A 57,671-nucleotide genomic window follows, 5' to 3' on the forward strand; every position below is an offset into this window, starting at 1 on the left:
TATCCCAGGAAGCTATACTAAATCATTCCCTGCAGGAGATTTTCAAGTTCCTTGTGCATTAATCATCGGACAAAGAAAAGCTTCGACTGATTTGAAAACATCTTTAAATGATGCTTTACGTGAATATAACGTAGCCGTATAAATTAATCTCTTTACTACTTATTCTATTGGATATATCAATAATCATTGTCAATTACCGCGGCTGGAAAGCGCTAGACGAGTGTTTAGAATCGCTAACAAAAATCAGTGAATCACAGCACTCTTTTGAGGTTATTGTGATTGACAATTTTTCGAATGACGGTCAATTGCCGAACTTTCAAGTCAAATATCCACAGTTTATTTTTAAAGAAAACACAGGTAATAATGGTTTCTCTAATGGTTGCAACACAGGTGCAAGCATGGCAAAGGGAAACCATTTCCTTTTTTTAAATCCTGATACCAAACTCACTACTGCAGCTTTAACTGTTTTGGTAGAAACTGCAATTGCGAAACCTGAAATTGGAATTTTATCTTGTTTGCAGATCAATGAAAATGATAAATACTACAAACAAAATAATTTGTTTCCAGCAGCAGGACGTTTTTTTGGTATTTCGCGATCTATCTATCGTAAGTGGAATTCAAATACTTTAAAAAATCGATTTCAAAACACAAATGAATTGTTTTACCCTGATTGGGTGACTGGTGCTGTCGTAATGATCAGCAGAGCCTGGTTCGAACGAATTAATGGTTGGAACGAGGATTATTGGTTGTATTTTGAAGATGTTGATCTTTGCAAAAAAGCAGTTAAAATGGGAGCTAAAATAGCGGTGACTCGCAAAGCAACCATTTTTCATCAACATGGAGGCGCCTCCCGTTTGAATGTAGTTACCAAAGCGCTGACAAAAACAGAGGTTATCATCTCTAAACATACCTACATAAGCAATGAATTTACAGGCTTTACTAAGTCATATTTTCAATTCATATTAGTAGTAAGTGTATTACTTGAAAAAAGTATTTTATCCCTTTTTAGTTTGGTTTTATTTTTTGTTCCAAAACTAAAAGTACACCGACTCATGTTGCGAAATTTAACAATGTACTACAAACACGTTCTTCAAAACAAAACTTGGATTAGTCCACGCGCAATGAATTTTAAAAGAAAAAGTGTTCTTTAAACCTACTTGATTGTTTCCATGAAAATATTAGTAATTCAGCAAAAAATGATCGGTGATGTATTGGTAAGCTCTATTTTGTGTGATAATTTGCGCAAAGCGTATCCTACTGCACAAATTGATTACATGGTTTATCAATCAACAACTCCAGTACTTGAAGGACATACGAGTTTTGATAAATTAATCCTATTCGAAAAAAAACATCAAAACAGCAGATGGGAATACTTCAAACTAATTCGATCCATCCGAAAAGAGAAATATGACGTAGTTATTGACGCTTACTCGAAACTTGAAAGCTGGTTGGTCGTTTTATTTTCAGGTGCAACTAAAAAAATATCGTACTTGAAAAAAGGGCGCTCCTTTTTATACACTGATACTATTGTCAGACACGAGCAAGCCACGAGCAATGCGGGTCTAATTATAGAACAACGTTTATCATTACTCAACCCATTACAATTGAATGTAAGCTTGGACAATTTCCCTAAAATTTATGTAGCTGAACATGAAAAAGTATTTGCAAAAAAACTGTTCGAAGAACAAGAAATTGATACAACAAAAAAAACAATAATGTTAAGTATTCTTGGTAGTAGCCAAGATAAAACTTATCCTTTGTCTTACATGGCGCAAGTGATAGATTTCATTGCCTACCATTGTGATGCAAACCTACTTTTTAATTACATGCCTCAACAAAGCAGTGAAGCTACTGAACTATACGAGGCTTGTAAATCGAGTACTCAAAGTAAAATTTATCCAAAAGCAATTGGACACAGCATACGCGATTTTATTGCCATTATGAATGCTTGCGATTTTATTATTGGTAATGATGGTGGCGCTATTAACATGGCAAAAGCACTCAACAAACCCTCATTTATTATCTTTTCTCCTTGGATTGATAAAAAAGGCTGGGCTACTTTTGAAGATGGAATTCGACATATATCTTTGCATTTGAAAGAATTCAAACCTGAATTGTTTTTATCAAGATCAGCAAAGGAAATCAAAAAAGAAAGTGACAATTTATACCAGAAATTTCACCCTGATTTAATTTTTCCTGCTCTAAAGAATTTTTTAAATACGCATACTAAATGAACTATTTGAGTGCAATTTCTCAAATACAAACGTTTACTTTTGTTTTTAAAACTAATCCTAGATAATGACCACAGATTTCCCACTTGCTTTATCCGTTTTGATCATAACGCTAAATGAGGAGCAGCAAATGCCTACCTTATTGAGTGGGCTTGATTTTGCAAGCGAAATTATAGTGGTTGATTCCTTTAGTACAGATGGTACAGCAGAAGTCTCCAAAGAGTTTTCTAAAGTAAAATTTTATCAAAATAAGTTTGAAAACTATGCTGCCCAGCGCAATTATGCATTATCATTAGCAAGCAATGATTGGGTTTTATTTCTCGATGCAGACGAACGTTTGACACCTGAATTGCAAAACGAAATTAAAACTACTTTACAGAATCCTGCTGCAGTAGCGTATTTGTTTAGGCGCACATTTATGTTTGAAAATGAAACATTACACTTTAGTGGAAATCAAACCGATAAAATATTCAGGCTTTTTAACAAAAAATATGCTCAGTACGCCAATGATAAATTGGTACATGAAAAACTGCAGGTACGGGGTAAAATTGCTACTCTACGCCATCGATTGATTCACTATTCGTACACTGACTATAATTCATACAAAGCGAAAACAGTCAGATATGGTGAATTAAAGGCTCAGGAGAAGTTCTTAAAAAATGAAAAAGCGTTACTTGGCAGTTCTTTTTTTCATCCCCTCTATAATTTTTTATACAATTATATTGCTCGATTGGGTTTTTTAGATGGCAAAAAGGGACTAATCATTTGTTACCTAAATGCTAATTCGGTTCGGGTGAGATATCAAAAATTAAAACAACTTTGGAAGGAATCAAATTTACCTCCAAAAAAGTAGTTTCTGCTTTCGAGCGCGCTTTCTATGAAATTTCGTTTGAAAATCAATAGTATAAAAATTCATTTTTGCAAAAACCTCGTCGTAAGGAATAGCAGCTAATTTGCTGTATTCATCACTCATAATTGCGATCATTTCTTCTTTTGGCGTAAGCCTAGAAAAGTTTTTCATACGCAAATCAAAACTCATTTCTCGATGAAAATTCATTCGGTTTAAATCAACTAAATAAAAACTATAGCGGCCGTTGCCCTCGTTTTTTATGAGTGTGTTTCCGGGTGAATGATCTAAAAACTCGATTCCTTTTTCATGCAACAAAAAAGTAAAAGCGGTAAATTGACGTAGAATATTTTCATGATCCGGATAATCAGGCTGCAGGACTAATTCTCGGTAAGTTAACTCTGTTTGTAAATGCGCACTTGCATAAAAACTAGATTGCAAACCCAACCAATTAAAATGTTCTACATAGCCCAAAGGTTGTGGTGTACCAATACCATTTTCTAACAATCGAGTAGCGTATTCATAAGAGCGTCGCGCTTTTGATTTGCGAAAATATTTGTACGCAATTTGATTAATAATATTTGGAATTTTGAATGATTTGATATTAACCATCGCACCATCCACTGAAAATAATTTGATAATGTTTCGTTGACCATCACCAAAAACAGTTCCAGTGGTTTTAAAATTCTTTATGCAATCGGCTATAGATTCAGAGACCTTCATTTTTTACTAATTATTTTTTATACTGCTGTAAAAGTGGTTTCCAAAAATGGGTCACCTTATTTTTATTAATACCATGGCAACCAAACGGCATTTGATTGTTATTGAGCTTCATGGCCAATTCAGGCTTTCTATCCATAGCAAAACCAAGCGCTTCTTGATACAGAGGAATTTTAAAATTTGGATATAATTCTGGTACACGAATGGACCAAAACACATCTTCAATGGCGCATAAATCGCGTTCTTTATCGGCCAACAATTTTTTAATAGCGTCTTTTTGTTCGGTTGCTATTTTAAAGTGAGTAGCCGTTTTACGTAGTGAAAATCCACCATTGCCTACTTTATAAAAAATCACATCCCTTCTTTTAGTGCGGTGTGATTTAAATGGTTTTAGCAAAGCATTAATTTGTTTCAATGGGAATTTTTCTTGAGTTGCAATCCAAGGTGCACCAACATAATCATAGTCTTTAGCACACCATTGCGCCAACTGATCTGAAAAAACAAAGGCGTCCAACTGGTAAATTAAAATAAACTCCGACTCAATGAAACGTTCATAAAAAGTAGCCGAAAGTAACAACTCATTGTATCCATCAATACTTTGAAAATAAGATTTTGGAAAATACTCGACCTGTACTTTTGGAAATTTACTAGTGATAAAACTTGTATCTAAACCTTCTGGTTGTACTAAAACGATGTCATAATTAGACAAAACTGCGTGACATTGCAAAAAGGATTCTTCCTCCAATTCTCCAAAAAAACTTCTGTATACAGGAATAACTACTTTTACTTTTTGACTCATTCGATCTTGGATTATTTATAACATACACCGACTTAAAAACAATTTTAAAGATGAATCATGTTATGAATTGACAAAAATAATCTTATAATTATGAAAAACATATTTATTGAAAATTAAATTTATAGCAATCCTCTTGGATATTGCTTAATTTTGCATCGAATTTACCTCATAAAAATGGATATTAACAACGAAATACACAAAGCTTACGAAGTTATCAAGGAAGGCGGAATTATCTTGTACCCTACTGATACCGTTTGGGGAATTGGCTGTGATGCCACTAATCCTGATGCCGTAGCCAAAATATACAAACTCAAACAAAGAGCCGAAACGCAAAGCATGATTGTATTGATGAATGGCGAAAAAATGATGTACAATGTTTTTAAGGACATTCCGGAAGTAGCTTGGCAAATAATAGATTTATCTGAAAAACCTACTACCTTAATCCTAGACAACCCGAGAAATGTAGCTCCTAACGTTATTTCGGCAGATAAATCGCTTGGTGTGCGTATAGTAAAAGAGCCATTTTGTTTTAAACTAATGGAGAAAATGAAAAAACCACTAGTTTCAACATCAGCAAATATCTCTGGCCAACCCACTCCTATTGCATTCAAAGATATCAATCCAGAAATTATAAAAGGTGTGGACTATGTTGTAAATTTGCATCAAGATAAAATTGGAGGGAAACCATCAACTATTATCAAATTAACGAGCGATTCGCAGGTTAAGGTTATTCGTAAATAAAATTTAACCGCAAATTCGCAAATTATTTTTATTCTATATGGAAGAATATCTTTATAAAGATGAAAATTATAAAATAGTCGGCATTTTATTTGAAGTGCATAAAAATCTGGGGAAAGGTTTTTCTGAAATAGTGTATAAGGATGCCATTGAATATGAATTTCAGCAACAAAACATTCCATACCAAAGAGAAAAAGAGTTTTCTGTTTATTACAAAGACACTATTTTAAAACATAAATTTTATGCAGATTTTGTGGTTTACGATAAAATTATTCTCGAAATAAAAACTGTTGATTGTTTCAACAACAATCATTATAATCAATGTTTGAACTATTTAAAAGTATCTAAAAGCAAACTTGCTATACTTGCCAATTTTAACTTAACATCATTAGAATACAAACGCATCATAGATTCAAAAAAATAATTTGCGAATTTGCGGTCATCAAAAATATGAATTACAAGCAAGCATTAAACAATAAAATATTCGAAATTATTTCCCAAGCTTCACAAGAACTGAACGTAGAAAGCTACGTTATTGGTGGCTTCGTGAGAGATTACATTTTAGGAAGAGATTTCAAAAAAGATATTGATGTCGTTGCCGTTGGTAGCGGTATCGAATTGGCATTAAAAGTATCGCAACTTTTGCCAAACAAACCAAAAGTACAAGTTTTTAAAACCTATGGCACTGCCATGCTGCGTTTTGAAGATACCGAAATTGAATTTGTTGGCGCCCGAAAAGAGTCGTACCAATCAGACAGCCGTAACCCAATAGTTGAAAATGGTACTTTAAAAGATGATCAAGACCGTCGTGATTTTACGATCAATGCCTTGGCTATTTCCTTGAATGAAGGAACTTATGGCGACTTGCTTGATCCGTTTCAAGGTCTGCAAGACATGGATAAAAAGATTCTGAAAACACCTTTAAATCCTGATATTACTTATTCTGACGATCCGTTGCGAATGATGCGCGCTATTCGTTTTGCAACGCAATTGAATTTTGAAATTGAAACCGAATCGTTGCAGGCTATTACTAAAAACGCCGAGCGAATTAAAATCATTTCTGGCGAACGCATCGTTGATGAACTCAACAAAATTTTACAAACCGCTAAACCTTCTGTTGGCTTTTTATTACTCTATCAAACAGGCTTGTTAGATTTAATTTTGCCCGAGCTTACCGCCTTAAATCAAGTGGAAGAAATTGAAGGTCATACGCACAAAAATAATTTTTATCACACCTTAGAAGTAGTAGATAATATTTGCCCAAATACGGATGATGTCTGGTTGAGATGGGCTGCTTTGTTGCACGATATTGGTAAAGCACCTACCAAACGATTCAATAAAAAACAAGGATGGACGTTTCATGGACATGAATTTCTGGGCGGTAAAATGGCCAAAAAAATATTCGAACGCTTGCACATGCCTTTAAACCACAAAATGAAATTTGTTCAAAAAATGGTTTCGATGAGTTCAAGACCAATCGTTTTGTCTCAGGATTTAGTAACTGATAGTGCGGTTCGCCGATTGGTTTTTGATGCCGGTGAAGATGTTGAAAATTTGATGATTTTGTGCGAGGCAGACATTACCACCAAAAACCCAAACAAGTTCAAAAAATACCATAAAAATTTTGAAATAGTTCGAAAAAAAATCATTGAGGTAGAGGAGCGTGATCATGTACGTAATTTTCAACCACCAATAAGTGGAGAAGAAATCATGGCGATTTTCAACTTAAAACCTTCTATGGAAATTGGCCGTTTGAAAGAAGCAATCAAAGAAGCAATTTTAGAAGGCGAAATCCCGAACGATTATCAAGCTGCCTATGATTTTATGTTGATCAAAGCAGCAAAAATGGGTTTGGCCAAAGTTTAACTATTGTTTCAAATAGCAATACTGGGCTTTTAGCTACTTTTGCAACAGCAAAACAATTGCAATTTTAATGCTAAAAAAATAAAAAAACGGTCGATAGAAAGACCTCAATTTTTCTACCAATTCAGATGAAAAAATACTTTTTAAAATCAGCAAAAATAGCCTTAGTACTGGTTTATTTGGTCATATTTGCCGGAGCTTTTGTTCGATTGACAGGCTCTGGAATGGGATGCCCAGATTGGCCAAAATGTTTTGGATACTACATTCCACCAACCGAAAAAAGTCAGCTACTTTTCACACCTGCTAAACAGTATGAAAAAGGACAAGTAATTATAAAAGACGAAGCGCTTTTGGTAGCTAAAACGGACTTTACCTCAACTAATAGTTTTGAAGCTGCGAATTGGGAAAAATATACCAAACATGACTACGCTATTTTTAACCCGATGCACACTTGGGTAGAATTTATAAATCGCCTTTTTGGAGCTCTAGCAGGTATAGCTTGTGTGATTACATTTGCGCTAGCATTTGGATACCGCAAGGATAATAGCAAACTAATTTACCTTTCCTTTGCCGTGTGCGTTTTGATGGGATTTCAAGCCTGGTTAGGAAAAACTGTTGTAGACTCTGATTTGAGTCCGTATAAAATCACCACACACATGCTAGCGGCACTACTTATTGTTGCTTTACAATTGTATGTTATTTACAATGTTCAAAAAAACAATCAACCTGCAGTTAACGCTCCTACAAAATACAAGAATCTTTTAATATTTGCTTTGTTGCTAACTTTAGTTCAAATTATTTTGGGCACTGATGTTCGTGAACAAGTTGATATCGTTGTAAAAACAGGAGCGCCAGAAATCATGTGGTTGCAAAACCCAAGTTGGATTTTCTACTTTCACCGTTCCTTTTCAATAGTTGTTTTGGCTATCAATGCCTATTTATTGTACCTCAACAACCAATCCAATTTAGGATATAGCAAAACCAAATGGATTATGTATTTGCTTGCTGTAGAAATCGCTTCAGGAATTGCCATGTATTACTTTGATTTCCCTTTTGGAACGCAAACTATTCATTTGGTTTTAGCAACAGTGTTGTTTGGTGTGCAATTTTACCTATTTTTGGAAACCAGAAAGAAAAATATCCTTTCTGCATAATACCTAGACTATATTGTCGCAGTTCTTGTTGCCTATTTAAATTAAAATGTCAAAACTTGCTAGCCAAGATCAGTTTTTAGATTTGTCTGATTACGGAAGATCATTTGGAAGATTGCTTGCCAATCAATTAAAAAACACTCGCTTTACGCCCATACACTTAACCTTACTTTTTGGCCTTTCGGGTTTAACAGCGATCTATTGCATGTTAGTCGGCGCTTATGTTTGGGCTGCTTTTTTTATTGTTCTAAAGTCAGGTATTGATGCCGCTGATGGCGAATTGGCTCGACTCAAAAATACTCCATCATACACCGGAAGGTATTTAGATAGTGTGTTTGACATTATTCTCAATTTTATGTTTTTGATGACTATTTGTTACATTTCAAAAACAACTTTGTTGCCAACATTGCTTGCCTTTTTTGGTATTCAGCTACAAGGCACATTGTATAATTATTATTACGTTATTTTGCGAAACAAATCGGTTGGCGGTGATACAACAAGTAAAATATTCGAATACAAATCGCCACGTGCTTTGCCTGGCGAAACGCAAAAATCAGTTGATATTTTATTCAAAATTTACACGGTCGTTTATGGTTTGTTTGACAAAATCATCCACACGCTCGATGCTGATGCGTACAAAGTAAAAACATTCCCTAACTGGTTCATGACCCTACTTTCAATTTATGGTTTGGGTTTTCAACTGTTACTAATTGCTGCTTTGCTTGCCTTTGATAAAGTAGAATGGATTATTCCGTTTTTCATTTTTTACACGGGATTTATTCTGGTTTTAATTGCTATTCGAAAAATCTTCTTCAAGGTTTAAACCAACATAGATTTAATCTATAACTTTACACTAAAGCGCTAAAAACCAGTATTTATCTTCTTTTATGTTAAAGTTAAATATGAAGTGTTTTGATAAGCTTTTCTATCAATAAAGCCAACTATCCAATGGCCGGCAAATTTTTAAAAAATTATTAAATCAGTTACGAACCAAGATCTAAATGCAGTTAAAATCATGATTTTTTTCTTTTTAATTTGTCCCAAGATAACCATTTAAAATTGAGGAGTATCATCACAATTAAAATAAGGCCAATCCAAAAATAGTCAAGTAAAGAAATGTTTTTGTAGTGCGGCTGACTTATCTTTCCGTATAAACCAATAGTATAAGGAACAAGTAAATAAACTGTTGCCAACAAAAATAAAATTTTAAAAAATTTCTTCATATCAATGAACTGATTATTGTACAATGATAAACATTTTCAGACTACGATTAATAAGAAAAGTTGATAGTTCATAACCGTAAAAAAGTGGTTATTTTGAAACAAGATCTTTTAAAATTTCGTGCAAATGATTTTCAGAATTTAGTACGCTATTTTCTGCCTTAGCAAATTCATTTAATACCTTATCGAATAAATCTTCGAGATTTTCAGCCAGCACGAACATGTCTTCTTCATCTCGGCCAAAGTTGATCACCTGTCCCCTTTTCCCTTTTGAATCAGGGTCGAGATCGATTCCGATATAGTTTCCACCATAATCTGAAAATATGGGCAGCCATTTAAAGTGAAAATATTTTTTTTTAATCGCATGCTCCGGAGTTGACGTAAACGGAATTTCCTGATCAAAGTCATATGCAAATCGTTCCAATTCGTAATTTCCATCTGAAAAAAGTACAAATCGTAACTCGTCCCAGCGATAAGTTGGCTGTTCAAGATTATACAACTCATTGACATATTCTTCAATTTCGCTTGTATCTACCCGCATTATCTCTCTGTTATGAGCTGTTGTGCTTTCAGATTTATAAAGATAAGGACCTCCAAAACTATTGAGCCCACATTGAAATTCTATTTTATACCAAGCTTTTTTTAAGCCAAAAAAGCTTTTCTTAGGAGCTTTACTGCTGTAGAAATTAACAATTTTCTTTATCAGATACTCTGATTGATCAGGGTTAGCAATGGTATTTTCTTCATACTTTATTAGAGTTCTACTAAAATTCAATTGTCGAATAATTTCCTCCGAGTTGCAAAATTGTTCTCCAAAAAAAATCCCATTGCCACTATCATTCTGCCCGTTTGCATATTCGTAAAGTGCAATAATTTCATTTGGTAATTTTTCTTCTAGCAAGGCTTCAATTCCTTGAATCGCATTACTGTCAATTGGCTCATTCAGCGCTCCCAATTTCATTTTAGTTTGTTCTTCTTGAACTCTTATAATTTTCTGAAGTTTTTCTACAACATTCATACGCAATTCTGTTTAGTCATAAATTATCCTAACTAAGCTATTTTTATCCCAACCAATTTTTAAAATCAGCCACTTTTTCGCGGCTTACAATTACCTCATCATCCTTGTACGTAGGTAGCACAACGCGCAAGCGCGAGTTACTATACATGACAATTTCTTTAATGGCTTTCATTGGCACAATAAATTTTCGGCTAATGCGATAAAAATCTTTAGGATCTAATTCTTGCTCAAGTTGCTCCAAAGTAGACTCAATCAAGTAATTCCGATTGTCAATAGTATGCAAATAGGTTCCTTTGTTTTCGCTAAAAATACATTCAATTTCGTCAACCGCCACCACTTTTAAATACTGACCAATTTTTACAGTAAAGCGTTTTTTGTAACTTTTGTCAAACGGATTTGCTAACATTTTTTTGATTTGTTCAAAATCGATTCCTAAGTTTGGAGTAGACACTACTTCTTTAGGCAACAATGATTTGAATTTACTTACCGCAACTTCAAGATCATCTTCATCAATTGGTTTCAAGAGGTAGTCAATGCTATTCAATTTAAAAGCTCGCAAGGCATATTCATCATAAGCCGTTGTAAAAATGACAGCACTTTTAATTTCAACTTTTTCGAAAATCTCAAACGATAATCCGTCTGATAGCTGAATATCTAGAAAAATCAAATCGGGATGCTCGTTTGTAGAAAACCATTCTACAGCTTCTTCTACAGAGTGAAGCATCGTTTGCACTTGCACACCTAACTTTTCTACTTTACGTTGCAAAAGTCGTGCTGCTGGTTTTTCGTCTTCTATAATTAATGTTGTCATGAATGGTTATGCTTGCTTTATAAATGATTTTTTAGCTTTTATTGCTGAGTAAAAATAAGAATTTAGTTATTCCCAATTCGAGTTTTTTTGTTTCTCCATTAGTTCTTTGATTTTACGCTCTTCCCAATCGCGGCCTAAAAATACTGGAGGTAAAAAAACCGATAATCCATGTGCGGCCAAACCAATTCCCCAAAAAATTGCAGTTGCAAAATTTCCCCATTGAAAATAGCTTTCGTCAGACTTCAGATTTTGTATGTTCAACACTACAATCATTACGTTGATTACAATGTAAACAATGAGGTGCGTATAAAAACCTTTAATTTTTCGAACTCTTTTTAGTGCATTATCGTATGCTATTTGATCTGTTGTAGTCATGATTACTCGTAGGTATTAGTTTTGTTTTTCTCTTCTTGAATGTATTGTTGAATTTTTCTTTCTTCCCAGTTTTGTCCAAAAAACGGAATCCAATTAAAAACTCTAATGGCGTGAAATAAAAGTCCAATTCCCCAACTTCCGAAAGTCCAAAGGAAAAATAAATAGTTTGGAGAATATCTAAAATTTATTAGGATCAGAATTCCATTTACAAGTACAAATGCAGCAAGATGTGAATAAAACCCTTTTAATTCCTCCACTTGTTTTTTAGCGATTTGATACTGCTCAAATTCGCTATTATTTGGTTTATTTAGTTCCATTTGTTTGTTTTGTTTTTGTTTAAAATCTGTTGAATTTTTTGTTCTTCCCAATTTTTACCATACCCAAAGGTCTCGAGTGCATGAAATGTAAGTCCCATTCCCCAGCCTAAAAGCGGGAACCAAAACCATTGAAAAGGATGTGGCGAACTCAGGTTAACGATGATTAAAATTGGGATTACAATACAGTACGAAATTAAATTTCCGTAAAATCCTTTTAATTTTTCTACTCTTTCTTTAGCTCTTGCGTACGCCAAATTTTCGTTGCTAATTGTATTTGTTTCCATAGCGGCTATTTGTTTGGTTAAAATAGGGATCAGTACTTTAAAGTGTGTTTCCGTTTGTTCTACTAAAACTTTTCTCTTTGATAGCAAGGCATAACGGCTTACAATGTTTTGCAATCCTACACCTTGACGGTCTTGTAATACTTCTTTTTTTTGCAAATTATTTTGAACTACCAGGTAATTATCCTGAATGAATATGGTAATTTGCAATGGTTTATTTTCACTTACTACATTGTGCTTGATGGTGTTTTCTAGCAATAATTGCAAGGAAAGCGGCACTACTCTAGCCTCTGTATTTTCAAAATCTGTTGGCAATTGAAAACTAATACTGTTTTCAAATCGCATTTTCAATAAATTCATATAGGTTTTGGCAAAAGCCAATTCCTCGGCAACACTAACAAGTTCTTTGTCCTTTTGTTCTAAAACATATCGATAAATTTTAGATAAAGAGGTTGTAAAACGCTGTGCATTTTCAGGATTTTCTTCGATTAAAGAACTCAAAACATTCAAACTATTGAACAAAAAATGCGGATCAATTTGGTTTTTCAAACTCTCGAATTTGGCATTGGCTGTACCTGCAATAATTTTTTGTTCCTTGACTTTGTTCTCATTATACGCTTTGTAAAAATAAACGGCATGAATTGTTAGCGTAACAAAAAAAGTTATGATACTGGATACAATGTAATTCTCTGGTTTTTCATTTTCCAAAAACTCTTGCAAACTTTTGTTGTCATAAACTACTTCTTCAAACAAGTGTAATAAAAAAATTACGATTAAAGACAGGACAACCGAGCCCGCGAAACCAACAAACAACCTCTTTTTAGAAAAACGTTCCACAAAGAGTGCATCTAATTTTATAAAAAACACTGCATTGGTACCATATAAAGCAAGTGTATACAAAGCAGTGAACAAAAAATGAGTTAGTAAACGCTGGTTAAAACCTATTGTGCCGCCCATAACTACCGTAAATAATTGCATTAAGACAAAAATTATCAAGGTTAGTTTGAGTGCTTTTTGTAATTGTTGAAGAAATAAGTTCATTTTATAAATTCTTTAGTTTCCTGCTAGCCACAGCAACGTCAATTGTTTTTATACTACTTACAATTTTTTTGAGCCATTTGTGCTCTTTCTAATCCCCATGAAGGTGAAAAAACTGTTTCAGGTTTAAAAGTAGCAAAAAGTCCAATAGCTTTTTCAATTTGCGCACACATTGGTTTCGTATCCGTTCCCCAGAATTTCGCTCCGCCTATTTCAAATTCGGCTTTGCAAAACACAACTCTTGGGTTTTCAGGAGCAAGTGTCTTTGCTTTTGCGTACAATTCCATTACAGGTCCGGCTAATTTTTGTCCGTTTGTCATGGGATCAAAAGCAATCCAGGCGGTATGAATCATGGCTTGAACAACAAGCAACTCTGCATTATTAGGGTTTTTATCCATTTCAACATCAAGGGCTTTTTGAGCTTTATCAAGCAATAAACTTACTTGCTCTTTATCCTTTGTGCTAAAAGCTGCATTTGTATTTACCAGTGCCACATAATAATTAGGCAACCAGCTTGATTTTTCGGCAGCAGCAATTCTTTCAAATAAAGAGGATGCTTCGGTACTTTTTCCTTCACCCCACAATTGAAGTGCCTTACCCATACCTTGCTCAAATTGGCCTTGAGCCGAAACGTAAGAACTTATAAACAATACGATGGTAACAATAATTTTACTCATAACTTTAGTTGTTTTAATTGGATTTTGGTTCATTGTTGTTTTCATAATTTTTTGATTTTAAGATTATTTGATATGATGTTTGAAACGCTTTGTTTTAATTACACTTCAAAAGTAGATTGCTTTTTACAGCTTAAAAATTGATTCCTACCGAACTGTAGAATTTAATGGATGAGTTGTGTTTTTAAGTTACAAAGGTGCTAAGGTTCTTAGGTTCTAAGTAATAAATTTGAAGATTCGCAGGCTTAGCACCTTAGTATCTTTGCGACTTTGAACCTCTTTGTCTAGTTGCAAAGGTTCTTAGGTTCAAAGTAAAAAATTTGAAGATTCGCAGGCTTAGTACCTCAGTATCTTTGCGACTTTGAACCTCTTTGTCTAGTTGCAAAGGTTCTTAGGTTCTTAGGATCAAACTAATAAATTTGAAGATTCGCAGGCTTAGTACCTCAGTATCTTTGCGACTTTGAACCTCTTTGTCTAGTTGTAAAGGTTCTTAGGTTCAAAGTAATAAATTTGAAGATTCGCAGGCTTAGTACCTCAGTATCTTTGCGACTTTGAACCTCTATAAATTCCTTAACTGATTGTCTTTTTTATCGTTGCTGATGGTCCAAAAGAAACCTACAAAGAAAAAACGATCTGCGGTTGGAATGATTTCTCTTCTATTGTAAATTCCAGCACTGTTTGGATTCTTGGCGTATTCATACCCAAATACATTTTGAGTTCCTAAAATATTTGAGACAGAGAAATATAAAATTTTCTGTGGAGCCAATAAGTACGCCCAATTAAAGCTTAAATTGTTAAAATCTTTCGTTTTACCGTTCATGAATTTTGTTTCATTGGGATTGTTGTACGGTCGACCTGAACTATAGGAATTCGTAAATCCTATTTGCGATTTCCAGTTTGTAATAAAGTATTTCGTAACGATAGACAAGCTGTGATCAGCAACAAAACTTGGTGTGACTGAGGCCTTGAAATTTCTATAATCTCTTTCGGTATCTATGTAGGAATAGGAAATCCAGTACTCAAGATTTTTTATTGAATTGTTGTCGCGCCAAAACAAGTCTAAACCTGTAGCGTATCCTGAACCAGAATTATCAAAATTTGAATTGAAAGCAGCTACATCAGTATCAAATTTTACTAAATCACGATAATTTTTGTAATAGGTTTCGGCTCTAAAGGTTTTTCCGTTTTTAGCATACTGAAAGTTTAAAAGATAATGTGATGCTTTTTCACTTTCTAAAGGAGAATTTGCGGTATACTTTATATAATCAGCGTTAGGAGTTTGAGTGAAATCGCCATAAGCAAATGAAAACTGACTGTTTTTAGCCATTTTGTATGCAAAAGAAACTCTAGGCGAAATAGCATTTTCATTTAGGACACTGTTATTTGCTGCGCGTATTCCCACTTTTGCAGCCCATTTTTTAGAGAAGAAAATATCAGCCTCAGAGTAGACTGCTGCTATGTGGGAATCATATCCACTGTTAAAAACCATACCTGAATTTTGGTTGAAATTCTCATGGAATTGGGTAACAAAATAATCAGCTCCAAAAGACAGTTTTAATCGATCTGAGAAACTTTTTTTCAACTTCACTTTAAAATGTGCTGCATTTTCTTCATTGTTCACTTTATCTGAATCTAAGTTTATGACATTGTTGCTGTAGCCATAACTCAATCCAGAGGTGATTTGCCAGTTGTTCCCAAAAACTCCTTTGTAAGACGTGTTAAAATAAAAATTGTTATTGTTTAAATCTACTCTTATCTTCTCTGGAGCATTGATGTTTTCTTGATTGATATCAAATTTTGAAGCGTCAAATGCAGCGTATACTTTTAAAATACCATTATTGAAATTATAGCGATACACAGTTTCTCCGGAAAGGGATTGAAAAGGACTATTCCAATCTATGTTTTGAGGAATCGCAGCTTGATAAGGAGCGAGATTCAAATAATTAGCATTCACACTCAAGGAACTTTTTTTCCATTTTTGGGTATTCCCAATTCCTAAACCTACGGTCATCAAGCTAATTTCGGTTTTGTTTTGATCTGGATTATCCTGCGTATTGAGTAACAACACACTGGATAATGCTTCGCCATATTCTGCAGAATAGCCGCCAGTAGAAAAAGCGATTCCGCTAAATAAAAACGGTGAAAATCGGCCACGAGTAGGTAAATTGTTAGCTGTTGCACCATAAGGTTGTGCTACCCGAATCCCATCTACAAATGTTTGTGTTTCATTAGCCTCGCCACCACGAACAAACAATCTTCCGTCCTCGCCTACTGTTTGCGTTCCTGGTAAGGTTTGCAAAGCCGCAATAATATTCCCTGCTGATCCTGCCGTGGTCACAATATCTAGAGGTTTTAAAACCGAAACTCTAGATTTATCGCCCGCTTCAAATGTCCCTGCAGTAATTACAACGGCATCGAGCGCTGTAACACTTGAACGAAGTTTAATAGTTTTATCAGTAAAAGTAGCTACATCAATTGCAGTTCTTGAAGTTTCGTAAATCAAAAAACTAACTACTAAGGTTTGATTTCCCGTAGCTGTGGTTGTAAAACTAAAACTACCAGAATCAGAACTTGTGGCGCCGTCATAGGTTCCTTCTATAAAAATATTAGCCCCTGCAACAGGCTTTCCTTTTTCATCAACTACTTTACCTGATATTGTTTTTTGTGCCAAAAGAAACGAGCTAACTATTAAAAATAAAAATGTGAGTGTGGTTTTCATAATGTTGTGATAATTTGATGAACCAAAAGTATCTCAGAAAAAAAGCTTTGAAAACAGAACCTTACTCAACTGTTGAAAATGGATGCTGAGTTGTGAAATTTTTAATTTTAGGTTATATTTACCTAGTTGCAAAAAATAAGTATGCTTAAAGTCGCGTGAGGGATAGCAGTGAAAATCCTTTGCTGACCCGTTGCAAAAAAGGGACAGGAAAGATTGTAACGGATAGCCCGACCGGAGCTTTTGCGGAGGGCACGCCCAAAAAATTGAAACAAAATGGATTTGAAATCAGAGAAGGAAAAAATGATTGCTGGCGAATATTATTTGGCTGGTGATCCGGTTTTGGTGAAAGACCGACGACGAGCGAAGTTATTGTTGCACCGCTTGAATGTGACCGAGTATAGAATGACCAAAAAAGCGCGCGAAATTATTCAGGAATTGATTCCCAATGCAGGGACCAACTTATACATTGAACCACCGTTTCATTGTGATTACGGGTACAATATTGTGTGTGGCGATAATGTTTACTTTAATGTGAACTGTGTGGTGCTGGATTGCGCTACGGTAACTATAGGATCGAATGTTTTTATAGCGCCGAACGTGCAATTGTACACCGCTACGCACCCACTTGATGCGGAATTGCGCAAAACGCTCGAAAACGCTTTACCAATAACTATTGGCGATGATTGCTGGATAGGCGGCAATAGTGTGATTTGTCCTGGTGTAACTATCGGCGTAGGTTGTGTAATTGGTGCAGGATCGGTAGTTACGAGAGATATTCCTGATCATTCACTTGCGGTAGGAAATCCTGCGAGAGTAATTCGGAATTTAAAAGCATAAGGTTTTTATAATTTTTTTTGGCAGCTACAAAAAAATCCTATCTTTGATTTACTAACAACAAAAACATAGAAAATGAAACAACTTAAATTAGTATTGGTATTTGCTTTATTTGTCGTTGCCAGTTCAGTATCGGCACAAAGTACATTTGACAAATGGCCGGCAATTAAAGAATTTCACGGTGTAATGTCGGAAACTTTTCATCCAGCCGAAGAAGGTAATTTAGCACCAATCAAGGCGCGCTCTGAAGAAATGGTTCAAAAAGCAGCTTCGTTATTAAAGTCGGATATTCCAACTGAATTTAGAACAGATGCTATTTTAGCTTCGGCAGAACGTTTGCAATTGCAAAGCAAAGCCTTACACAAATTAGTTGTAGCCAAAGGCGATGATGCTGCTATCGTAAAATCGATTACTACATTGCACGATACCTTTCATGAAATTGTAGGTTTGTGCTCCGACTCTAAAAAATAAAACACCAGGCCCAATCGACTGATTGGGCTTTTTTTTGCTTATTTACTATGCTTTCACTTTCAAAAATTCACCATATCGCTGCTATTTGCAGTGATTATCAAAAATCCAAAAAATTTTATACTGATTTTCTCGGCTTGCAAATTCTTCAAGAAGTGCATCGCGAAGAACGCCAATCGTACAAACTAGACTTAGCGCTGAATGGCGTTTATATATTGGAATTATTTTCGTTCCCAAATCCTCCCCAAAGGCTTTCTCGTCCTGAGGCAGCGGGTTTGAGGCATTTGGCATTTGAGGTAAATGACATTGCAGCTACTCACCGTTTGTGCCTGCTTGAAGGCGTAATTGCTGAAGAAATTCGGGTTGATGAATACACCAATAAATCCTTTTTCTTTATCAGTGATCCCGATGGTTTACCGATAGAGTTTTATGAAAAATAAAGCACTTTTATTTATAAAAAAGTCAAAATAATATCTAAATCGTAAAAGAAAATAGTCCTTACATTTTTTAAGTTGAATGCGATTCTGTTTTTTTAAATTTGCAGAAACTTGACATATTACTCTTTCCATACGATTTAAGAGAATTATCACAGACTTAATATTCAAAAACTTTTGATAACGAGGATATTATTTGGTTTTTGATCCTCCACCTTGGGTTTACTTTTAAAAAATATAGTCAAAACTGATAGCGAAATCTTTTTTAATCAAACCGTTCCTTCAAGTTTAGCAAAAAAATCATCAATGGCAGTTCAAAAAATAAAAAGGAGTTACCGCAAAACCAAGTACATTTTGTACAAAGAAACTTTAGTTGATTTCAAAGAGCATTTTTGGGCTTTTCTCGGTTCATTTATCGGCATCGGATTAATTGCTTATTTACAATCTCGCACACTCCCAAACTCTGACGTGGTTTATTTAATAGGTTCCTTTGGAGCATCGAGCGTTTTGGTTTACGGTGTAATCCAAAGTCCTTTGGCACAGCCAAGAAATCTTATTGGAGGGCACCTAATTTCTGCAATCATTGGCGTTTCTGTCTGTAAATTCGTTCCCGATATCGTTTGGTTAACTGCTCCACTTGCTGTTTCCCTTTCTATTGTTTTTATGCAAATGACTAAAACATTGCATCCACCTGGCGGCGCAACCGCGCTGATAGCCGTAACTGGCTCAAGTGAAATTAAAAACTTAGGCTATTGGTATGTATTTTCACCTGTTTTAACCGGTGTACTTATTTTACTAGCCGTGGCTTTAGTTTTTAATAATATGACGACAAACAGACAATATCCAAATCACAAAAAATACCCTCAGTTCAGAAAAAGAATGACAACTATTTTTACAACTAAACGATAACCCTAAAAACAATTACAGGAAGTACTTGATAGCAAGTAAAACAAGATTTATTTTTTTTTCGTTAGCTTAAAAATAGATCGGAATTGGTGTACTCCTTTTTGACACATACACAAAAATCTTATCAACAAATCGAGAAACTAAAATTTAAATCTGAAATTAAATTTTACCTTTGACCTTTCAATAAAAACAACGATTATGGTTTATAAATTTAGAGTCATTCTAGACGCCGAGGAAGATATTTTTAGAGACATTGCAATACTTGAAGACGATACTTTAGAGGATTTACATAATGCTATTTTCAATTCTTTTGGTTTTGACGGAATGGAAGTAGCTTCTTTTTATACTTGTGATGAGACGTGGAATCAAGAAGAAGAGATTCCGATGTTTGATACTGGCGATGTTCTTGGCGAACAAAAAACCATGAGTGACTACAAATTGTCAGACATTTTAGATAAAGAAAATACGAAAATCATTTACGTGTACGACTTTATTAACATGTGGACGTTTTTAGTAGAATTAGCCGCTATTGAAGAGCAAGTGGCAGGAAATTTCTATCCTGAAACTTTATTTTCTCACGGTGAAATGCCCGATGAAGCGATGGAAAAAAACTTTGAAGCCGATAATGCAGATGATTACAATGACGAGTTCGAAGACGGTTTTGATGATGATGATTTAGATATGTTTGAAGGCGATGACAGTTTTGAAGATTACGGTTTTGAGGAGAATTGGAATTAGTTTGTAGAAAGTTTCTAAGAATTTAAGGTTCTGAGGTACTAAGTTCTGACAGGAACTAAATTTAATATTTTCACACCATGAGCAATTTTAGAAACTTACTGATTTGGCAAAAATCAATGTCATTAACTACTAAAATTTATAAATCAAACAAGAAATTCCCAAAAGAAGAAATATTTGCATTAACATCACAAATAAGGCGGAGCTCAGTTTCAATTCCGAGCAACATTGCCGAAGGGTTTGGAAGAGAAAGTAGTAAAGAATATCTGCGTTTTTTAAACATAGCCATTGGATCATTATTTGAATTACAAACCCAATTAGAAATAGCAAAAAACATCGACTATTTAATCGAAGATGAATTTAACACTTTGTACGAAGATAGTCGAGAGATTGAACGAATGCTGGTTTCGTTCATGAATAAAATTAAAGAAAGAGATTAAAACCTCAGTAACTCAGCAACTTTTCACTTAGCACCTCAAAAATAAATGATCAACTTATTCAACACCCATATCGAAAATTTATCCATTCACAGAGTGGGTAACAAGAGTAGAAACGAAGCTATTTTTTTATCAGAACAACCGTATGCGTTGCAAGATGAAATTGTGCCTCTAATGAAAGAATTTTTCTTTAAACCGTTTCGTGAAAAAGAAGAAAATTATTTCCAATTTGCACACGAAATCGATTTGGATTACAACGACATGTTCAAATACGCCACCGAGATATTTGACAATCCAAGCAGCGTTCACGAGGTTTCAAAAAAAATCACCACGCATTTGTTTGAGCAATCCAATCACCCGCATATCAAAAATGGTGAGGTTTACGTAACCTATTTAACCAATCTAAGCATTGATAACAATGTAGTTGATGCCATCGGTATTTTTAAGAGTGAAATTCAGGCCGACTTTTTACAATTCGAAGAAAAGGCCTCTCAATTAGAAATGATTTTGCAGCAAGGCGTAAGTTTGAATAAACTTGACAAAGGCTGTTTGATTTTTAATTACAAAAAAGAAGAAGGATATAAAATTTTGACTGTAGATAGCAACCGATATGACGCACGCTACTGGTTGGAGCACTTTTTATCAGTAGATGCTTTTGAAGATGAAAATTTCATCACTAAAAAGTATTTGAAATTCTGTCAAAACTTTGCGAAAGATGTCGTTTTCCCTGCCGAGGACAAAAAAGAAGAAGTGATGTTCATGAACCGATCAGTAAACTATTTTGCAAAAAACGATCAGTTTGAAGAAACTAACTTTTTAAATGAAGTTTTAGATAATCCAGATTTGATTCCAGAGTTTAAAAACTACAAAACCGACAAAGGCGAGAAATATAGCATTGAGGATGTTACCTCCTTCCCTATTGCGAATGCAGCAGTATCTGATGCCAGAAAATCAATAAAAAATGTCATCAATTTAGATACGCACATTCAAATTAAAATGGATTTTATCAATCCTGAAAGTGCTGAAAAATTTGTTGAAAAAGGTTGGGACGAAGAAAAACAAATGTACTATTACCTGGTTTACTTCAACAAAGAAGAAAAAAACTAATAATTGCCTGCAAGAAAAGAATCCTTGCTCTTAATACCATTATATCTCCAAATGTAAACTGCATTTGGAGATTTTTTTTAGAAAAATAAAATGATTAATTAGCATCGAAAAACAGTGGTTTCTTTGTAAATTTACCCTTCAAAAAATCACAAAAAATGGCGCAATTTTTCTTTAAAGAAAGTCCGTTCAAAACCTTAATTTCTTTTCACAAACTCATTGAAAATTTAGAAGAAATTGCCAATAGCGATGTGGATTATAGAGCCAATTACGCTCAAGCTCTCTTACAAGAAATTGCACCTTTTCCAGAGTTTAGAACCGGGATCGAAGATTTTGATTTGATTTTTGAAAAATCTGCCTTGATTAAAAATTTATTGGCTGATTTGTTTCCAACGGCATTGACGCACAACGAAATTAAAGCAGTAGCCATTCCGTTTCAAAATTTTACTTTTAATTACACCGAACGTTTTAAAAAAATTGTTGACGAAGCTGGTGTTTTGTTTGATATTGCCATAAAAGACTTTGATGCCGATCAATTTTACGTAATGAGTTGTACGCTCATACTTAACGAAATTTACGGTCAGCAGATTGATTTTAATAAACCTTTGTTTTATGAAATTCCGAATAAAAAAGGAATCATGAACCAATACCGAATTTTGTACAATGCTGACTTTTTAGAAATATTACCAACGGATTCAGCTCCTGAAATTACTCCTGAAGATATTGATTTACTGATGGATAATTTTGATAACATCGCTTTGTGGAAAGAAAAATTCCCAGTAGAAAGTTGGATTTTAAAAGGATTTGGTATTGCCATTTTATTCGATGCTACAACAGAAAGTTCGATATCAAAGCTAAAAAGTAATCTTTTGAAACCTGATAAAGAACAAATTGCAATTCAAGAAAATTCTGAGTCAATCTTTAGATCTATTTTTAAAATAGCCGACTTGCGCGTAGGAATCCTTTTGTACAATGCGGAAGAAGATCAATTTATAAAGCCTACCATTAACGACAGTAGCTTACATAGTTTTATACTAAATGAACAGCAGGAAATAGCTTGTCAAGATGGCTTCTTGGGCTGTTCATTCGAGAATTTGTTGTCCAATAATCAAATTGTATCTATTTCTAATGTGTCCAATTTTAGTCAAATACCAGGCAATGAACAATTGGGACAACATTTATTATCCCAAAACATTCAGAGTTGTGTTTTTGCACCTATTGTAAAAAATGGAGTATTACTTGGTGTTCTAGAACTCGTTTCTGCAAATCCGCGCGCATTAAATAGCATCAATGCTAGTAAACTAGATTTGATTTTGCCTTATTTAATTGATACCGTGGAACGCTACAATATTGATATGCAAAACCAAATCGAGGCAGTCATTCAACGAGAGTACACCGCAATTCATCAAAGTGTGTATTGGAAATTCAGAAAAGAAGCGCTCAAGTACGTGCAATTGCAAACACGCGATTACATTTTTAAAGAAATTGTTTTCAAAGAAGTCTATCCGCTATACGGCCAAATTGACATTAAAGGCTCATCAGAACATCGCAATAAAACCGTTACTGATGATTTGAAAAACCAAATACAATCGCTCCTAAACTTGTTTAGTAATGATAATTCCAGTACTAATTTGGTACTGGTAGAACAACGAAAATTTGAACTTCAAACCCTGATTTCCGAGCTAGATCAGCCCTTTAAAGCAGATACCGAGCAGCAAATTCAGCATTATATTGAAAATGAGATTCATCCTATTTTAAAAACTACCGATTTTAACGAGGCTACGCAAATAGAAGTCAATAATTATTTTGAGAGTTTGGACGAAAAATCTGGACTATTTTACCATTCCCGAAAAAAGTTTGACAATGCACTTTCCATCGTAAATAAAAAATTAGCTTCGTTACTGGATGCTAAACAAGCAGAAGCCCAGAAAATTTTTCCGCATTACTACGAACGCTTTAAAACTGATGGCGTAGAACACAATTTGTATATTGGCGCCTCTATTGCACCAACCAAAAGTTACGAAAATTTGTATCTGCATAATTTGAGATTATGGCAATTACAAACTTTGTGCGAAATGGTTATGGAGCATAACCAACTTAAGTTTTCATTACCTTATGAATTGGATGTAACTGCTTTGATATTGGTGTTTAGCTCTCCTATTTCTATTCGTTTTCGAATGGACGAAAAGCGTTTTGATGTTGACGGTACCTACAACGCTCGCTATGAAGTAGTCAAAAAACGAATTGACAAAGCACACATCAAAAACAAAGAAGAACGCATTACCGGACAAGAAAAAATTACAATTGTGTATTCGCACAATAACGAGGAACAAGAATACCTCAACTACATTAAATTTTTGCAATTTAAAAAAATACTCGAACCTACCATTGAACAATTTGAAGTAGAAGATTTACAAGGTGTTTCTGGCTTGCGCGCCATTCGTGTCAAAGTATGCAACAACATATCGTCTCCTTTAGAGAAACTGTATTCCTATCAAGATTTACTCGATGAAATTCAATAATGTTATGCCATTTTAAAAGCAATGACAAACGCAATTACGGAGACAATAATTCCGATCATGAAAAAATTGTAAGTTAAACGCAAAAGGCGGTATTTTTTTTCGAGCACTACGCCCAAATAATACAAATCTTTTATCATTGAATTGTATAAATAATCCTTGTCTTTCATCATCTCGTTCATTGCCCATTGGTACTCCTCGAGTGGCATTTTATAAAAGTTTCCAAAGAAAAGTAAATTGACTTTTTGATTCTCTATATCTTGGCGCGAAAAAACGCCTTTCGTCACCTTTGGCCGTGTCGATAAAATAGCAAAAATGATAGTGGTAACACTTGACATCAACATGATGAATGTCGGAATCATCAAATGCACATTTTTAGGACTATCTAACTTTGGGATCAAAATAGAAAGCGCAATCGAAATAATAATAGCATTTACAGATAACAAAATATTGGCCTTACTATCCGCAATTCCGCTCAATGTCGTATGATTGTTGAGCGTTACTCTAAACAAAGTATCAACGGCTCGATCGGGTTTTTCCTCTTTTTTACGGTTTGCAGCTACCACTACTTCCTCTTTTGAATTTGTTTTCAATTTATCAATTTTCTTTTTTAATCTTTTCTTGTTTTTTTCTTTTAAGGGTTGCCAATTTGTAATGGCAAATGTGGTATAATATTGGTGTTTGTTGGTAAGAAAGTTTAAATTTTCTTGCCACCACTCTGCATCCGAAAATGTTTTTTGATCCAAATTATGCCATTCTGCGCGCAATGCTCCACAAGAATCTACATATTCTCGCTTTGAAAGATGGTAATAATCGGCATCCTTAATAATTTTTTCTAATTTATTTTGAGGCTCATAGCTGTAAACCGTCGTCATGATGAGTTGTGCTACTTGTTCTTTGTAAGCAACCGCGTTGGGTTGTGTGGCTAAAAATTCCTTTAAATACACTACACTACTCTCTTCGTGTTTTTGACAGCCATGAATATAACCCATATCATGAAACCAAGCAGCAAGAAGCAACATTTCTAGCTCTTTCTCCGTTACACCTTCATGTGCAGCAATAATTTCAACAGCGGCCACAACATCTTTTGTATGACTGATATTATGATAGGTATATGAATTAGAAAGTTTATCTTTGAACTGTTTTTCTACGAATTCTTTGGCTTGTTCTATTAAATTCATGGATGTATTTTTACTCAACTAAATTATGAAATTATTTTCAGTTAGCCGTTTTAAAGCTTTGATTAAACGAGTTCTTTTTTTAAGTGTCCTAATATTCATCATTCAATCGTGTGCTACATATCATGCGCAATATGGCAAAAACAGCAAAAACCCAACTCAAAACGCAGTTGATAGTTCAAAAATTGCCCATACCTTTTTTTTAATTGGCGATGCAGGAAATACCAACGAAAAACAAGCGCAAGAAACGCTACAATTACTTCAAAAACAACTTTCAAAAGCACCTAAAAAAAGTACTTTGCTATTTTTGGGCGATAACATTTATCCGAAAGGCCTACCTGATCATGAATTTACCAATGAACGATTAATTGCCGAGGACAAACTGACCAAACAACTCGATTTGTCTAAAAATTTTAAAGGATCAACGATATTTATTCCGGGCAATCACGATTGGTACAGCGGTTTAAAAGGATTAGAACGTCAAGCTCAATTTGTTACCAATTACCTAAATAATAAAAAATCTTTTTTACCAAGTAAAAGTTGTGCTATTGAGGATTTAGAATTGAACAGTAACCTGACTTTAGTTACCATTGACAGCCAATGGTTTTTAGAAAATTGGGACAAGCATCCTACCATAAACGATGAATGCAGCATCAAAACACGTGAAGATTTTTTTACGGAATTAGAAAGCATTTTGGTGAAAAATCAAGATAAAACAGTCGTTCTTGCGGTACACCATCCTTTGATGAGCAACGGATCACATGGCGGACAATTTTCATTGCAAAAGCAGATGTTCCCACTCGAAAAGAAAATTCCGTTACCAATAATTGGCTCATTGATCAATTTAATCCGAAAAACATCTGGAATAAGTCCGCAAGATTTACAAAACAAACCGTACGATCTTTTTACAAAAAGAGTAAAAACCTTGCTGCAAAGTCACGCTAATGTTATTGTTGTTTCCGGTCACGACCACAATTTACAATACCTAGAAAAAGACAACATCAAACAAATCATTAGCGGTGCTGGCTCAAAACATGAAGCCGCAAAGGCTGTTTTTCCAAACGATTTTTCATACGGAAAAAATGGCTTTGCTAAGTTGTCTATTTTTGAAAACGGAGCTTCGAAAGTTACTTTTTTCGGAATCGAAAACCATCAAGAAAAACTGCTTTTCGAAAAACAAATCAGCACAGCTAAGCAGGATTATGATATTAAAAGTTTAGCTGAAAATTTTCCCAAACAAACAACTACTCAAATTTATAGCGCCTCACAAACAAAAAAGTCAGGTGTTTACCGTTTTTTCTTTGGTAAACATTACAGAACGTATTATAGCCAACCCATTACTGTACCTACAGCAACCTTAGATACACTTTTAGGTGGACTCACACCAAAACGCGCTGGCGGCGGACACCAATCCAACTCCTTGCGCTTACTTGACAGCAACGAGCGCGAGTACGTAATGCGCGGCATGAAAAAAAGCACAACACGTTTCCTCCAAGCAGTTGCTTTTAAAAAACAATTCATTCAAGATGAGTTTGAAAATACCTATGCCGAAAGTTTACTCGCTGACTTTTACACCACTGCACATCCTTATACTCCGTTTGCTGTTGGAAAATTGGCTGAAACAATTGGAGTAGCGCATACCAATCCAAAATTATTTTATGTCCCGAAGCACGCGGCATTAGGAAATTTCAATGAACAATATGGTGACGAACTGTACCTCATTGAAGAACGCCCAACGGACAGCCAACTTGGAGTAAAAAGTTTTGGTACTCCGACAGCCATTATAGGTACTGATGATGTTTTAAAGAACTTACGAAAAGACGAAAAATATGCCGTTGATGAAAATGCCTATATCAGAGCGCGTTTGTTTGATATTTTAATTGGTGATTGGGACCGTCACGAAGACCAATGGCGCTGGGGCGAATACCGTGTGGGTGAAAAAATAATTTACAAACCCATTCCTAGAGATCGAGATCAAGCTTTTAGCAAATACGATGGTACTTTAGTATTTGTGTTGATGAATAAAGTGCAGTTGCGACACATGCAAACGTTTAAAGACCATTTAAAAAAAGTAAAAATTATGAGCCGCGAGGCCTACCCGCTTGATTTGGCTTTTTTAAAAACTAGTACTTTGGTAAATTGGATGCAAGAAGCCACTTTCATTCAGAACGAATTGACAGATAAAGCAATTGACAAGGCCTTTAATTCTCTACCACAAGAAGTTCAAGACGGCACCATTGAATCTATTAAAACAAAACTAAGAAAACGTAAAAAACAATTGTTGCTTGCTGCAGAAACCTATTACAAAGTGTTACAGCATACCGTTTTATTGGTTGGTACGGATAAAAAAGATCGATTTGAAATTCGAAAAAACAATAAAAATCAAGTTGAAGTCGCTGTTTTTAGAAAGAAAAAGTCAGGTGATGAACTGCAGTACAGCAAGCAATTTTCAGACAATACTACCAAAAAAATATGGATTTATGGTCTTGATGATGATGACGAATTTCAAGTTACAGGTACCGCATCGTCTAAAATAAAAATACGTTTGATTGGCGGCCAAAACGAGGATTCTTACCAAGTAGAAAAAGGTAAGAACATTAAAATTCACGATTTTAAAAGTAAAAACAACAATTATCAAGTTGATGCAGCAACAAGCATGCGCATTACTGATAATTACGAAAGCAATTTATACAACTACAAAAAACCAAATTACAATTATTTTACAGGCTTGCCCAACATTGGCTTTAACCCCGATGATGGCATCAAACTAGGAATTGTAACCGGCTACATAGTGAACGATTACAAACAAAATCCATATACTCAAAAACATACTTTAAAAACCAACTATTACTTTGCTACTAGTGGTTATGAAGCCATTTACAACGGTAAATTCCCAAAGCTTTTTGGTAAATGGGACGCCGATGTTGAAGGACGATTTACAAGTCCGAACTTCTCTATCAATTATTTTGGGTACGGAAACGAGACCAGAAATAACGAGGAAGATCTTGGGCGTGATTTCAATAGGGTAAAAATTAGAATCTTAAAGGTCATGCCCTCACTTAAAAAAATTGGCTTGTTTGGTGGTACATTTCAATTACAAACCGTGTACGAACGTATCAATGTTGAAGAAACTGCCGATCGCTTTATTGAAAATTCAACTCAAGTGCGACCAGAGGTTTTTACCAATCAGCATTTTGCGGGAGCAATGGTTAAATATAGTTTTGAAAACTATGATGAACCTGCATTTCCTTCGATGGGAATGGGATTTAGCATTAGCGGAAGCTGGAAAACAAATCTTGAAGATAGCAAGCGTAATTTCCCTACGATTGAAAGCAAACTGAATTTTAATCATAAAATTGATGCCAAAGGGAAGGTTGTACTAGCTACAATTGTAAAAGCCAAACACGTATTGAACTCTAACTTTGAATTTTATCAAGCTGCTACTTTGGGCGGAGATTACGATTTGCGTGGTTTTAGAAACGAAAGATTTTTAGGAAACCAATCGTTTTATCAAAGCAGTGATCTACGTTTTAATATCGGAAAAATTAAGCGCAGCATCATACCGATGAGTTTTGGAGTTTTGGCTGGCTACGATTACGGCCGCGTTTGGCTGAAAGGAGAAGAATCAGACAAATGGCATCAATCAGTTGGGGGTGGTGTATGGCTGAACGGACTCAATGCGCTCACGGCCAGACTCACCTACTTTAAAAGCAATGGTGAGCCAGCGCGCATCGCTTTTGGTTTAGGATTTGGATTTTAAGTTTTTTAAACTTGTTTTATAGAGTTTTCCGCCATCGCTTCCTGCTTTTTCATCAGCGATGAGAATCGTTTCATTGTCAATAAATACGGCCGACTCTTTTTGCGAAAAATGACCAAGCTCTAAAGTAGTTTGTGTTCCTTTTAAAAAATTCCCATTGGAATAACCCTCCAAAAGAATTAGTTTATCGTGCGTGAGTAAAGCAACTTTTGCCCCGTCAGGACTTATTGTGGCACTTGTTATCGCGCAATGATTGTAACTGTCGCAAGTTTTTAAGGAACCTAACAATACGGCTGCATGAGTTCCGGCTTTATTCGGCACTTGATATAATAAAGATGTACCATCAAAATTTTTACTGCGGTTTTTGGTAAACAAATAAAAATAACCTTCGTGTTCAAAAAAACCTTCTACATCGTACAAAAGTTCTTTCTTGGAAGGTGGAAATTCCTTTTGCTCCGGATAATAAAAAGCAATTTCGTAGGCTGCATTCGCTTCGCCATCAGTTAAAGATGAATGGTCTACTTTATAAATCACCAAATCTTTGCGCTCGTTATCGTTGTTTCCAAAATCACCGATGTAAATATTGCCTTCTTTGTCCTGAGTAATATCTTCCCAATCGGTATTGGTAGCATTGGTAATTTCGCAGGTCTTGGCAATTGAACCGTTTTTATCCAAACCATAAATCTTATTTGGGTTTCCGCTGTCGGCAAGCGCCCAAAGCATTTCAGCTTTGGTATCAAAAGTGATTCCTGAAACTTCCTTTAACTTTTTTGGAAGCTCGTATTGTTCTTGTAATACAGTTGAATCCTGTTGACAAGCTCCAGCAAAAAGAGCTATAATTGGTATCCAATGTTTTTTCATATTCGATTTTTTATTAAACCTTTATTTTGGTTGTTATCTGTAGGAAACGGTACTCCATTACATTTTATTTTTAAACAAATTGGTGTTTTTGAAATTCCGAATAATGAACTCAAAAGCAGCCGACATAACAGTTCCCATTGATTTTGCTTTTTTAAAATTCATGTCATTTGTGTAGCGATACAATTCCATTTTGAGCTGTTGCAAATGAGCCTCAGGTGCCAATTCGTCTTCGCCCATAATTTCAAGCAAACGATTAATCCGATTTTCAGCTGACAGAATTCGTTTGGCCAAAACGGCACGTTCTTCATCTTTGTATTGCTCAATCGAACTTTCTTGCAATTTGTCTTTCACTAATTTTACCATCGGATAATTTTCCTTGAAAAATTGCGGACGATACACTTTAAAATTGCCTTCGTAACATTGTTGATCAAAATCAATTGCTCGAATTTTATACACAACATGATCAAAATCGTGTATCGGAACAATAACATAATTATAGGAACGCATGTCACCCAGCAAACGAATCATGCAACGCTCATTAAATTTTACAAACTCTTTGGCAATTTGTGCTTTTTCCGTTTCAGAACGCTCTTGCAAAAGGGTTTTGATAAAAACATCTCCGGGAATTCCCATAATATGCTCTTCGATGAGGGTATCTTTATAAACCAAAAAATTGATTTTGTCAGGCGATAAGATGTGCTCTAACTCTAGTCCGTAAATACGCGAAGCATCGGCTTTTTTGACATAAAAATGCGTGTAGTTGTCGTTTAGAATATTTCGCACCTTGATTCGAAAAGGTTTTGAATTCCCAAACGTACAATAATCAATCGAGTCAATATTTAAAAACTTAATGATACTCAAATTTCCATCAGAGTGTAACAAAGAATAAATCTTTTTTAAATTCAAGTCAATTTCTTCTCGCTCAAATTCGCTGTAGTAAACCCTAATCCATAAAGTATCTTGATCCATTGTATCATACACAGTAACCGAACCCGAAAAACGCAACAAGTCATCATAAAAAACAGAGACTTCAGATAAACGATCAAAGCGTTGAAGGTATTCTAACAGTGCCGGATTGATAGGATACGAAGGTTTTTTAAAGATCATTATTGGCTCATTCATATCGGATGGATTTATAACAAATTTACAATAAAACTAAAGATTCGCAGTTGATACGTCCCTAGAAAAATAGAATTTTTCGAAAGCTACTAAATCACAGATGATATAAGAAAAGTAGTCAAAAAATACTTTTTCACTTTCTATTTTCCTCAATATTCAGAAATAAAAACCTAAACCATTGATAAGAAATCAATTAGATAAAATTTTTAAATTATTAATCATAAATCTTAATTTTTTATGTTAAAAAAAGAGGTTCCCTGAATTTAAATTTTATATTTGGACGCCAAAAATTAATTAAATTTATATACCACATAACTAATGACGGATAAGCTTGAACTCTACTTCAAGGCTGCACAATCAGCTAAGATTGGCATCTGGAAAATGAATTTGGACACCAATGAAATTTTTTGGGATGCTGTGACCAAAAGAATTCTTGAACTTCCTGATGATTTTATTCCTGTTAAAGGAAGTGGTATAAAGTTTTACTCCGAAGGTAATAATAGAGACCGCATTTCCCATTACATGCGGCGGGCGGTCGAGGAAGGACTATCGTTTAATGACAAATTTCAAATTACAACGGCAAAAAACAATATTCGTTACATAGAATGTATTTGCCAAGTTGAATTTAAGGATGGAAAAGCAACCAATTTGCTTGGTACTTTTCAGGATATCACCAATGAACAAAACCTTATTAACGAACTGCAGCTGAACGTAGAAAAATTTTCATCCATTTTTTCTAGTGCCAATGATGCCATTTTTATAATTAATACTTCGAGCGGTTTTATAACCGATTGCAACCCAAGATCTAAAGAACTTACAGGTTATCAATTATCTGAATTAAAAGGACTACATAACTCACAACTTTTTCCAGAAGAAGCCCGAAAAGAGGCTCGATTATTTTTAAAATACAATTTAGAACGGAATGAGTATACCGTAAACGAAACCGTTTTAAAAGCCAAATGCGGTGAACTTATACCTGTAGAAATTGCTTCGGGTAAAAAGTTCATTGTAGACAATATCACTTACTTAGTATGTTACATTAGAGATATCAGCGAGCGGAAAAAATCTGAAAAAGAACTCAATTTATTATCGCTTGCAGCTTCTGAAACGACTGATACTATCGTTATTGCAAATGAAGAAGGTAATGCAGTTTGGGCCAATCAGGCCTATTTAGATTTAACCGGACTGACTATGGAAGAAGTAATTGGGCAAAAACCAGGATACCTATCTATTGGACCCGAAACCGATCCTAAAAGCAGTGAATTATTGCGACTTGCGGTAAAAAACAAAGAAAGTATAAAAATTACGATCTTGAATTATACCAAGCAAGGCGAAAAGTACTGGTACGAACTTAATATCACCACCGCCTTTGATGCGCAAAATAATTTTGTAAATTTTATTGGTGTAGGTCGCAATGTTACTTCAAGAATCGAGAAACAACTAGAATTGAAAAAATTGCTAGAAGTTACGAGCAATCAAAACAATAAACTTTTCAACTTCACACACATTGTTTCACATAACATTCGTTCACACACCAGTAATTTAGCTATGGTAGTTGATGTAATTGAAAATACAGATGATATAAACGAAAAATTATCCTACTTTGACTTGTTCAAGGAAGGTACCCAAAAACTATCTGAATCGATTGATTATTTGAATGAAATTATAACCATTCAACAAAAAACAAATATTGAGAAAAAAGATATTCTATTAAAAGAGCAAATAGAGAAAACTAAAATGGCCTTGCGTCTCGCAATTCGCGAAAGCAAAATCATTATTACTGACTCTATTCCTGAGGATTTAACCGTACCAGCCATCCCCGCCTATTTAGACAGTATTCTATTAAATTTATTTACTAACGCTATAAAATACAAATCAGCTAAGCAAACAGCTACTTTGCACATTGAATTCGAAAAAGTAGATTCATATACCGTACTTCATTTTAGAGATAATGGACTAGGACTAAACCTCAATAAAAACGGTCATAAAATTTTTGGTATGTACAAAACCTTTCATGGTAATGAAGATGCCAAGGGTATTGGATTGTTTATTACCAAGAATCAATTGGAAGCTATGAATGGCAAAATTGAAGTTGAAAGTATCGAAGGAGAAGGGTCTAATTTTAAAATTTATTTCAATGAAAAATAAATTGACCTATATCATTGACGATGATAAGTTAACGGCTCGATTGATGACCATTCTGATTACCAAAAATAATTTTTGCGAAAAAATAGAATCGTTTCCAAATGCGCAAAGCGCCATTGATGTACTGCGCGAAAATGTGCGTAATCAAGCGGAGCTACCTGATGCCATTTTGCTAGATTTGAACATGCCAATGATGGATGGCTGGCAATTTTTAGATGAATTTATGCTGCTGCCTTTTCTAAAGGACATTCATGTTTTTATCATGACCTCATCTATCGACCCCGTAGATATTGAAAAGGCAAAAAAATATGCTGTAGTAAAATACTATATTGACAAACCCATCACTATTCAAAAACTGCAATACATGCAGCAAATTATCGAAGGAACAAATTAAACCAACAATTTAGTAACAAAATAGGCACTATTTCGTCCTACTTTTAAACTAAACAACGAAGCCTTTGAAACCTATCCTTACGATTGAAAACCTCAACAAGCGTTACGGCGCCGTTCAAGCACTAAACAATGTTTCCTTTACTATTCAAAAAGGTAATGTTTACGGAATTCTTGGTCCCAACGGAAGCGGAAAATCAACAACATTGGGTATTGTACTTAATGTAGTCAACAAAACTTCGGGCCAATACAGTTGGTTTGGAGGTACTATGGCTACGCACGATGCGCTAAAGAAAGTAGGTGCCATAATTGAAAGACCTAACTTTTATCCGTACATGACAGCACAAGAAAATTTAGAATTAGTGTGCAAAATTAAAGGCATTAACTACGCTAAGGTTCAGGAAAAATTGGAACTTGTAGGACTCCTTGAACGTAAAAATAGTAAATTCAGTACCTTTTCACTGGGGATGAAACAACGATTAGCAATAGCATCAGCCTTGCTAAATGATCCTGAAATTTTAATTTTAGACGAACCTACAAACGGTCTTGACCCCCAAGGAATACATCAAATACGAGACATTATAAAAGTAATTGCTGCGCAAGGAACTACTATTCTACTTGCCTCACACTTACTTGACGAGGTAGAAAAAGTGTGCACACATGTCGTGGTGTTAAGAAAGGGTGTGATTTTATATACTGGTTTAGTAGATGGAATGGCTGCAAACGAAGGCTTTTTTGAACTGCAAGCAGCAAATAACGAACAATTGCAAAATGCACTTGAACAGCATCCCGCAGTACAAAAGTGTACTATTGAAAATGAAAAAGTTTTGGTCTATCTAAAAGAGCCGCTTGAAGCCAAAGATTTGAATCAATTTCTATTTGAACGCCAAATTGTGTTACAACATTTGGTAAAAAGAAAAAGCAGTCTCGAAGAGCAATTTTTGACACTTACTGGTCAAAAATAAAAACGCCTAACCAAATCATGCTTGAGCAACTGCCAGGCCCTACTATTAATTCCGTTCTAAAACTACAATTCATGAAGAGACTTCTTACTATCGAACTACAAAAAATATGGAAAAATAAAGCTAGTAGAGTTTTAACACTTACCTATTTTATCTTACTCACCTTTATAGCCCTTATTGCTTCTATCAAATTTGATATTGGGATTTTCAAATTCCATTTAGCCGAAATGGGTATTTTTAATTTTCCTTTTATTTGGCATTTTAACACCTACATCGCTGCAATTTTAAAATTATTCTTAGCGATAGTTATCGTGTCAATGATGGCCAACGAATACAGCTATGGAACACTGAAACAAAACTTAATTGACGGAATGAGCAAAAAAGAATTCATTCAATCTAAGTTTTTAACCGTCGTGTTATTTGCTACTTTATCAACTCTTTTTATTTTTATACTTTCATTAATTCTAGGATTTAGCTTTTCATCGTACACAGAATTTGGAATTGTATTTTCTGATTTAGAGTATCTTTTAGCTTATTTTGTAAAATTAATTGGATTTTTCTCCTTCTGTTTATTCCTTGGAATCTTAGTGAAACGTTCTGCTTTTGCACTTGGATTTTTGTTTGTTTGGAATATTATTGAAGGTGTTATCATCGGTATTTTAACCTTTAAAATTTTCCCTCAAAGCGATACTGCTGCAAAAATTACACAATTTTTGCCTTTGCAATCAATGTCTAATCTGATTGTTATGCCTTTTACACGATTATCGGTTGTTAAAAATTTAGGTAATCAAATAGGCGTTGAAAACACTAATAGTTATGCTGTTGAGCCAAGTGCAATAGTAATAGTATTGATTTGGACCTTAATTTTCATTTACTCTTCTTATCGTTTGTTAGAAAAAAGAGATTTGTAGTACCTTTATAGGATGAAAAATCCGGTTTTCAAATTTACATTATTTACAATGATTGCTTGCGCTAGTTGTTTTTCACGAGCGCAATCAATTCGTATTGATGACACTTTTACTGCCAACCAATTAGTACAAAATGTACTTACAAATAGTGCTTGCATTGCAACTCAAAATGCTAATGCTACGGGTGATGATTTTTCAGGAAGCAAAAAAAGTTATGCCTATTTTAATGCCAATGGGAGTAATTTTCCGTTCCAAGAAGGAGTAATTTTAAGCACATCTAGCAGTCAAAATGCTGCTGGGCCTTATACCAATAGTGAAGGTGAAGGAGATTTACGTTGGTTAGGGGACCGAGATTTACAAATAGCTTTAGGCAGAAATAATACCATCAACGCCACAGTGCTCGAATTCGATTTTACCGCCTTAACCAATACCATTAGCTTTAATTACTTGTTTGCTTCAAATGAATATCAATTGTATTTTCCTTGTGAATTTTCAGATGGTTTTGCATTTTTAATTAAAGAAGTAGGTAGCACGGAACCCTACCGAAATATTGCCACCATTCCCAATACAACCGTACCTGTTTCATCAACCAATATCAGACCTTTTACGCCTGCTTTTAACAATGGGGTAATCTCTAAACCAAGTTGCGATGCTATGAATCAGGAGTATTTTGCAGGTTTTAATTCTACCGCAAGCCCAATTAATTATAGTGCCCAAACCGTTATTTTAAAAGCAAAAACAAGCGTAGTTGCAGGAAGAAATTATCACATAAAACTAGTGATAGCCGATGATTCAAATGAATTATTCGATTCGGCAGTGTTTATAGAAGCGGGAAGTTTTCAACCGCAAATCAATTTAGGGCCAGAACAAACCATTTGTAACGGGGAATCAGTAGTTTTAGATACAGGATTTAGCGATTTGAGATATCAATACCAATGGTTTAAAGATGGATCAACGTTGCCAATTGCAGGAGCTAATAACCCTACTTTTCAAGCCACTGATGCGGGAGAATATGCCGCAAAAGTAACGCTCAACGGCTCTGGCATCAATGCCTGTATTGCAACAGGTAATACAAAAATCACCTATAAACCAGCACTACGCACCACGCTAATGCAATGCGGAGATAGTGGCAATCAAGCATTTTTTGATTTGTCAAGCGCAACTAGTGATTTAAGAATTTCGGAAAGTAGTATCATGACCTTTTATGAAACCTTTGCTGATTATCAACAAAAGCGAAATCCTATAACTAATTTAAAAAATTATTACTCGTCAACAACAATTATTCACGCCAGTATTGCAAGCCCACAAGGTAGTTGCCAGGACTATGCTGCAGTGCAACTCTCTGTTTTACCACTAGACTCAAACTTGCCAATTGTAGTATTGTGCGACAACGATTCCAATCAAGATGGTTCGATGACATTTAATCTCGAAAAAGTCTTAAATCCCAAAATTTCTCCAAGCACCGTGGGAGTATCAAGCGATTTGACATATTATTACAATCAAGATGATGCTGCTTTGCAAAGTAATCAGCTCAAGGGTAATTTCACCACAACCACTAATCCGCAAACTCTATATGTCAGGGTCGAAAACAATTCTAATTGCTCGGGAGTTTATAAAATTACACTTGAAATTCAGCCTTACACAAATACCACAATTAATGTAATAGAAAATATTACCGTCAATGATTTTTCGAATAATAATAGCGCTACGATCAATACCATCGCAACGGGTAATTATGAGTATTCTATTGATGGAATTACTTTTCAAAGTAGCGCCACTTTTTCAAGTCTGTCCGCTGGTAAGTACGTCGCCTATGTCCGAGATATAGAAAATTGTACAATCGATTCCCGTCAATTTATTGTATTGGATTATCCCAAATTTTTCACTCCAAACGGCGATGGTTTTAATGATACATGGTCCATTAAAAACCTTGATTTATACCCAAAAGCTAATCTTTCAATTTTTGATCGCTACGGAAAATTACTCCGCGAAGTTTCAGGAATTAATGCTACTTGGAACGGAATTTATAATGGCCAACTTTTACCAGCGAATGATTATTGGTTTCGATTGGTTTTAGATCAAGACAACATCATAAAAGGGCATTTTTCTTTGAAAAGATAAATTTTTATTTGCTATTTTTAGCGCATGAAAAAAACATTACTCGCTCTCTTTCTGTTACTTTCGGTTGCTACATTTTCACAATTTAGTAAAACACATTACATACCGCCCTTATCAGGCTCAGATTTAATTGCTGCTCAAGATCAATTTCTATACATCTCTACACCAAGTACGACTCCCGTTAAAGTAAAAATTAACGCTATTGGAGCTGGTACTACTGAAATCACCGTATCTAAAAATGCTCCAATTGCTTATAATGTGGGGTTTGGTACAAATACACAACTGCATGCAGATCCTAGCCTTTTAAATACACCTATTTCGAATAGAGGTTTTATTATTGAGGCAGAAAGTTTGATTTATGTTGCTGCTAGAGTATTAGCGGGTGGTAACAATCAAGCAGGTTCTCTCGTATCCAAAGGACTTTCTGCCATTGGACAAGAATTTAGAGTTGGTGCTTATGTGAATACGCGAACAACTAATAATGCAGTTTTCCGCTATACTTTTATATCTGTATTAGCAACAGAAAACAACACTGTAGTAGAATTCGATGATATAAAAGAAGGGGTAACTTTAATAGGAAACCCAGGCGTAGGTAACACGCCTCCAAGTGTAACCTTAAATAGAGGGCAAAGTTATATTATAGCAACCGAAGATACTAGTTTAGCTAACAAAGATGGTCTAATAGGTGCATTAGTAAAGGCGGACAAACCCATAGTTATGAACTGTGGATCTTTTGGAGGAACTAATGGTGACGTAAATGGAAATCTAGATTTAGGTTTTGACCAGATTGTACCAGCCACTATTGTAGGACAAGAATATATTTTTGTACGTGGAGCAGGGCTAGATATAACAGAACGCCCACTTTTGGTCATACATGAAAACAACACAGATATTTATTTAAACGATAGTACCACTCCTTTTAATACAACACCATTAAATGCAGGTCAATATGTTATTCTTGATGGCACAAACTATTCTGCCAATGGTAGTTTATATGTACGAGCTACCAAAAAAGTATTTGCCTACCAAAGTGTTGGTGGTACAACGCAGGCTAATCAAGAGCTTTTCTTTGTACCCGCTTTAAATTGTTCAACTCCCAATATTGTAGATAATATTCCTTTTATAGAAGAAATAGGATCAAGAACATTCACTACAAATAGTGGGCTAAACATTGTTACCGAAAAAGGAGCAACAATTGAAATTGCGATCAATGGAATTCGTCAGCCAATTGGCGTTGCACCCCGAGACGTGGTTGGTAATCCTGGCTTCGAAACGTATTCCTTGTTTGGTTTAACGGGTAACATAGGCGTTTTTTCGACAAAACAAGTATATGTTTCGTATTTTGGTTCTAACAGTGCGGCTACTTACGGAGGTTACTACTCAGGCTTTGATATTAAACCCGAAGTTATTAGTGATGGAATCACTGCGACTGGATCCAGTTGTATACCAAACGTAACACTCAGTGTGAGTTCGCTGTCCTCTTATGATTCATTTGAATGGTTTTTCAATAATACGCCAATTCCAAATTCAAATTTCAATTTCTATAGGCCAACCCAACCAGGTTATTACCAAGTAAAAGGAAGTATTTCAGGTTGCTCCTCTCCTCCAGTATTTTCTGATTTAATACCAGTTAGCGCTTGTACCACTGACATGGACAACGATGGTACAAACGATAATATTGATGTTGACAACGACCAAGACGGAATCACAAATTGTACGGAGTCTTATGGAAACCTTGGTATTGACATTAGCAATCCAACTAGTGGAACTATCGTTATCGGTAATTACTCCAACTCTTTTACAGCAGCTACTACCACATCATCAACAGCAAGTTTAACTCCATTTACAGGAAAAAATGATGGAAGTTTTGTATCTGAAGTACTGGCTGGGAAAGGAAATTTTGTAACCTATACGACTAACTTTAACAAACCAATGACAGTTGGCATTAGGTATGTAAAAACGGCAAATAGTTCTGATTTAATGAACGCCGATGCAGAATACATCATCAACTCAGAAGTAAATAAAAACATTACAGTTTTAAACCCTACAGATCAACTTTTAATTGATACGAATTATGATGGTATTTATGAAAGTGGTGTCACTGAATTTTCTTCTTTCGAAATTCGATTTCGTCTTAAGAGTAATACGCCTTTAGCTGCAGGCACTGGTACTTTTCAGTTTTTAACTTACTTAGCCAATTCAATCAAATTCACCCACAAAAATCTGTCTGAAAGCAGTAGCAATAAATCTACATTTGAATTGTTTGCAGTTTGTGTTCCAAAAGATTCAGATGGCGATAGTACAGCGGATCAATTGGATGTTGATAGCGACAACGATGGTATTTCAGATCTAATCGAGGCACAAAACAATACTTTCAAACCTATTGCCAATGCTGATACCAATAAAAATGGTTTAGATAATGCTTTTGAACCAGGCTTTACTCCCTTTGATAACGACCAAGATGGTATTCCTGATTATTTAGATTTAGACAGTGACAATGATGGAATTCTTGACGCTGTAGAAACCGGAAACGACCTTGATGCTGATAGTGTGCGCAATTTTAGAGATCTAGATAGCGATAATGATTTATGTGCCGATGTAATTGAAGCAGGCTTTATTGATTCAAATAATGACGGTTTACTTGGTGGTGCACCTATTTTAGTAGACCCAAATGGTTTAGTTACAAGCGGAACTGGATATACAGCTCCAAATGCAAACTATTTGATAGCAGCACCAATTGTAATTAATACTCAACCTGTAGCTAACCCTACATGCGACATGCAAGGAACGACGATTTCAGTTGATGACAATGGTGGGAATACTTACCAGTGGCAAGTGAACACAAATGGAACAACTTGGAATACTATTTCGAATGGTGCAACCTACACCGGCGTTAACACCCGTAATTTACAAATTGTAAGTGTGAGTAATTCCATGAATGGTTTTAAATATCGTGTAATTTTAAACAAAATTGGTAACTCATGCGGATTAACATCTGATGAAACTACCCTAACCGTTTACTCTCTTCCGGTAGTAAACACGACTACAATCATTCAATGCGACGATGATTTGGATGCCATTACAACCTTTAACTTAACCGTGAAAAACACTGAGATATCGAGTAATGCCAGTAACGAAACTTTTACTTACTTCACCACTTTTAACGGCGCTACCACTGACGATCCATCAACTAAAATCAATACTCCAACTGCATTTACAAACACCATTCCAGCCAACATGTCGGTATGGACTCGTGTTCAAAATAGCAATTCTTGTTTTAGCGTAGCCGAAATTAAACTGCAAGTATTAGCCACACAAATACCAAATACTTTCCAAAGAAGTTTTGTGGTATGCGATGATTTTCTAGATAGTAACGGAGCAAATACAGCAGCAAATAATGACCGAGACGGTATTAGTGCATTTGACTTTAGTAGTACTGCAACCGAAATTCGAAATTTATTACCTGCTGGAAATTACACTGTAAATTTTTATAAAAATCAAGCAGATGCACTAGCTGAAACAAATGCAATTACCGATATTTCAAACTACAGAAATGTTGATTATCCTTATTCACAATTAATTTGGGGTCGAGTAGATAGTGATGTAAATAATGCTTGTTATGGTTTAGGTCCTTACGTTTCGCTAACTGTCGAAAAACTACCGACTGCAAATCCTGTTATAATCCCTAATCAATGTGATGACGATCAAGATGGTTCTTATGTTTTTGACACTTCTACATTAGAAACTAATCTTTTACAAGGCCAAACCAATGTAACAGTTTCTTATTTTGATACAAATGGAAATGTTTTACCGAGTCCATTTCCGGCAACATTTAGAACAGCAACACAAACAATTCGTGCAGTTGTCACTAATAATACATCAAATAAATGCGAAGATGAAACTTCAATTTCTTTTGTAGTTGACAAACTTCCACAAGCTTTTGCGGTACCTCTGGCATTAACAACAACGTGTGATGACGAAGCTGACCCTTTATTGCAAGACGGGCAGTTTGCCTTTAATACAACTGACATTGATCAAATCATTAGAGGAAATCAAACGGATATAACCGTGACCTATCTAGATGAAAATGGAGTAGCATTAACTAGTCCATTACCGAATCCTTTCATTACAAAAACACAAGAAATCACAGCAGTAGTTACTAACAATCAAAACACCACTTGTACAGCCACTACTGTATTACGTTTTGTTGTAAATCCGCTACCACCAATCGACCTAAATCTGGATGGTAAAGATGATCAGCTTGTATGCTCAAACATCCCTACATTTATGGTCGAACTTAATGCAGGATTACAAAATGGTTCATCAACTACTGATTATAATTACAAATGGTTTAAAGATAACGTGCTCCTACCATTAGAGACTAATTATACTATAAAAGTAAATACTGCGGGAACTTACAGCGTAGAAGTTGGTACTCCTGAGGGATGTTCTAGAACGAGAATTATCAAAGTAACTGCTTCGGACATTGCAACAATAAACAGCATCGAAATCGAAGATCTTACGGATATAAGTACGGTAATCATTAAAGTAAGCGGCTCAGGTGATTATCAATACAGCATTGATGATAGCGAAAGTCTTTATCAGGACAGTAATGAGTTTACCAATATTCCTCCAGGAATTCACGAAGTCTACGTTAAAGATAAAAATGGCTGTGGCGTGGTTAAAAAAATAATTGCAATAACTGGCGTACCAAAGTATTTTACCCCAAATGGTGATGGATATAATGATTTTTGGAATGTGAAAGGAATAAACAATGAATTTAATCCCAACACAATCATTTATATTTTTGATCGCTATGGCAAATTAATCAAACAAGTTTTAGCAACTGGCCAAGGCTGGGATGGAACTTTTGCGGGACAACCCATGCCATCTGATGATTATTGGTACACTGTAAAACTACAAGACGGAAGGGAAATAAAAGGTCATTTTAGTTTAAAAAGATAATCCTTAAAACTCTTTAAACGTAAAGCTATTCACGATTTAAAGTAAGAGAACGTTGTATACAAAGACGGACTATTACTTTAAATCGTGTTATAAATAAAATATCAATGAAGAATTATATCAAATATCTCGCAATGTTTATATTGATTTTAGGATCAATGACGAGTGAGTGTTTCCCTAATTCTGAATTCAGCTCGAGTTCCTATTTTCAAGGCTTTTATCTCAAAAAAGTATTCTAGCAGAAAATCTAAAAGGAACAAAATTTCTTTTTAACGCCATTCATGATGTAAAATCAAGCTTCAAAATTACCTTTGATATTAATCCCAAGTATCTTAATTCAGCTGATGCTACATATATTACCAAATTTAAATTCCAAAGCGTATTGTTTCAAACATTGAAACCTGTTCTGTATCAAAATCTATATCTAAAAGCATTATTTGATTTCACTAATTATACCCTTTTAATTCCAAACATAGTTTGAAATTCATTTTTAAATCTTTTCTATGATTTAAGAAAATAAAAAGGTGTTTAATTAAACGAAATAAAAATGCGTAAACTTAAAAATACAAGTAGCTCAACTACTTGTAAAAGAATAATTACTAGAATCAAAAAGAAAACAATTGTAATACTTACAGCAATAATGCTTGGATTTGCAATGGGATTCCATGAAAATGAAAGCGTAATTCATAAAAACTCAAAACAATCAGAATGGCAAAATAAAAAAGAATAAAAATTTAAAAAGATAATTCAAGTTTCTTATAACTATTTATCTTCATAAAAGTAGATTTTCTTATACCCCTGATGGGAACGGCATCCTTTTATAACACCCCTTTTTTGGGGTGGTATAAAAGATATAGTGTACAGCAGGATTAGGTCCAAAAAAAAACCATCAACTTACGCTGATGGTTTTTATATACAATTCAAATAAATTAGATTTTAAATCTTTTTCTATCTGTTTCTGTTAAATATATTTTTCTTAAACGAATAGATTTTGGTGTAACCTCTACATATTCATCTTTTTGAATGTATTCTAACGCTTCCTCTAATGAGAAAATAATTGGAGGGATGATTCTAGCTTTGTCATCATTTCCAGATGAACGTACGTTAGATTGTTTTTTCTCTTTCGTTACGTTTACACACATATCGTCTCCACGAGAGTTTTCACCAATTACTTGACCTTCATAAATTTCAGCATTTGGCTCTACGAAAAACTTACCACGATCTTGTAATTTATCGATAGAGTAAGGAATTGCTTTTCCTTTTTCCATAGAGATTAATGAACCTTTGTTACGTCCAGCAATTTCTCCTTTGTAAGGCTCATATCCAATAAAACGGTGTGACATAATAGCTTCACCAGCAGTTGCAGTTAACAATTGGTTACGTAAACCAATGATTCCACGAGATGGAATATTGAATTTTACGATCATACGGTCACCTTTGGTTTCCATACTTAGCATTTCACCTTTACGTAATGTTACGAACTCAACCGCTCTACCTGATAGATTTTCTGGCAAATCAATAGTTAACTCTTCAATTGGTTCACATTTTTTACCATCAATTTCTTTGATGATAACTTGTGGTTGACCGATTTGTAATTCGTATCCTTCTCTTCTCATTGTTTCAATAAGAACAGACAAGTGAAGTACACCACGACCAAAAACCATGAACTTATCAGCAGAATCAGTTTCACCTAACTTCATAGCTAAGTTTTTCTCTAATTCTTTTGTCAAACGCTCTCTAATGTGTCTTGATGTTACAAATTTACCCTCTTTACCAAAGAAAGGAGAGTCATTAATTGTAAACAACATACTCATTGTAGGCTCGTCAATATCAATAGTTTTCAAACCTTCAGGGTTTTCATGGTCAGCGATAGTATCACCAATTTCAAAACCTTCAACACCAATAATAGCACAGATATCTCCAGCAATAACTTGCTCTACTTTTTTACGACCAAGACCTTCAAAAGTATGCAATTCTTTAATACGAGATTTAGAAATACTTCCGTCTCTTTTTACTAACGAGATTGGCATACCTTCTTTCAAGACGCCTCTTTCAAGACGACCAATAGCAATACGACCTGTAAAAGCAGAGAAATCTAAAGACGTGATCAACATTTGTGGAGTTCCTTCAGAAACTTTTGGTGCTGGTACGTTTTGGATAACCATATCTAATAATGGCTCAATATTTTGAGTTTGGTTTTCCCAGTGATCAGACATCCAGTTATTTTTAGCTGAACCATATACTGTTGGGAAATCAAGTTGCCATTCTTCAGCACCTAATTCAAACATCAAGTCAAAAACTTTTTCATGTACCTCCTCAGGAGTACAGTTTTCTTTATCAACTTTATTGATTACAACGCAAGGTTTAAGACCTAAATCAATTGCTTTTTGTAGTACAAAACGGGTTTGTGGCATTGGCCCTTCAAACGCATCTACAAGAAGACATACACCATCTGCCATGTTCAATACACGCTCTACCTCACCACCAAAATCGGCGTGACCAGGAGTGTCAATAATATTGATTTTTGTTCCTTTATAAGTAACCGATACGTTCTTAGAAGTAATTGTGATACCTCTTTCACGCTCTAAATCGTTATTATCAAGAATTAGATCACCTGTGTTTTCGTTGTCACGAAATAGTTGACAGTGATACATAATTTTGTCTACCAAAGTAGTCTTACCGTGATCGACGTGAGCAATAATTGCAATGTTTCTAATAGATTCCATCTGTGATTTTTAATGGGTGCAAAGGTACACTTTATTTTGAGATAAAAAATATTTATCCAATAGTTTACATATACTTAACCCATTACGAGCAAAAATCGACTGATTAAAGAAATAAGTTGAACACGAAACTTACTAGTTAATTAATTATTATTTATATTTGAGTAATGAAAAGCAAAACCAACCAAGTCATACTCATTTACATAATCATTTCGCTTTTTGTAGCAATTGTTAGCTACAGAATTGCTTGGCATTATATCCAACCTCAACACCTCTACCTCTACTCTTTTGCTAAAGATTGCATTTTTATAATACTGACAGGAATTCTTTTTCGATTCATTCTAGCCAAAAATGACAACCGTAGTATTGCTATTTTCAAACAGTTGAAAAAAACAAATGACGAAATAAGAGAGTCAAACGAAAAATATGACATTGTAGCTAAAGCAACAAGTGACACTATCTGGGACTGGACACTCGAAGATGATAATTTTACATGGAATAAAGGAATTGAATCTGTATTTGGCTATCAAATTAACGAGGTCGGAAACACATCAACTTGGTGGTTTGACAAAATTCATCCCGAAGACAGCATTAAAATGTCAATTAGGCTTTACTCGTTCATTGAGCAGAAAACTGAGAAATGGCAAGATCAATACCGATTCAAATGTGCTGATAACACATATAAATATGTATTAGACCGCGGTTTTTTAATCAAAGATGAATCAGGCAAAGTAACAAGAATGATTGGGGCCATACAAGATATCACCAAACAAAAAGAAGAAGAACAAAGACTCAAACTCCTAGAGACCGTTATTACACAATCAAAAGATTCTGTTTTAATCACAGAAGCACACTCGGATAAAAATCAAATTCCAAACATCATTTATACCAATCCCGCCTTTAGCCAAATGACAGGATACACAAGCGAAGAAATGTTTGGCAAAGCACCTAACTTTTTTAATAGTCCAAAATCAGACCTAGAAGCGCTACAAACTATTTTAAATGCTATCGCCAAAAAAGAAGAATGCTTAATAGAAACCTTAAGTCTTTCTAAAAATAAAGAAGAATATTGGATTCGTCTTTCAATGATACCTGTTTTTAATACTGAAAACGAAATCTCGCATTGGATTTCGATCCAAAGGGACATTAGCGACGATAAAAAACGTGAAAAAGAAAAGGAACAACTAATTAGAGAATTAACGCAAAACAATAAAGACTTAAAACAATTCTCCTACATCACGTCGCACAACTTAAGAGCCCCATTATCCAACCTCACCGGATTACTCAATTTACTGGAAGACATGCCAATTGAGAATCAAGAACTTCAAGAGATCCTAACAGGATTCAGTAAATCAACCCATTTACTAAACGAAACCATCAACGATCTCGTTAAAGTTATCATTATTAAAGATAATCCTTCCATTAAAAAAGAGGACATTCAAATTGCTGATATTTTTGAAAATGTTTTCAGCCAACTCAGCTTTCAAATTGAATTATACAAACCGATTATAAAATTAAACTTTGCAAATGTTTCAATAATCAATACCAACAAAGCGTATATTGAAAGTATTTTGCTAAATTTACTATCAAATTCTATTAAATACAAGTCAGAAGACAGAAAATTAAAAATCACAATAGCTTCACAAAAAACTGATGAAGGTATTTTATTACTATTTAAAGATAATGGAATCGGTATCGATTTAGATCAGCACAGAAATAAAGTATTTGGCTTGTACCAAAGATTTCATAATTACCCAGACAGCAAAGGACTTGGTTTATACTTGGTAAAATCGCAAATAGAAACGATGGGAGGATCAATTGAAATTGAAAGCGAAGTAAACAAAGGAACCACCTTTACATTAATATTTAAAAACAAAAACTAATGTTAAATCAAATTCTATTTATTGATGACGATCCCATTACACTGATGCTATGCAAAAAAGTAATAGCCCGAGCTGACTTTTGCCACGAAATTATAACATCATCTAACGGAGAGGAAGCATTGCAACATTTCACTGCAATGAAAAAAAATAGAGATATAATTCGTCCAGACCTCATTTTTCTTGATCTAAACATGCCTATTATGGGTGGTTGGGAGTTCTTGAATTATTTCGAAAAAATAGAATTTTCAGAATTTAAAACAATAAAAGTGGTAGTATTATCATCAACCATTGACCCCGAAGATTTAGAAAAATCAAAGCAATACGAAATGGTTATCGATTTTTTACCAAAACCAATTAGCACACAAATGCTAACCTACCTATCTGACAAAATGGGTTTTTAATCCAACAAGGCAACACCATTCAATTAAAATAAAAACACTTCAAATATAACAGAAAACAAAAAAGCCTCACAAATGTGAGGCTTTTTTGTAATTGTATATCTTAAACTATAGTTTTGAAACTAATTTAGTTAATTTAGATTTCAAGTTAGAAGCTTTGTTATCATGAATGATATTCTTTTTAGCTAACTTATCAATCATTGAAATTACACTTGACAATTTTGCACTAGCATCAGATTTATCAGTAGCCAATCTCAACGCTTTAATCGCGTTACGAGTTGTTTTGTGTTGGTATCTGTTTAATACTCTTTTCTTTTCGTTACTTCTAATTCTCTTTAGAGCTGATTTATGATTTGCCATTTTATTGCTTTTTTTATCTTTTTGTTATTTTTTTTTTTAGTCTTTGTTAAATAACTCAAAAGCTATTTTAAATAAACAGAGTATCAAGACTCAAAAACTCTGTTCTAACACTAAACTAAGAAAAAGTAGTAGCCCGTAGCGGAATCGAACCGCTCTTACATGGATGAAAACCATGCGTCCTAACCGATAGACGAACGGGCCATTATTCTAATTAAAGTTTAGAAAACTTATTGCCGTAAAAAAGTAGTAGCCCGTAGCGGAATCGAACCGCTCTTACATGGATGAAAACCATGCGTCCTAACCGATAGACGAACGGGCCTTGCTTCTCTAATGCGGATGCAAAAATACAACTATTTTTAGAACGCACAATAGGTTCTGCATTTTTTTTTATTTTTTTTTAATACGCCTTCGCAAAGAGCACTCTTCCCGCCGATGGCGCACCTGTAAGCACACAAACCCCCTCTTCTTTCTCTTGATCAAGAGGCACACATCGGATGGTTGCTTTAGTTAAATCTTTTATTTTTTCTTCGGTAGCCGCAGTACCATCCCAATGGGCTGATACAAATCCTCCTTTAGTCTCTAAAATCTCTTTAAACTCATCAAAATTAGAAACTTTTGTAATATGCGTATTTCTGTACTCTAAAGCTTTACCAAACAAATCGGCTTGAATTTGCGCCAATAAGTCCTGGATATAATCTTCAATTCCCTCACTTGAAACAATTGTTTTAGTCAGCGTATCGCGACGCGCTACTTCAAAAGTACCATTTTCAAGATCTTTAGGACCTACTGCTATACGAACCGGAACCCCTTTTAATTCCCACTCTGCAAATTTAAACCCAGGTTTTTGAGTAGTTCTATCGTCAAATTTGACAGTAATATTTAATTTTCGCAATGCCAGAACTAAGCTATTCACTGACTCTTTGATAGTAACTAACTGCTCATCACTCCTGTATATTGGCACAATTACCACTTGAATTGGTGCTAAACTTGGTGGCAATACCAAACCTTGATCATCTGAATGAGTCATCACTAACGCCCCCATTAAGCGCGTAGAAACACCCCAAGATGTTCCCCAAACATACTCTTGTTTTCCCTCAGCAGTAGCAAATTTAACATCAAAAGCTTTTGCAAAGTTTTGACCTAAAAAGTGCGATGTACCAGCTTGTAATGCTTTTCCATCTTGCATCAACGCCTCTATACAATAGGTTTCTTCAGCACCTGCAAAACGCTCTGTTTCTGTTTTTATTCCTTTAACTACAGGAATAGCCATAAATCCTTCCACAAAATCAGCATACACATTCATCATTTTTTCGGACTCTTCAACAGCTTCTGCTCGCGTTGCGTGCGCCGTATGACCTTCTTGCCATAAAAACTCGGCTGTTCTCAAAAACAAACGTGTTCTCATTTCCCAACGCACTACATTTGCCCACTGATTTATCAATAATGGCAAATCTCTATACGATTGCACCCAACCTTTATAAGTAGACCAAATAATAGCTTCACTCGTAGGTCTAACTATCAATTCTTCTTCTAATTTTGCATTTGGATCAACGATAAGTTTTCCTGGTTTCTCAGGATCATTTTTTAATCTATAATGTGTAACCACTGCACATTCTTTTGCAAAACCTTCGGCATTCTTCTCTTCAGCCTCGAACATGCTTTTGGGTACAAACAACGGAAAATATGCGTTTTGATGACCTGTTTCTTTAAACATTCGATCTAATTCAGCTTGCATCTTTTCCCATATCGCATAGCCGTACGGTTTAATAACCATACAACCTCTAACCCCTGAATTTTCGGCTAAATCAGCTTTTACAACCAATTCATTATACCATTTCGAATAATCTTCCGCTCTTGTAGTTATGTTCTTACTCATACTGAATAGTTTGGCACAAATATTGCTCTGTTAATTTAAAATAAATAGTTCAGCAAAACTAACTATTTTTGTAATGTGCAACAATAAAATCTCCATATATATGAAAACTAGTACTCTTACTTTAAAAAATCGTGCGCTGCTATCCTCCATGGGGATTTGGTGCATTTTATTTGCATCTTGTGGCTCATATCAAAACAGCTCTTACTACGATTCAGATGGTATTTATGGCGCAACTTACGAGCGTGCACCTGAAACAAAAGTAGTAGTGGATAATAGTAGTCCGTACAAAGACTACTTTAGTTCTTTACAAAACAATGATCAAAAGGTAACTATTTTTACAGATGTAGATAGCTACAATTCATACGATACAGAAAATGATTCTATCGCCAATAACAGCTATCCTGGATGGGGCAACAATCCTCAAACCGTTGACATAAACATCTACAACAATGGTTGGGGTGCTAATAATTGGGGATGGAATGGCGGTTTTGGATGGAACAATTGGGGATGGAACAATAATTTCGGTTGGGGTGGATACCCAGGTTGGGGATGGAACAATTGGGGATGGAACAACAATTTTGGTTGGGGTGGATATCCTGGCTGGGGATGGAATACCGGTTTTGGTTGGAACGCCGGTTTTGGTTGGAACAATTGGTACGGAAACAACTGGGGCTATACCACAGCATACAACAATCAGGCATATACACGCAATGCGGGACGAAGAGGATCTTATATTACTACGGCAAATAATTCTGGACGAAGCGTAAACGCTTACAGCCGAAGCGCTACTATTAATAATGGAAGAAGAAGCGGTGAAACTTTAAATAGAAATGGTGAAACTTTAAATAGAAACAACACCACAACTTTTGGTCGAGGCTCAGCAACAAGATTTAGCAGAACAAACCAGACCCCTACACAAAATGAATCCCGCAGCAATACAGGAACTAATCGCAGAGGCTCCTACAACACTCAAAACCAAAGCGAAACAAGAACACATACACCGTCAAGAGCCGAAAATAGCAGTCGCTCTTACACCCCTAGCTCAAGCTCTTCAAGAGGTGGAGGTGGTAGCTACGGCGGTGGCGGTGGCGGAAGATCGACTGGAGGCGGCGGCCGAGGTGGCCGAGGTTAAAATTTATAAGTAAACAAAATAGATATAAACAAATCTTTGATTTAGATGAAAAAATATTTTTTAGTAGCAGTTATGGGGCTTACCGCAATTGCTACGCAAGCACAAGAGGTAGGAGATGCATTGCGCTACTCCCAGGATAATCTAACAGGAACAGCGCGGTTTAGAGCAATGAGCGGAGCATTTGGAGCACTTGGAGGTGATCTATCCTCCTTAAATGTGAATCCTGCTGGTTCATCAATATTTGCAAATAATCAAATGACTGTTACCTTAAGCAACTTTAATAACAAAAATAATTCAACTTACTTTGGCGAAACTAACGCAGAGAAAACCAATACATTCGACTTGAATCAAGCTGGAGCAGTTTTTATTTTTGGGTCAAAAAACAATGACAATTGGAAAAAAATTGCAATTGGTGTTAATTACGAAAACACAAATAATTTTGATAATGGTGTTTTTTCAGCTGGAACCAATCCAACTAATTCGATAGATCAATATTTCTTAGCATTTGCAAACAGAGGTAACAATGGAGCTCCAGTACCACAGCAATTTGTTAACCGAGAACCCGGAGAAACAATAAGTGATTTGTACTCTTTTTTAGGAAGTAATTTACCCAACAATCAATTTCCTGGACTTAATGGTTTTGATGCGCAGCAAGCGTTTCTTGGTTTTCAAGGTTTTTTATTGGATGCCGTTGATGAAAACAATGAAAATTCGGCTTATTTATCAAATGTTCCTGGAGGTGGAAACTATTTCCAAACCAACGAAGTATACAGCACAGGATACAATGGTAAATTATCTTTTAATTTATCTACCTCTTACAAAGATAAATTCTATTTTGGACTTAATCTAAATTCCCACTTTACTGACTATACCAAATCATCTTCATTTACAGAACGCAACAATGCAGCTTTATCAAGTAACTATACCGTTTCAAGATTAAGATTCAACAATGACTTGAATACCTACGGAACTGGATTTTCATTTCAATTAGGAGCAATAGCTAAATTGACCAAGGAAATTCGTGTAGGACTAGCGTACGAATCTTCGACTTGGTATAATTTAACGGATGAATTATCTCAAAGTTTAACGGTAGTAAGCGCAAATACAAGTGGTGAATTGCCTGCTGATATTATTGCACCGCAAGTGATCAACGTATACGAACCTTATAAATTGCAAACACCAAGTAGAGTAACAGGAAGTTTCGCCTATGTATTTGGAAAAAAAGGATTAATAAGTATTGATTATGCTTTAAAAAACTACGGTAGTACTCAATTTAAACCTGCTAATGATTTCTTTTTTAATTCATTAAACAACGAAATGAGTCGCACACTGGACACTAGTGGAGAACTTCGCATTGGAGGCGAGTACAAAATAGAACGTTTGAGCCTAAGAGGTGGTTATCGTTACGAACAAAGTCCTTACGTTGACAATACTACTATTGGCGACCTAAATGGATTTTCGGCTGGATTGGGTTATAATTTCGGATCAACTAAAGTCGATCTAGCATATGCATACGCCAAAAGAAATACACAGCAAGGTTTTTTTAATCAAGGATTTACAGATGGCGCTAGCATTGACGCTATAAACAACACCGTTTCGCTAACGTTATTATTCGAATTATAAAAAGATCTATCATATAAATGAAATCCGTTTCAGTAATTGAAACGGATTTTTTTTTAATCAATATAACCTTTTATAAATCCTTACTTGAAGACAACATCTAAAAATTGAAAAAAACAGTAAAAAATAGCTGTTTGAATAAAAAAGTGTAATTTTGCAAAATTCCTAAAATATCAGGATTCTAATGTTATGAGAACGAAATCTTTAAAAAAGAACAAAATAAACGTAATTACCCTAGGGTGTTCAAAAAATGTGTATGATAGTGAAGTCCTTATGGGTCAACTTCGCGCCAATGGAAAAGAAGTAACACATGAAGCTGCAGCAGCTGATGAAGGCAATATTATCGTGATTAACACTTGTGGTTTTATAGACAATGCAAAAGCAGAATCGGTTAATATGATCTTGGAATATGCCGATAAAAAAGAAAAAGGATTAGTAGACAAAGTATTTGTAACCGGATGCCTTTCAGAAAGATACCGCCCAGATTTAGAAAAAGAAATCCCAAATGTGGATCAATTTTTTGGAACTACAGAACTGCCTCAACTATTAAAAGCACTTGGCGCCGATTACAAACATGAATTACTAGGAGAGCGATTAACTACTACTCCAAAAAACTATGCCTATCTAAAAATTTCTGAAGGATGTGATAGACCATGTAGTTTTTGTGCTATTCCTTTAATGCGTGGAAAAAATGTTTCACAAACTATTGAAAAACTAGTTAAAGAAGCAGAAGGTTTGGCAAGAGACGGCGTTAAAGAATTGATTTTAATTGCACAAGATTTAACTTATTACGGACTAGATTTATACAAAAAAAGAGCTTTAGGCGATTTACTTGAGGCACTTGTTAAAGTAGAAGGAATTGAGTGGATTCGTTTGCATTACGCCTTCCCTACTGGATTTCCAATGGAAGTTTTGGAAATCATGAAACGAGAGCCAAAAATTTGTAACTATATTGACATCCCTTTGCAGCACATCGCAGATTCGGTTTTAAAATCAATGCGAAGAGGTACTACACGAGAAAAAACTACTAAACTATTAAAAGACTTTCGTGCAGCTGTGCCAGGAATGGCCATCAGAACAACATTAATTGTAGGATATCCTGGTGAAACTCAAGAAGACTTCAATATTTTGAAAGAATTTGTTCAAGAAATGAAATTTGACAGGATGGGTTGTTTTGCTTATTCACATGAAGAGAACACACACGCCTACTTACTTGAAGATGACGTTCCCGATCAAGTAAAACAAGATCGCGCTAACGAAATTATGGAATTGCAATCGCAAATTTCTTGGGACTTAAATCAAGAAAAAATCGGACAAACCTACAAATGTATTATTGACAGAAAAGAAGGTGCTCACTTTGTTGGCCGAACAGAATTTGACAGTCCTGATGTAGATAACGAAGTATTAATCGATGCATCTAAGCACTATTTAAAAACAGGGGAATTCGCGATGATAAAAATCACAGAAGCAACTGAATTTGATTTATACGGAGAACCAGCATAACGTTTATCTTTTAAAAACAACACCTATGAAAGCAGTTTTTTATGGAATCGCAATAGTTACGACCTTATTGTTTTCGAACGAAATTTCAGCACAATACGGGTACGGAAATGGGTATGGAAACGGCTATGGTATGAATAGACGAATGGCTGGTGGTATGGACCAAAACAGACAACCAGACAAACCGAAAGAAATTCCGGTAGAGGTAACTGTAGCAAAACTCATGGAACGTTTGACACCAGATCTTTCATTGGATGAATTACAAGCTATTGCGATAAGTAATATCATAACGGAAAGTATGAAAGAGCAAGGTATTTTACTAAAAGCCGAAGTCTCTCAGGAAGAAAAATCGAATAACATAAAAGTGCTTTCTGAAACCACTAACCGAAAGATCAATGATTTACTAAATCCAGATCAAAAAGAAAAATTCAAGGCTCTCAACAGTGAGCCAAGGGGTTCTAAAAAAGTAAAAAATAAAAAGAAAGCAGAGGAGCAATAGTTCCTGATGTACAAAATCAGCTCGTTTAATTATGAAAATTACCCTGTATTATTTCCTTTTGCTTGTGCTGTTTTTTTCTTGTGCACCGAAACCTTTTCCCGCCAACGAAAAAACATATGACACAAATTTAACAACCCTAAAGGAAACCATTTCAAATAAAGAAGCTCAGACGTTACCATTGATTCCGTTTGTACCAATTCCGATTGATACACTGTACAGACAACAACTTCATACCTACAAGGATACTTTATTCAAAATGAATGCAGCTAGTTTACAAAATGGCATTAGTACAGAATGGGTTAGCTCTGTAAATTTCAATCTTCGCAAACCCAATTTTGTAATTATTCATCATACAGCACAAGATTCGCTGCCGCAAACGATAAAAACTTTTACAAAAACAACTACTCAAGTAAGCGCACATTACGTAATTGGAGACGACGGAAAAGTGGTTCAAATGCTAAATGATTACTTAAGAGCTTGGCATGCCGGAAATGGCTCTTGGGGCAAGAACACTGATTTAAATTCATGTTCGATAGGTATTGAGTTAGACAATAACGGTACAGAACCTTTCTCAGAAATGCAAATCAATAGCCTACTAGCGCTATTGACCAAACTAAAAAAAGACTACAATATACCGCAACAAAATTTTATTGGCCATGCCGATGTAGCACCCTCTCGAAAAAAAGATCCAAGTGCTTTGTTTCCTTGGAAAATTCTTGCTGAAAAAGGTTTTGGATTATGGCCAGACGAGTTTTTGATGACAGCTCCTATCGATTTCAATCCTGAACTAGGACTACGATTAATAGGCTATGATACTAAAAATTTGGCCGCCGCAGTGACAGCTTTTAAATTGCATTACATACAAAACGAAGTCAATAACTTTTTGGATCCAAAAACAATAAACACCATTTACTCCATCTACAAGCAACAGTAAAAAGGAAATCGTGTTTTTTTAAAACAAAAAACTGCCAAGAATAGTTGTTCCTTGGCAGTTAAAAAAAAAAAAATTAAAACGTATAAGTTGTAGCTAGCAGAGCGTATGCTGTAAGTCCCTTTGGAGCAGCAGCACTATTCGTAAATATATCTTCTGAGGCAGTATCTACTCTAAACTCAGGAATAATGGTTAAGTTACCTACTTTGTAATTCAGCGATAAAGTATTCCCAACTACGGAAGTACCTGATAATAATCCTAGTGCCGGCGTAGCATCTTTTGCATCTAAATACTCCAATCTGTAAGCAAGATTTAGTGATTCTTTCAATGAAAAAGTTGCATAACCTACCAATGAAAACCATTCACCATCAACATCACTATCCAAATCATCTTTTGTCATTGCATAGGTTCCATTAAAACCAAGAGAAAAAGAATCACTTACTTTTTTTGTACCCACAAAATCAAATTGTGTTTTATTTTCAGTAGATGAAGGATTACTACTGCCGGAGGTTACGTTAAAAAAGGCACTGCCTGTATCTCCTGCATAAGCCAATTGGCCAATAAATGTTTTTTGAGACGAACCCGCTTCAATAGCAGTTTTAAAATCAGTTGGATTTGAAATTCCCGCCATAAAACTAAATTTACCAGAGGTATATTGGGCTTTGATACCCGTATTAAAGAACGGACCGTATGTAAATGCATACGACATACTATAGTTTTTATTATCAACTGCATCTACCAATTCATAACCCAAATGAGTTCCAAAACTACCCGCAGTAACTTTAAACTTATCTGAAAACTCATAAGTAAAATTCAATTGTTTAATCATAAAACTAGTAGCTTCGTCATTATAAGTAAACTGTGCTGCTCTGTTGCCAAAACCTAAGTCTACAAAAACTGAGGCCTTTCCCATTTTATGCGAGGCCTCGATAGAAGCCATTCCTAATTCAAAAGAATTATGTGAATTTGTAAAGCTTGTTAAACTGTTATCCACTTTAGCAAAATCATATTTGTAATAAGCATCTGCAGAACCAGCAAAAGTTGTTGCAGGTGTAGTAGTGGTTTCTTGTGCAAAACAAGATAAGGATATAAATAACGAAACAATAATTGTGATTAGTTTTTTCATTTTTAGTTGGTTTTAATTAGTAATCAAGATTGGTAATCTTATGGATATGTTACTGCTATTACTGTCGCGAACCAATAGCAAAAAAGTATAAAAAAGAAAATAGTTCGATGCTATCTACTTGTGTTTTATGCTTTTATTTGAAGCGAATTTATTAACTTTTATTTATCAATAATTACGAATTAGAAGTTTTTTGACTGTCGGTATAGCAGAATTATGAATAACAGAAAATGAATAAAAATAAATAAGTATTCCCTATTTTAAAGTTTGTATTTTAAAAAATCAATAATTAATTTATTAATAAATACCCCCTTAAAATTTAAAAAAGATGTTTTAAAAATTAAAAAAAATAAAATAAATAGATGATTTATTATTTACAAAAACACAAACCCCCATTGAAAATAGGGGTTAGTAAAAATTAATAAAATATTAATAATCCAAAATAAAAAGAAAAATCACGACTATATCACTAAAGCAATTAATAAAAGACTCTTTACCTTTTAAGACTTTTATGAAAAGTTTAAAACAAAATAATTTCTCATTTTGTACTTTTATATAATGAAAAATCACTCATACAAAATTCTCTTTTCGCTCCTGTTTTTTTGCTTTGCAACAGCGTGGCTTGCGAACAATTATGGTGATAGCACGAGTGATAAAAACAGATCCGAACAATCCGAAAAAAATATAGAAGATAAATCTATTGAAGAAAAAGATAAAACTTACATCATCGATAGTAATCTGAAAAATCATTTTCAAATCACATTTCAAGAGGAAAAAACAAACCATTTAATTTACTACGATTTTATCATTAAAGAATGGTCAGCGATAACAGAATTGCCACCTCCAAAAACATTGCAGCACTTGACAATGGCTACAAAGAATTCTTAATTTTAAAAAAATAAAAAAATGAAATATTTATATACCGCAGCACTACTAGCCGTTACGGCAATTAATTTTGCACAAACACATGAATTTATAAAACACAAT

General features: G+C 34.8%; 50 protein-coding genes and 2 tRNA genes (2 of these 52 only partly in view). 34 read left to right on the forward strand and 18 right to left on the reverse strand.

The window, feature by feature from the left end:
* From KBJ98_RS05175 to KBJ98_RS05190, 4 genes are all read left to right on the forward strand, one after another.
* A protein-coding gene (locus KBJ98_RS05175; protein WP_166135123.1) for a 2,3,4,5-tetrahydropyridine-2,6-dicarboxylate N-succinyltransferase crosses the window boundary here: on the forward strand, positions 1 to 142 show its end. The gene continues 674 nt to the left of window position 1, outside the view; only the last 142 of its 816 coding nucleotides appear in the window; its start codon lies off the left edge, out of view; its stop codon occupies positions 140 to 142.
* Between the two features lie 25 nt (positions 143 to 167).
* On the forward strand, positions 168 to 1,151 hold the full coding sequence (locus KBJ98_RS05180) for a glycosyltransferase family 2 protein (RefSeq protein WP_210788578.1): 984 nt from the start codon (positions 168 to 170) through the stop codon (positions 1,149 to 1,151).
* Positions 1,152 to 1,169: 18 nt separating this feature from the next.
* Positions 1,170 to 2,234, forward strand: coding sequence for a glycosyltransferase family 9 protein (locus KBJ98_RS05185; protein ID WP_225899067.1), 1,065 nt, complete (start codon positions 1,170 to 1,172; stop codon positions 2,232 to 2,234).
* Positions 2,235 to 2,298: 64 nt separating this feature from the next.
* On the forward strand, positions 2,299 to 3,084 hold the full coding sequence (locus tag KBJ98_RS05190; RefSeq protein WP_210788579.1) for a glycosyltransferase family 2 protein: 786 nt from the start codon (positions 2,299 to 2,301) through the stop codon (positions 3,082 to 3,084).
* On the opposite strand, the gene KBJ98_RS05195 is transcribed toward KBJ98_RS05190, so the two are convergent.
* Positions 3,067 to 3,801: a Kdo domain containing protein gene (locus tag KBJ98_RS05195; RefSeq protein ID WP_210788580.1), complete on the reverse strand. Its 735-nt coding sequence runs from the start codon at positions 3,799 to 3,801 to the stop codon at positions 3,067 to 3,069. The genes KBJ98_RS05190 and KBJ98_RS05195 overlap by 18 nt on opposite strands.
* A 10-nt stretch (positions 3,802 to 3,811) precedes the next feature.
* Positions 3,812 to 4,597: a DUF5672 family protein gene (locus KBJ98_RS05200; RefSeq protein ID WP_210788581.1), complete on the reverse strand. Its 786-nt coding sequence runs from the start codon at positions 4,595 to 4,597 to the stop codon at positions 3,812 to 3,814.
* A 174-nt stretch (positions 4,598 to 4,771) separates the two neighbouring features.
* On the opposite strand from KBJ98_RS05200, the gene KBJ98_RS05205 reads away from it, so the two are divergent.
* From KBJ98_RS05205 to KBJ98_RS05225, 5 genes are all read left to right on the forward strand, one after another.
* Complete coding sequence (locus KBJ98_RS05205) at positions 4,772 to 5,338, forward strand: L-threonylcarbamoyladenylate synthase (protein ID WP_166135107.1); 567 nt, start codon at positions 4,772 to 4,774, stop codon at positions 5,336 to 5,338.
* 37 nt (positions 5,339 to 5,375) lie between these two features.
* Positions 5,376 to 5,759, forward strand: coding sequence for a GxxExxY protein (locus KBJ98_RS05210; protein ID WP_210788582.1), 384 nt, complete (start codon positions 5,376 to 5,378; stop codon positions 5,757 to 5,759).
* A gap of 26 nt (positions 5,760 to 5,785) precedes the next feature.
* Complete coding sequence (locus KBJ98_RS05215) at positions 5,786 to 7,201, forward strand: CCA tRNA nucleotidyltransferase (RefSeq protein WP_210788583.1); 1,416 nt, start codon at positions 5,786 to 5,788, stop codon at positions 7,199 to 7,201.
* A 125-nt stretch (positions 7,202 to 7,326) separates the two neighbouring features.
* Complete coding sequence (locus KBJ98_RS05220) at positions 7,327 to 8,352, forward strand: COX15/CtaA family protein (RefSeq protein WP_210788584.1); 1,026 nt, start codon at positions 7,327 to 7,329, stop codon at positions 8,350 to 8,352.
* A 46-nt stretch (positions 8,353 to 8,398) separates the two neighbouring features.
* Positions 8,399 to 9,172, forward strand: a complete 774-nt coding sequence (locus KBJ98_RS05225) for a CDP-alcohol phosphatidyltransferase family protein (RefSeq protein WP_210788585.1) — start codon at positions 8,399 to 8,401, stop codon at positions 9,170 to 9,172.
* A 488-nt stretch (positions 9,173 to 9,660) separates the two neighbouring features.
* Here the strand turns inward: KBJ98_RS05225 and KBJ98_RS05230 are convergent, their stop codons facing one another.
* The 7 genes from KBJ98_RS05230 to KBJ98_RS05260 all read right to left on the reverse strand — a co-directional run bounded on the left by KBJ98_RS05230 (position 9,661) and on the right by KBJ98_RS05260 (position 16,802).
* Complete coding sequence (locus KBJ98_RS05230; protein WP_210788586.1) at positions 9,661 to 10,587, reverse strand: SMI1/KNR4 family protein; 927 nt, start codon at positions 10,585 to 10,587, stop codon at positions 9,661 to 9,663.
* A 43-nt stretch (positions 10,588 to 10,630) separates the two neighbouring features.
* Positions 10,631 to 11,398, reverse strand: coding sequence for a LytR/AlgR family response regulator transcription factor (locus tag KBJ98_RS05235; RefSeq protein ID WP_210788587.1), 768 nt, complete (start codon positions 11,396 to 11,398; stop codon positions 10,631 to 10,633).
* A gap of 66 nt (positions 11,399 to 11,464) precedes the next feature.
* Positions 11,465 to 11,773 (reverse strand): 2TM domain-containing protein, encoded by a 309-nt coding sequence (locus tag KBJ98_RS05240; protein ID WP_210788588.1) that lies wholly within the window; start codon positions 11,771 to 11,773, stop codon positions 11,465 to 11,467.
* Positions 11,774 to 11,775: 2 nt separating this feature from the next.
* Complete coding sequence (locus KBJ98_RS05245) at positions 11,776 to 12,090, reverse strand: 2TM domain-containing protein (protein WP_210788589.1); 315 nt, start codon at positions 12,088 to 12,090, stop codon at positions 11,776 to 11,778.
* A complete protein-coding gene (locus tag KBJ98_RS05250; protein ID WP_210788590.1) occupies positions 12,081 to 13,412 on the reverse strand; it encodes a 2TM domain-containing protein in 1,332 nt (443 codons plus the stop codon). The genes KBJ98_RS05245 and KBJ98_RS05250 overlap by 10 nt, the downstream gene beginning before the upstream one ends.
* 53 nt (positions 13,413 to 13,465) lie before the next feature.
* Positions 13,466 to 14,086, reverse strand: a complete 621-nt coding sequence (locus tag KBJ98_RS05255; RefSeq protein ID WP_210788690.1) for a hypothetical protein — start codon at positions 14,084 to 14,086, stop codon at positions 13,466 to 13,468.
* A gap of 556 nt (positions 14,087 to 14,642) precedes the next feature.
* Positions 14,643 to 16,802: a TonB-dependent receptor gene (locus KBJ98_RS05260; protein ID WP_210788591.1), complete on the reverse strand. Its 2,160-nt coding sequence runs from the start codon at positions 16,800 to 16,802 to the stop codon at positions 14,643 to 14,645.
* Positions 16,803 to 17,081: 279 nt separating this feature from the next.
* Between KBJ98_RS05260 and KBJ98_RS05265 the strand changes: the two genes are divergently transcribed.
* The 8 genes from KBJ98_RS05265 to KBJ98_RS05300 all read left to right on the forward strand — a co-directional run bounded on the left by KBJ98_RS05265 (position 17,082) and on the right by KBJ98_RS05300 (position 24,242).
* Positions 17,082 to 17,639, forward strand: coding sequence for a sugar O-acetyltransferase (locus KBJ98_RS05265; protein WP_210788691.1), 558 nt, complete (start codon positions 17,082 to 17,084; stop codon positions 17,637 to 17,639).
* A gap of 72 nt (positions 17,640 to 17,711) precedes the next feature.
* The gene (locus KBJ98_RS05270) at positions 17,712 to 18,107 is read left to right on the forward strand and encodes a hypothetical protein (RefSeq protein ID WP_166135064.1); all 396 of its coding nucleotides are present in this window, start codon (positions 17,712 to 17,714) and stop codon (positions 18,105 to 18,107) included.
* Positions 18,108 to 18,154: 47 nt separating this feature from the next.
* Positions 18,155 to 18,544 carry an SMU1112c/YaeR family gloxylase I-like metalloprotein gene (gene gloA2, locus KBJ98_RS05275; protein ID WP_210788592.1) on the forward strand — a complete coding sequence of 130 codons (390 nt, stop codon included), beginning with the start codon at positions 18,155 to 18,157 and terminating at the stop codon, positions 18,542 to 18,544.
* Positions 18,545 to 18,844: 300 nt separating this feature from the next.
* Entirely contained in the window at positions 18,845 to 19,447 is a 603-nt protein-coding gene (locus KBJ98_RS05280; RefSeq protein ID WP_210788593.1) for an HPP family protein, read from the forward strand.
* A gap of 195 nt (positions 19,448 to 19,642) precedes the next feature.
* Entirely contained in the window at positions 19,643 to 20,182 is a 540-nt protein-coding gene (locus tag KBJ98_RS05285) for an IS1096 element passenger TnpR family protein (protein ID WP_210788594.1), read from the forward strand.
* Between the two features lie 77 nt (positions 20,183 to 20,259).
* Positions 20,260 to 20,619 carry a four helix bundle protein gene (locus tag KBJ98_RS05290; protein WP_210788595.1) on the forward strand — a complete coding sequence of 120 codons (360 nt, stop codon included), beginning with the start codon at positions 20,260 to 20,262 and terminating at the stop codon, positions 20,617 to 20,619.
* A 45-nt stretch (positions 20,620 to 20,664) separates the two neighbouring features.
* Complete coding sequence (locus KBJ98_RS05295; protein ID WP_210788596.1) at positions 20,665 to 21,723, forward strand: nucleoid-associated protein; 1,059 nt, start codon at positions 20,665 to 20,667, stop codon at positions 21,721 to 21,723.
* A gap of 155 nt (positions 21,724 to 21,878) precedes the next feature.
* Positions 21,879 to 24,242 carry a GAF domain-containing protein gene (locus tag KBJ98_RS05300; RefSeq protein WP_210788597.1) on the forward strand — a complete coding sequence of 788 codons (2,364 nt, stop codon included), beginning with the start codon at positions 21,879 to 21,881 and terminating at the stop codon, positions 24,240 to 24,242.
* A gap of 2 nt (positions 24,243 to 24,244) precedes the next feature.
* On the opposite strand, the gene KBJ98_RS05305 is transcribed toward KBJ98_RS05300, so the two are convergent.
* Complete coding sequence (locus KBJ98_RS05305) at positions 24,245 to 25,420, reverse strand: Pycsar system effector family protein (protein ID WP_210788598.1); 1,176 nt, start codon at positions 25,418 to 25,420, stop codon at positions 24,245 to 24,247.
* Between the two features lie 25 nt (positions 25,421 to 25,445).
* On the opposite strand from KBJ98_RS05305, the gene KBJ98_RS05310 reads away from it, so the two are divergent.
* Positions 25,446 to 29,177, forward strand: coding sequence for a metallophosphoesterase (locus KBJ98_RS05310; RefSeq protein ID WP_210788599.1), 3,732 nt, complete (start codon positions 25,446 to 25,448; stop codon positions 29,175 to 29,177).
* On the opposite strand, the gene KBJ98_RS05315 is transcribed toward KBJ98_RS05310, so the two are convergent.
* Entirely contained in the window at positions 29,160 to 30,035 is an 876-nt protein-coding gene (locus tag KBJ98_RS05315) for an SdiA-regulated domain-containing protein (RefSeq protein ID WP_210788600.1), read from the reverse strand. The two genes, KBJ98_RS05310 and KBJ98_RS05315, sit on opposite strands and share 18 nt — an antisense overlap.
* A gap of 57 nt (positions 30,036 to 30,092) precedes the next feature.
* Complete coding sequence (locus KBJ98_RS05320) at positions 30,093 to 31,157, reverse strand: hypothetical protein (protein WP_210788601.1); 1,065 nt, start codon at positions 31,155 to 31,157, stop codon at positions 30,093 to 30,095.
* Positions 31,158 to 31,472: 315 nt separating this feature from the next.
* On the opposite strand from KBJ98_RS05320, the gene KBJ98_RS05325 reads away from it, so the two are divergent.
* From KBJ98_RS05325 to KBJ98_RS05355, 7 genes are all read left to right on the forward strand, one after another.
* Positions 31,473 to 33,302, forward strand: coding sequence for a sensor histidine kinase (locus KBJ98_RS05325; RefSeq protein ID WP_210788602.1), 1,830 nt, complete (start codon positions 31,473 to 31,475; stop codon positions 33,300 to 33,302).
* Positions 33,292 to 33,693: a response regulator gene (locus KBJ98_RS05330; RefSeq protein WP_210788603.1), complete on the forward strand. Its 402-nt coding sequence runs from the start codon at positions 33,292 to 33,294 to the stop codon at positions 33,691 to 33,693. Before KBJ98_RS05325 ends, KBJ98_RS05330 begins: the two co-directional genes overlap by 11 nt.
* 64 nt (positions 33,694 to 33,757) lie before the next feature.
* Positions 33,758 to 34,654, forward strand: a complete 897-nt coding sequence (locus KBJ98_RS05335; RefSeq protein WP_210788604.1) for an ABC transporter ATP-binding protein — start codon at positions 33,758 to 33,760, stop codon at positions 34,652 to 34,654.
* A 71-nt stretch (positions 34,655 to 34,725) separates the two neighbouring features.
* Positions 34,726 to 35,562 carry an ABC transporter permease gene (locus KBJ98_RS05340; protein WP_210788605.1) on the forward strand — a complete coding sequence of 279 codons (837 nt, stop codon included), beginning with the start codon at positions 34,726 to 34,728 and terminating at the stop codon, positions 35,560 to 35,562.
* Positions 35,563 to 35,574: 12 nt separating this feature from the next.
* Complete coding sequence (locus KBJ98_RS05345) at positions 35,575 to 37,680, forward strand: T9SS type B sorting domain-containing protein (protein WP_210788606.1); 2,106 nt, start codon at positions 35,575 to 35,577, stop codon at positions 37,678 to 37,680.
* A gap of 24 nt (positions 37,681 to 37,704) precedes the next feature.
* Positions 37,705 to 42,642: a T9SS type B sorting domain-containing protein gene (locus tag KBJ98_RS05350; RefSeq protein WP_210788607.1), complete on the forward strand. Its 4,938-nt coding sequence runs from the start codon at positions 37,705 to 37,707 to the stop codon at positions 42,640 to 42,642.
* A 544-nt stretch (positions 42,643 to 43,186) separates the two neighbouring features.
* The gene (locus tag KBJ98_RS05355) at positions 43,187 to 43,369 is read left to right on the forward strand and encodes a hypothetical protein (protein ID WP_210788608.1); all 183 of its coding nucleotides are present in this window, start codon (positions 43,187 to 43,189) and stop codon (positions 43,367 to 43,369) included.
* A gap of 199 nt (positions 43,370 to 43,568) precedes the next feature.
* On the opposite strand, the gene typA is transcribed toward KBJ98_RS05355, so the two are convergent.
* Entirely contained in the window at positions 43,569 to 45,365 is a 1,797-nt protein-coding gene (gene typA / locus KBJ98_RS05360) for a translational GTPase TypA (RefSeq protein ID WP_210788609.1), read from the reverse strand.
* A 164-nt stretch (positions 45,366 to 45,529) separates the two neighbouring features.
* Between typA and KBJ98_RS05365 the strand changes: the two genes are divergently transcribed.
* Together KBJ98_RS05365 and KBJ98_RS05370 are read left to right on the forward strand one after the other, a co-directional pair.
* Positions 45,530 to 47,245 carry a PAS domain-containing sensor histidine kinase gene (locus KBJ98_RS05365; protein WP_210788610.1) on the forward strand — a complete coding sequence of 572 codons (1,716 nt, stop codon included), beginning with the start codon at positions 45,530 to 45,532 and terminating at the stop codon, positions 47,243 to 47,245.
* Positions 47,245 to 47,646 carry a response regulator gene (locus tag KBJ98_RS05370; protein ID WP_210788611.1) on the forward strand — a complete coding sequence of 134 codons (402 nt, stop codon included), beginning with the start codon at positions 47,245 to 47,247 and terminating at the stop codon, positions 47,644 to 47,646. The genes KBJ98_RS05365 and KBJ98_RS05370 overlap by 1 nt, the downstream gene beginning before the upstream one ends.
* 105 nt (positions 47,647 to 47,751) lie before the next feature.
* On the opposite strand, the gene rpsT is transcribed toward KBJ98_RS05370, so the two are convergent.
* The 4 genes from rpsT to proS form a co-directional block, all read right to left on the reverse strand.
* Entirely contained in the window at positions 47,752 to 48,003 is a 252-nt protein-coding gene (gene rpsT / locus KBJ98_RS05375; protein WP_166135008.1) for a 30S ribosomal protein S20, read from the reverse strand.
* 129 nt (positions 48,004 to 48,132) lie between these two features.
* A tRNA-Glu gene (locus KBJ98_RS05380) sits at positions 48,133 to 48,204 on the reverse strand.
* A 46-nt stretch (positions 48,205 to 48,250) separates the two neighbouring features.
* Positions 48,251 to 48,322: transfer RNA gene (locus KBJ98_RS05385), tRNA-Glu, on the reverse strand.
* Between the two features lie 78 nt (positions 48,323 to 48,400).
* Positions 48,401 to 49,879, reverse strand: a complete 1,479-nt coding sequence (gene proS, locus KBJ98_RS05390; protein ID WP_210788612.1) for a proline--tRNA ligase — start codon at positions 49,877 to 49,879, stop codon at positions 48,401 to 48,403.
* 100 nt (positions 49,880 to 49,979) lie between these two features.
* Here proS and KBJ98_RS05395 point away from each other — a divergent pair, with 100 nt between their 5' ends.
* From KBJ98_RS05395 to KBJ98_RS05415, 5 genes are all read left to right on the forward strand, one after another.
* Positions 49,980 to 51,011, forward strand: a complete 1,032-nt coding sequence (locus KBJ98_RS05395) for a hypothetical protein (protein ID WP_210788613.1) — start codon at positions 49,980 to 49,982, stop codon at positions 51,009 to 51,011.
* 45 nt (positions 51,012 to 51,056) lie between these two features.
* Positions 51,057 to 52,634 carry an OmpP1/FadL family transporter gene (locus KBJ98_RS05400; RefSeq protein WP_210788614.1) on the forward strand — a complete coding sequence of 526 codons (1,578 nt, stop codon included), beginning with the start codon at positions 51,057 to 51,059 and terminating at the stop codon, positions 52,632 to 52,634.
* A gap of 186 nt (positions 52,635 to 52,820) precedes the next feature.
* Complete coding sequence (gene rimO / locus KBJ98_RS05405; protein WP_210788615.1) at positions 52,821 to 54,134, forward strand: 30S ribosomal protein S12 methylthiotransferase RimO; 1,314 nt, start codon at positions 52,821 to 52,823, stop codon at positions 54,132 to 54,134.
* Positions 54,135 to 54,159: 25 nt separating this feature from the next.
* Positions 54,160 to 54,630, forward strand: a complete 471-nt coding sequence (locus tag KBJ98_RS05410) for a hypothetical protein (RefSeq protein WP_210788616.1) — start codon at positions 54,160 to 54,162, stop codon at positions 54,628 to 54,630.
* A 31-nt stretch (positions 54,631 to 54,661) separates the two neighbouring features.
* Positions 54,662 to 55,564 (forward strand): N-acetylmuramoyl-L-alanine amidase, encoded by a 903-nt coding sequence (locus tag KBJ98_RS05415; protein ID WP_210788617.1) that lies wholly within the window; start codon positions 54,662 to 54,664, stop codon positions 55,562 to 55,564.
* A gap of 73 nt (positions 55,565 to 55,637) precedes the next feature.
* Here the strand turns inward: KBJ98_RS05415 and KBJ98_RS05420 are convergent, their stop codons facing one another.
* Positions 55,638 to 56,687 carry an outer membrane beta-barrel protein gene (locus KBJ98_RS05420; protein ID WP_210788618.1) on the reverse strand — a complete coding sequence of 350 codons (1,050 nt, stop codon included), beginning with the start codon at positions 56,685 to 56,687 and terminating at the stop codon, positions 55,638 to 55,640.
* Positions 56,688 to 57,242: 555 nt separating this feature from the next.
* Here KBJ98_RS05420 and KBJ98_RS05425 point away from each other — a divergent pair.
* Together KBJ98_RS05425 and KBJ98_RS05430 are read left to right on the forward strand one after the other, a co-directional pair.
* The gene (locus tag KBJ98_RS05425; protein WP_210788619.1) at positions 57,243 to 57,572 is read left to right on the forward strand and encodes a hypothetical protein; all 330 of its coding nucleotides are present in this window, start codon (positions 57,243 to 57,245) and stop codon (positions 57,570 to 57,572) included.
* Between the two features lie 18 nt (positions 57,573 to 57,590).
* Positions 57,591 to 57,671: the 5' portion of a hypothetical protein gene (locus tag KBJ98_RS05430; RefSeq protein ID WP_210788620.1), read on the forward strand. 399 nt of this gene lie beyond the right edge of the window; the window shows 81 of its 480 coding nt (coding positions 1-81); its start codon is at positions 57,591 to 57,593; its stop codon lies beyond the right edge, outside the window.

The sequence above is a fragment of the Flavobacterium erciyesense genome (genome assembly GCF_018069925.1).
Taxonomy (GTDB): Bacteria; Bacteroidota; Bacteroidia; order Flavobacteriales; family Flavobacteriaceae; genus Flavobacterium; species Flavobacterium erciyesense.

Bases quoted from the DNA above. Each gene is read 5' to 3' on its own strand.
- KBJ98_RS05185 (WP_225899067.1), top strand. From the start codon at position 1,170: ATGAAAATATTAGTAATTCAGCAAAAAATGATCGGTGATGTATTGGTA.
- KBJ98_RS05190 (WP_210788579.1), top strand. From the start codon at position 2,299: ATGACCACAGATTTCCCACTTGCTTTATCCGTTTTGATCATAACGCTA.
- KBJ98_RS05195 (WP_210788580.1), bottom strand. From the start codon at position 3,801: ATGAAGGTCTCTGAATCTATAGCCGATTGCATAAAGAATTTTAAAACC.
- KBJ98_RS05200 (WP_210788581.1), bottom strand. From the start codon at position 4,597: ATGAGTCAAAAAGTAAAAGTAGTTATTCCTGTATACAGAAGTTTTTTT.
- KBJ98_RS05205 (WP_166135107.1), top strand. From the start codon at position 4,772: ATGGATATTAACAACGAAATACACAAAGCTTACGAAGTTATCAAGGAA.
- KBJ98_RS05210 (WP_210788582.1), top strand. From the start codon at position 5,376: ATGGAAGAATATCTTTATAAAGATGAAAATTATAAAATAGTCGGCATT.
- KBJ98_RS05215 (WP_210788583.1), top strand. From the start codon at position 5,786: ATGAATTACAAGCAAGCATTAAACAATAAAATATTCGAAATTATTTCC.
- KBJ98_RS05220 (WP_210788584.1), top strand. From the start codon at position 7,327: ATGAAAAAATACTTTTTAAAATCAGCAAAAATAGCCTTAGTACTGGTT.
- KBJ98_RS05225 (WP_210788585.1), top strand. From the start codon at position 8,399: ATGTCAAAACTTGCTAGCCAAGATCAGTTTTTAGATTTGTCTGATTAC.
- KBJ98_RS05230 (WP_210788586.1), bottom strand. From the start codon at position 10,587: ATGAATGTTGTAGAAAAACTTCAGAAAATTATAAGAGTTCAAGAAGAA.
- KBJ98_RS05235 (WP_210788587.1), bottom strand. From the start codon at position 11,398: ATGACAACATTAATTATAGAAGACGAAAAACCAGCAGCACGACTTTTG.
- KBJ98_RS05240 (WP_210788588.1), bottom strand. From the start codon at position 11,773: ATGACTACAACAGATCAAATAGCATACGATAATGCACTAAAAAGAGTT.
- KBJ98_RS05245 (WP_210788589.1), bottom strand. From the start codon at position 12,090: ATGGAACTAAATAAACCAAATAATAGCGAATTTGAGCAGTATCAAATC.
- KBJ98_RS05250 (WP_210788590.1), bottom strand. From the start codon at position 13,412: ATGAACTTATTTCTTCAACAATTACAAAAAGCACTCAAACTAACCTTG.
- KBJ98_RS05255 (WP_210788690.1), bottom strand. From the start codon at position 14,086: ATGAGTAAAATTATTGTTACCATCGTATTGTTTATAAGTTCTTACGTT.
- KBJ98_RS05260 (WP_210788591.1), bottom strand. From the start codon at position 16,802: ATGAAAACCACACTCACATTTTTATTTTTAATAGTTAGCTCGTTTCTT.
- KBJ98_RS05270 (WP_166135064.1), top strand. From the start codon at position 17,712: ATGAAACAACTTAAATTAGTATTGGTATTTGCTTTATTTGTCGTTGCC.
- gloA2 (WP_210788592.1), top strand. From the start codon at position 18,155: ATGCTTTCACTTTCAAAAATTCACCATATCGCTGCTATTTGCAGTGAT.
- KBJ98_RS05280 (WP_210788593.1), top strand. From the start codon at position 18,845: ATGGCAGTTCAAAAAATAAAAAGGAGTTACCGCAAAACCAAGTACATT.
- KBJ98_RS05285 (WP_210788594.1), top strand. From the start codon at position 19,643: ATGGTTTATAAATTTAGAGTCATTCTAGACGCCGAGGAAGATATTTTT.
- KBJ98_RS05290 (WP_210788595.1), top strand. From the start codon at position 20,260: ATGAGCAATTTTAGAAACTTACTGATTTGGCAAAAATCAATGTCATTA.
- KBJ98_RS05295 (WP_210788596.1), top strand. From the start codon at position 20,665: ATGATCAACTTATTCAACACCCATATCGAAAATTTATCCATTCACAGA.
- KBJ98_RS05300 (WP_210788597.1), top strand. From the start codon at position 21,879: ATGGCGCAATTTTTCTTTAAAGAAAGTCCGTTCAAAACCTTAATTTCT.
- KBJ98_RS05305 (WP_210788598.1), bottom strand. From the start codon at position 25,420: ATGAATTTAATAGAACAAGCCAAAGAATTCGTAGAAAAACAGTTCAAA.
- KBJ98_RS05310 (WP_210788599.1), top strand. From the start codon at position 25,446: ATGAAATTATTTTCAGTTAGCCGTTTTAAAGCTTTGATTAAACGAGTT.
- KBJ98_RS05315 (WP_210788600.1), bottom strand. From the start codon at position 30,035: ATGAAAAAACATTGGATACCAATTATAGCTCTTTTTGCTGGAGCTTGT.
- KBJ98_RS05320 (WP_210788601.1), bottom strand. From the start codon at position 31,157: ATGAATGAGCCAATAATGATCTTTAAAAAACCTTCGTATCCTATCAAT.
- KBJ98_RS05325 (WP_210788602.1), top strand. From the start codon at position 31,473: ATGACGGATAAGCTTGAACTCTACTTCAAGGCTGCACAATCAGCTAAG.
- KBJ98_RS05330 (WP_210788603.1), top strand. From the start codon at position 33,292: ATGAAAAATAAATTGACCTATATCATTGACGATGATAAGTTAACGGCT.
- KBJ98_RS05340 (WP_210788605.1), top strand. From the start codon at position 34,726: ATGAAGAGACTTCTTACTATCGAACTACAAAAAATATGGAAAAATAAA.
- KBJ98_RS05345 (WP_210788606.1), top strand. From the start codon at position 35,575: ATGAAAAATCCGGTTTTCAAATTTACATTATTTACAATGATTGCTTGC.
- KBJ98_RS05350 (WP_210788607.1), top strand. From the start codon at position 37,705: ATGAAAAAAACATTACTCGCTCTCTTTCTGTTACTTTCGGTTGCTACA.
- KBJ98_RS05355 (WP_210788608.1), top strand. From the start codon at position 43,187: ATGCGTAAACTTAAAAATACAAGTAGCTCAACTACTTGTAAAAGAATA.
- typA (WP_210788609.1), bottom strand. From the start codon at position 45,365: ATGGAATCTATTAGAAACATTGCAATTATTGCTCACGTCGATCACGGT.
- KBJ98_RS05365 (WP_210788610.1), top strand. From the start codon at position 45,530: ATGAAAAGCAAAACCAACCAAGTCATACTCATTTACATAATCATTTCG.
- KBJ98_RS05370 (WP_210788611.1), top strand. From the start codon at position 47,245: ATGTTAAATCAAATTCTATTTATTGATGACGATCCCATTACACTGATG.
- rpsT (WP_166135008.1), bottom strand. From the start codon at position 48,003: ATGGCAAATCATAAATCAGCTCTAAAGAGAATTAGAAGTAACGAAAAG.
- proS (WP_210788612.1), bottom strand. From the start codon at position 49,879: ATGAGTAAGAACATAACTACAAGAGCGGAAGATTATTCGAAATGGTAT.
- KBJ98_RS05395 (WP_210788613.1), top strand. From the start codon at position 49,980: ATGAAAACTAGTACTCTTACTTTAAAAAATCGTGCGCTGCTATCCTCC.
- KBJ98_RS05400 (WP_210788614.1), top strand. From the start codon at position 51,057: ATGAAAAAATATTTTTTAGTAGCAGTTATGGGGCTTACCGCAATTGCT.
- rimO (WP_210788615.1), top strand. From the start codon at position 52,821: ATGAGAACGAAATCTTTAAAAAAGAACAAAATAAACGTAATTACCCTA.
- KBJ98_RS05410 (WP_210788616.1), top strand. From the start codon at position 54,160: ATGAAAGCAGTTTTTTATGGAATCGCAATAGTTACGACCTTATTGTTT.
- KBJ98_RS05415 (WP_210788617.1), top strand. From the start codon at position 54,662: ATGAAAATTACCCTGTATTATTTCCTTTTGCTTGTGCTGTTTTTTTCT.
- KBJ98_RS05420 (WP_210788618.1), bottom strand. From the start codon at position 56,687: ATGAAAAAACTAATCACAATTATTGTTTCGTTATTTATATCCTTATCT.
- KBJ98_RS05425 (WP_210788619.1), top strand. From the start codon at position 57,243: ATGAAAAATCACTCATACAAAATTCTCTTTTCGCTCCTGTTTTTTTGC.